At 54.3% G+C, this 57,671-nt stretch carries 53 protein-coding genes, 1 pseudogene and 1 other annotated feature (2 of these 55 cut by a window edge); of the genes and pseudogenes, 28 read left to right on the top strand and 26 right to left on the bottom strand.

The genetic code is table 11. From position 1 onward, the window contains the following. The 5 genes from I6L58_RS00605 to pdeR form a co-directional block, all read left to right on the top strand. Positions 1–1,005, top strand: partial view of a multidrug efflux RND transporter permease subunit gene (locus I6L58_RS00605; protein WP_088208373.1) — the 3' portion only. Its footprint begins 2,091 nt before the window's first position; the window shows 1,005 of its 3,096 coding nt (coding positions 2,092–3,096); its start codon lies beyond the left edge, outside the window; the stop codon is at positions 1,003–1,005. Between the two features lie 259 nt (positions 1,006–1,264). Further along, complete coding sequence (gene fabI, locus I6L58_RS00600; RefSeq protein ID WP_042319917.1) at positions 1,265–2,053, top strand: enoyl-ACP reductase FabI; 789 nt, start codon at positions 1,265–1,267, stop codon at positions 2,051–2,053. Between the two features lie 153 nt (positions 2,054–2,206). Beyond that, the gene (locus I6L58_RS00595) at positions 2,207–3,193 is read left to right on the top strand and encodes a hypothetical protein (protein WP_006175650.1); all 987 of its coding nucleotides are present in this window, start codon (positions 2,207–2,209) and stop codon (positions 3,191–3,193) included. Between the two features lie 88 nt (positions 3,194–3,281). Then, positions 3,282–5,216, top strand: coding sequence for an exoribonuclease II (locus I6L58_RS00590; RefSeq protein WP_088208372.1), 1,935 nt, complete (start codon positions 3,282–3,284; stop codon positions 5,214–5,216). Between the two features lie 323 nt (positions 5,217–5,539). Then, entirely contained in the window at positions 5,540–7,531 is a 1,992-nt protein-coding gene (gene pdeR, locus I6L58_RS00585; RefSeq protein WP_088208371.1) for a cyclic di-GMP phosphodiesterase, read from the top strand. Here the strand turns inward: pdeR and I6L58_RS00580 are convergent. Then, entirely contained in the window at positions 7,528–8,397 is an 870-nt protein-coding gene (locus I6L58_RS00580) for a crotonase/enoyl-CoA hydratase family protein (protein ID WP_088208370.1), read from the bottom strand. The genes pdeR and I6L58_RS00580 overlap by 4 nt on opposite strands. Before the next feature lie 193 nt (positions 8,398–8,590). Between I6L58_RS00580 and I6L58_RS00575 the strand changes: the two genes are divergently transcribed. The 3 genes from I6L58_RS00575 (at position 8,591) to osmB (ending at position 10,049) form a co-directional block, all read left to right on the top strand. Next, positions 8,591–8,773: a YciZ family protein gene (locus tag I6L58_RS00575; protein WP_088208369.1), complete on the top strand. Its 183-nt coding sequence runs from the start codon at positions 8,591–8,593 to the stop codon at positions 8,771–8,773. 42 nt (positions 8,774–8,815) lie between these two features. Beyond that, positions 8,816–9,568, top strand: a complete 753-nt coding sequence (yciT, locus tag I6L58_RS00570) for a DNA-binding transcriptional regulator YciT (RefSeq protein ID WP_006175658.1) — start codon at positions 8,816–8,818, stop codon at positions 9,566–9,568. Between the two features lie 262 nt (positions 9,569–9,830). Continuing rightward, complete coding sequence (gene osmB, locus I6L58_RS00565) at positions 9,831–10,049, top strand: osmotically-inducible lipoprotein OsmB (protein ID WP_006175660.1); 219 nt, start codon at positions 9,831–9,833, stop codon at positions 10,047–10,049. A 104-nt stretch (positions 10,050–10,153) separates the two neighbouring features. Here osmB and yciH read toward each other — a convergent pair whose 3' ends face one another. The 5 genes from yciH to pgpB all read right to left on the bottom strand — a co-directional run bounded on the left by yciH (position 10,154) and on the right by pgpB (position 13,802). Continuing rightward, positions 10,154–10,480: a stress response translation initiation inhibitor YciH gene (gene yciH, locus I6L58_RS00560; RefSeq protein WP_088208368.1), complete on the bottom strand. Its 327-nt coding sequence runs from the start codon at positions 10,478–10,480 to the stop codon at positions 10,154–10,156. Next, positions 10,480–11,217: an orotidine-5'-phosphate decarboxylase gene (gene pyrF / locus I6L58_RS00555; protein WP_088208367.1), complete on the bottom strand. Its 738-nt coding sequence runs from the start codon at positions 11,215–11,217 to the stop codon at positions 10,480–10,482. The genes yciH and pyrF overlap by 1 nt, the downstream gene beginning before the upstream one ends. Positions 11,218–11,401: 184 nt before the next feature. Next, positions 11,402–12,571, bottom strand: coding sequence for a lipopolysaccharide assembly protein LapB (gene lapB / locus I6L58_RS00550; protein WP_058608673.1), 1,170 nt, complete (start codon positions 12,569–12,571; stop codon positions 11,402–11,404). A gap of 6 nt (positions 12,572–12,577) precedes the next feature. Then, the gene (locus tag I6L58_RS00545) at positions 12,578–12,886 is read right to left on the bottom strand and encodes a LapA family protein (RefSeq protein ID WP_006175670.1); all 309 of its coding nucleotides are present in this window, start codon (positions 12,884–12,886) and stop codon (positions 12,578–12,580) included. A 148-nt stretch (positions 12,887–13,034) separates the two neighbouring features. Further along, a complete protein-coding gene (pgpB, locus tag I6L58_RS00540) occupies positions 13,035–13,802 on the bottom strand; it encodes a phosphatidylglycerophosphatase B (RefSeq protein ID WP_058608672.1) in 768 nt (255 codons plus the stop codon). A gap of 198 nt (positions 13,803–14,000) precedes the next feature. On the opposite strand from pgpB, the gene ribA reads away from it, so the two are divergent. Then, positions 14,001–14,591, top strand: a complete 591-nt coding sequence (gene ribA / locus I6L58_RS00535; protein WP_003856813.1) for a GTP cyclohydrolase II — start codon at positions 14,001–14,003, stop codon at positions 14,589–14,591. A 36-nt stretch (positions 14,592–14,627) separates the two neighbouring features. On the opposite strand, the gene acnA is transcribed toward ribA, so the two are convergent. From acnA to topA, 5 genes are all read right to left on the bottom strand, one after another. Next, positions 14,628–17,303 (bottom strand): aconitate hydratase AcnA, encoded by a 2,676-nt coding sequence (gene acnA, locus I6L58_RS00530; RefSeq protein ID WP_006175676.1) that lies wholly within the window; start codon positions 17,301–17,303, stop codon positions 14,628–14,630. Positions 17,304–17,465: 162 nt separating this feature from the next. Further along, positions 17,466–17,564, bottom strand: coding sequence for a small membrane protein YmiC (gene ymiC / locus I6L58_RS22835; protein WP_042320567.1), 99 nt, complete (start codon positions 17,562–17,564; stop codon positions 17,466–17,468). A gap of 309 nt (positions 17,565–17,873) precedes the next feature. After that, positions 17,874–18,014, bottom strand: coding sequence for a YmiA family putative membrane protein (locus tag I6L58_RS00525; RefSeq protein ID WP_216647795.1), 141 nt, complete (start codon positions 18,012–18,014; stop codon positions 17,874–17,876). 338 nt (positions 18,015–18,352) lie between these two features. Then, positions 18,353–19,327, bottom strand: a complete 975-nt coding sequence (cysB, locus tag I6L58_RS00520; protein WP_006175683.1) for an HTH-type transcriptional regulator CysB — start codon at positions 19,325–19,327, stop codon at positions 18,353–18,355. Positions 19,328–19,512: 185 nt separating this feature from the next. Beyond that, positions 19,513–22,110 carry a type I DNA topoisomerase gene (gene topA / locus I6L58_RS00515; protein WP_088208366.1) on the bottom strand — a complete coding sequence of 866 codons (2,598 nt, stop codon included), beginning with the start codon at positions 22,108–22,110 and terminating at the stop codon, positions 19,513–19,515. A 400-nt stretch (positions 22,111–22,510) separates the two neighbouring features. Between topA and I6L58_RS00510 the strand changes: the two genes are divergently transcribed. After that, positions 22,511–22,762: a YciN family protein gene (locus I6L58_RS00510; RefSeq protein ID WP_006175686.1), complete on the top strand. Its 252-nt coding sequence runs from the start codon at positions 22,511–22,513 to the stop codon at positions 22,760–22,762. A 34-nt stretch (positions 22,763–22,796) separates the two neighbouring features. Here I6L58_RS00510 and sohB read toward each other — a convergent pair whose 3' ends face one another. Continuing rightward, entirely contained in the window at positions 22,797–23,843 is a 1,047-nt protein-coding gene (gene sohB / locus I6L58_RS00505; RefSeq protein ID WP_088208365.1) for a protease SohB, read from the bottom strand. A gap of 253 nt (positions 23,844–24,096) precedes the next feature. On the opposite strand from sohB, the gene I6L58_RS00500 reads away from it, so the two are divergent. Together I6L58_RS00500 and cobO are read left to right on the top strand one after the other, a co-directional pair. Then, on the top strand, positions 24,097–24,858 hold the full coding sequence (locus tag I6L58_RS00500; RefSeq protein ID WP_058608667.1) for a YciK family oxidoreductase: 762 nt from the start codon (positions 24,097–24,099) through the stop codon (positions 24,856–24,858). Further along, positions 24,855–25,445, top strand: coding sequence for a cob(I)yrinic acid a,c-diamide adenosyltransferase (cobO, locus tag I6L58_RS00495; protein ID WP_058608666.1), 591 nt, complete (start codon positions 24,855–24,857; stop codon positions 25,443–25,445). The genes I6L58_RS00500 and cobO overlap by 4 nt, the downstream gene beginning before the upstream one ends. Before the next feature lie 36 nt (positions 25,446–25,481). Here the strand turns inward: cobO and rluB are convergent, their stop codons facing one another. The 3 genes from rluB to rnm all read right to left on the bottom strand — a co-directional run bounded on the left by rluB (position 25,482) and on the right by rnm (position 27,952). Beyond that, the gene (rluB, locus tag I6L58_RS00490; protein WP_006175690.1) at positions 25,482–26,357 is read right to left on the bottom strand and encodes a 23S rRNA pseudouridine(2605) synthase RluB; all 876 of its coding nucleotides are present in this window, start codon (positions 26,355–26,357) and stop codon (positions 25,482–25,484) included. Between the two features lie 96 nt (positions 26,358–26,453). Further along, the gene (locus tag I6L58_RS00485) at positions 26,454–27,074 is read right to left on the bottom strand and encodes an L-threonylcarbamoyladenylate synthase (RefSeq protein WP_006175691.1); all 621 of its coding nucleotides are present in this window, start codon (positions 27,072–27,074) and stop codon (positions 26,454–26,456) included. Further along, positions 27,071–27,952, bottom strand: coding sequence for an RNase RNM (gene rnm, locus I6L58_RS00480; RefSeq protein WP_006175692.1), 882 nt, complete (start codon positions 27,950–27,952; stop codon positions 27,071–27,073). The genes I6L58_RS00485 and rnm overlap by 4 nt, the downstream gene beginning before the upstream one ends. A 139-nt stretch (positions 27,953–28,091) precedes the next feature. Here rnm and trpL point away from each other — a divergent pair, with 139 nt between their 5' ends. The 6 genes from trpL (at position 28,092) to trpA (ending at position 34,766) form a co-directional block, all read left to right on the top strand. Next, positions 28,092–28,136, top strand: a complete 45-nt coding sequence (gene trpL, locus I6L58_RS23025; protein ID WP_127463542.1) for a trp operon leader peptide — start codon at positions 28,092–28,094, stop codon at positions 28,134–28,136. Continuing rightward, positions 28,113–28,207, top strand: a sequence feature (Trp leader region). Its footprint overlaps the gene before it by 24 nt. A 26-nt stretch (positions 28,208–28,233) precedes the next feature. Next, on the top strand, positions 28,234–29,796 hold the full coding sequence (locus tag I6L58_RS00470; protein ID WP_088208364.1) for an anthranilate synthase component 1: 1,563 nt from the start codon (positions 28,234–28,236) through the stop codon (positions 29,794–29,796). Next, entirely contained in the window at positions 29,796–31,391 is a 1,596-nt protein-coding gene (trpD, locus tag I6L58_RS00465) for a bifunctional anthranilate synthase glutamate amidotransferase component TrpG/anthranilate phosphoribosyltransferase TrpD (RefSeq protein ID WP_006175694.1), read from the top strand. Before I6L58_RS00470 ends, trpD begins: the two co-directional genes overlap by 1 nt. 3 nt (positions 31,392–31,394) lie before the next feature. Beyond that, positions 31,395–32,753 (top strand): bifunctional indole-3-glycerol-phosphate synthase TrpC/phosphoribosylanthranilate isomerase TrpF, encoded by a 1,359-nt coding sequence (gene trpCF, locus I6L58_RS00460; protein ID WP_088208363.1) that lies wholly within the window; start codon positions 31,395–31,397, stop codon positions 32,751–32,753. A 10-nt stretch (positions 32,754–32,763) separates the two neighbouring features. Next, complete coding sequence (gene trpB, locus I6L58_RS00455; RefSeq protein WP_006175698.1) at positions 32,764–33,957, top strand: tryptophan synthase subunit beta; 1,194 nt, start codon at positions 32,764–32,766, stop codon at positions 33,955–33,957. Continuing rightward, complete coding sequence (gene trpA, locus I6L58_RS00450; protein ID WP_088208362.1) at positions 33,957–34,766, top strand: tryptophan synthase subunit alpha; 810 nt, start codon at positions 33,957–33,959, stop codon at positions 34,764–34,766. Before trpB ends, trpA begins: the two co-directional genes overlap by 1 nt. 74 nt (positions 34,767–34,840) lie before the next feature. Here trpA and I6L58_RS00445 read toward each other — a convergent pair whose 3' ends face one another. Next, positions 34,841–35,443, bottom strand: coding sequence for a TetR/AcrR family transcriptional regulator (locus tag I6L58_RS00445; RefSeq protein WP_058608660.1), 603 nt, complete (start codon positions 35,441–35,443; stop codon positions 34,841–34,843). 140 nt (positions 35,444–35,583) lie between these two features. Between I6L58_RS00445 and I6L58_RS00440 the strand changes: the two genes are divergently transcribed. Together I6L58_RS00440 and I6L58_RS00435 are read left to right on the top strand one after the other, a co-directional pair. Next, positions 35,584–35,985, top strand: a complete 402-nt coding sequence (locus tag I6L58_RS00440; protein ID WP_088208361.1) for a RidA family protein — start codon at positions 35,584–35,586, stop codon at positions 35,983–35,985. A 370-nt stretch (positions 35,986–36,355) separates the two neighbouring features. Then, positions 36,356–39,664, top strand: coding sequence for an autotransporter outer membrane beta-barrel domain-containing protein (locus I6L58_RS00435; RefSeq protein ID WP_254082142.1), 3,309 nt, complete (start codon positions 36,356–36,358; stop codon positions 39,662–39,664). Positions 39,665–39,767: 103 nt separating this feature from the next. Here I6L58_RS00435 and I6L58_RS00430 read toward each other — a convergent pair whose 3' ends face one another. Further along, the gene (locus I6L58_RS00430; protein ID WP_088208359.1) at positions 39,768–40,529 is read right to left on the bottom strand and encodes an OBAP family protein; all 762 of its coding nucleotides are present in this window, start codon (positions 40,527–40,529) and stop codon (positions 39,768–39,770) included. 926 nt (positions 40,530–41,455) lie between these two features. On the opposite strand from I6L58_RS00430, the gene ecpR reads away from it, so the two are divergent. From ecpR to I6L58_RS00395, 7 genes are all read left to right on the top strand, one after another. Then, the gene (ecpR, locus tag I6L58_RS00425) at positions 41,456–41,995 is read left to right on the top strand and encodes an ECP biosynthesis operon DNA-binding transcriptional regulator EcpR (RefSeq protein ID WP_006175711.1); all 540 of its coding nucleotides are present in this window, start codon (positions 41,456–41,458) and stop codon (positions 41,993–41,995) included. A 73-nt stretch (positions 41,996–42,068) separates the two neighbouring features. Beyond that, positions 42,069–42,656 carry a common pilus major fimbrillin subunit EcpA gene (gene ecpA, locus I6L58_RS00420; RefSeq protein ID WP_006175714.1) on the top strand — a complete coding sequence of 196 codons (588 nt, stop codon included), beginning with the start codon at positions 42,069–42,071 and terminating at the stop codon, positions 42,654–42,656. Positions 42,657–42,713: 57 nt separating this feature from the next. Next, positions 42,714–43,382 carry an EcpB family pilus assembly chaperone gene (locus tag I6L58_RS00415; protein WP_088208358.1) on the top strand — a complete coding sequence of 223 codons (669 nt, stop codon included), beginning with the start codon at positions 42,714–42,716 and terminating at the stop codon, positions 43,380–43,382. Positions 43,383–43,407: 25 nt separating this feature from the next. Then, the gene (locus tag I6L58_RS00410) at positions 43,408–45,933 is read left to right on the top strand and encodes a fimbrial biogenesis outer membrane usher protein (protein WP_088208357.1); all 2,526 of its coding nucleotides are present in this window, start codon (positions 43,408–43,410) and stop codon (positions 45,931–45,933) included. After that, positions 45,923–47,566 carry a fimbrial adhesin EcpD gene (gene ecpD / locus I6L58_RS00405; RefSeq protein ID WP_088208356.1) on the top strand — a complete coding sequence of 548 codons (1,644 nt, stop codon included), beginning with the start codon at positions 45,923–45,925 and terminating at the stop codon, positions 47,564–47,566. The genes I6L58_RS00410 and ecpD overlap by 11 nt, the downstream gene beginning before the upstream one ends. Next, positions 47,535–48,245, top strand: a complete 711-nt coding sequence (locus I6L58_RS00400; RefSeq protein WP_088208355.1) for a fimbrial biogenesis chaperone — start codon at positions 47,535–47,537, stop codon at positions 48,243–48,245. Before ecpD ends, I6L58_RS00400 begins: the two co-directional genes overlap by 32 nt. A gap of 328 nt (positions 48,246–48,573) precedes the next feature. Next, positions 48,574–49,044, top strand: coding sequence for an NUDIX hydrolase (locus tag I6L58_RS00395; protein ID WP_088208354.1), 471 nt, complete (start codon positions 48,574–48,576; stop codon positions 49,042–49,044). A 115-nt stretch (positions 49,045–49,159) separates the two neighbouring features. Here the strand turns inward: I6L58_RS00395 and I6L58_RS00390 are convergent, their stop codons facing one another. The 4 genes from I6L58_RS00390 to I6L58_RS00375 all read right to left on the bottom strand — a co-directional run bounded on the left by I6L58_RS00390 (position 49,160) and on the right by I6L58_RS00375 (position 52,381). After that, positions 49,160–49,939: a pyrroline-5-carboxylate reductase family protein gene (locus I6L58_RS00390; protein ID WP_088208353.1), complete on the bottom strand. Its 780-nt coding sequence runs from the start codon at positions 49,937–49,939 to the stop codon at positions 49,160–49,162. A 78-nt stretch (positions 49,940–50,017) separates the two neighbouring features. Beyond that, positions 50,018–50,326, bottom strand: coding sequence for a hypothetical protein (locus tag I6L58_RS00385; RefSeq protein WP_254082141.1), 309 nt, complete (start codon positions 50,324–50,326; stop codon positions 50,018–50,020). Next, complete coding sequence (gene brnQ, locus I6L58_RS00380) at positions 50,326–51,639, bottom strand: branched-chain amino acid transport system II carrier protein (RefSeq protein WP_088208352.1); 1,314 nt, start codon at positions 51,637–51,639, stop codon at positions 50,326–50,328. The genes I6L58_RS00385 and brnQ overlap by 1 nt, the downstream gene beginning before the upstream one ends. 115 nt (positions 51,640–51,754) lie before the next feature. Further along, positions 51,755–52,381 carry a LysE family translocator gene (locus tag I6L58_RS00375; RefSeq protein ID WP_088208351.1) on the bottom strand — a complete coding sequence of 209 codons (627 nt, stop codon included), beginning with the start codon at positions 52,379–52,381 and terminating at the stop codon, positions 51,755–51,757. 182 nt (positions 52,382–52,563) lie between these two features. On the opposite strand from I6L58_RS00375, the gene I6L58_RS00370 reads away from it, so the two are divergent. Continuing rightward, the gene (locus I6L58_RS00370; RefSeq protein WP_088208350.1) at positions 52,564–53,016 is read left to right on the top strand and encodes an Lrp/AsnC family transcriptional regulator; all 453 of its coding nucleotides are present in this window, start codon (positions 52,564–52,566) and stop codon (positions 53,014–53,016) included. Between the two features lie 101 nt (positions 53,017–53,117). Here I6L58_RS00370 and I6L58_RS00365 read toward each other — a convergent pair. The 5 genes and pseudogenes from I6L58_RS00365 to I6L58_RS00345 form a co-directional block, all read right to left on the bottom strand. After that, positions 53,118–53,720 (bottom strand): annotated as a pseudogene (locus I6L58_RS00365) (tyrosine-type recombinase/integrase). Between the two features lie 169 nt (positions 53,721–53,889). Then, positions 53,890–54,876, bottom strand: coding sequence for an aldo/keto reductase (locus tag I6L58_RS00360; protein WP_045325189.1), 987 nt, complete (start codon positions 54,874–54,876; stop codon positions 53,890–53,892). Between the two features lie 25 nt (positions 54,877–54,901). Continuing rightward, positions 54,902–55,930 (bottom strand): alpha/beta hydrolase, encoded by a 1,029-nt coding sequence (locus I6L58_RS00355; protein ID WP_088208349.1) that lies wholly within the window; start codon positions 55,928–55,930, stop codon positions 54,902–54,904. A 16-nt stretch (positions 55,931–55,946) separates the two neighbouring features. After that, entirely contained in the window at positions 55,947–56,993 is a 1,047-nt protein-coding gene (locus I6L58_RS00350; RefSeq protein ID WP_088208348.1) for an NAD(P)-dependent alcohol dehydrogenase, read from the bottom strand. A 16-nt stretch (positions 56,994–57,009) separates the two neighbouring features. Continuing rightward, positions 57,010–57,671 carry the 3' portion of an MFS transporter gene (locus I6L58_RS00345; RefSeq protein ID WP_088208347.1) on the bottom strand. Its footprint extends 556 nt past the window's final position, so only the last 662 of its 1,218 coding nucleotides appear in the window; its start codon lies beyond the right edge, outside the window; it ends in the stop codon at positions 57,010–57,012.

Raw genomic sequence — 57,671 nt, 5'->3', positions numbered from 1 at the left:
CTGAAAGCGAATCAGCGCCCTGAACTGAGTGACGTGTATATCGACGGCCTTCCGGAAGGAACTAACCTTGCGCTTAACATTGACCGGGAAAAAGCGGAAGCACTCGGCGTCTCATTTGATGAAATCAACCAGACGCTCTCCGTCACCATGGGTTCAAACTACGTTAATGACTATACGAACAACGGACGTGTTCAGCAGGTGATTATTCAGGCCGATGCGCCTTATCGAATGCAACCTGAGCAGATCCTGACATTATCGGTTAAAAACCGCCAGGGTCAGATGGTGCCAGTGTCAACATTTGCGACGATTTCCTGGAACGTCGCACCACAGCAATTAACGCGTTATCAAGGATATTCTGCTATCCGCATTACCGGCAGTGCAGCTACAGGTGAATCCAGCGGTACCGCAATGAAAGTCATGGAGAACTTGTCCCGGGATTTACCTCAGGGCATGGCTGGAGAATGGGCCGGGAGTTCATTGCAGGAGATAAAATCTCAGTCGCAGCTCCCGGGTCTGATCGTCCTGTCGATACTGGTCGTGTTTATGGTGCTCGCCGCCTTGTATGAGAGCTGGTCAATACCCTTCGCAGTCATGCTGGTGGTTCCATTGGGACTTATCGGAGCAGTCGTGGCTGTGTCCATTGCCGGCATGACAAATGATGTTTTCTTTAAAGTCGGTCTTATTACCCTGATAGGCCTGTCCGCCAAGAACGCCATATTGATTGTGGAGTTTGCACGGCAGTTGCACCGTCAAGGGCTCTCCCTCCTGGCGGCAACGATACAGGCCGCAAGCCAGCGCCTGCGCCCTATTCTGATGACATCGTTAGCCTTTACGTTGGGGGTGGTTCCCTTAATGCTGGCCAGTGGCGCAAGTAACAGCACACAACACGCCATCGGCACCGGCGTATTTGGCGGCATGATTAGCGGTACGCTTCTCGCGATCTTCTTCGTCCCGGTGTTCTTTATTGTCATCGCGCGTTTCATAGAAAGCGCGAGGAAAGGGTAACTATCGTGAGGGACCGCGCATCCGCGCTGGTTGGATGAGGTGAAGCTGCTGCCAGGTGATATACTGGACGAATGCTGAAATTTTGAACCCGCGCCTCACCTTCTGGGGCATTCGTCTTTGGAGATCGGCGAGAAATATCGTGACACATGGGGCTGTGAGTGGGCTATAATTTCGAGCTAATTTCGAATGATTTTGAAATACTGCCTGTAACGCTATGAATTACAAGGCAAAATAAGCAATGAATATAAGGATTAAAGCTATGGGTTTTCTTTCCGGTAAGCGCATTCTGGTTACTGGCGTAGCCAGCAAACTGTCCATCGCATACGGCATCGCACAGGCTATGCATCGCGAAGGCGCTGAGCTGGCGTTCACCTACCAGAACGACAAGCTGAAAGGCCGCGTTGAAGAGTTTGCCGCGCAGCTGGGTTCCAGCATTGTTCTGGAATGCGACGTTGCACAAGACGAAAGCATTGATGGCATGTTTGCTGAACTGGCAAAAACGTGGGAGAAGTTTGACGGTTTCGTTCACTCCATCGGCTTCGCGCCTGGCGATCAGCTGGACGGCGACTACGTTAACGCGGTAACCCGTGAAGGTTTCAAAATCGCGCACGACATCAGCTCCTACAGCTTCGTGGCGATGGCGAAAGCCTGTCGTACCATGCTGAACCCAGGCTCTGCCCTGCTGACTCTGTCCTACCTGGGCGCAGAGCGCGCTATCCCTAACTACAACGTGATGGGTCTGGCTAAAGCCTCTCTGGAAGCCAACGTGCGCTATATGGCGAACGCAATGGGTCCTGAAGGCGTGCGCGTCAACGGTATCTCCGCTGGCCCAATCCGCACCCTGGCCGCTTCCGGCATCAAAGATTTCCGTAAAATGCTGGCACATTGCGAAGCGGTTACGCCAATTCGTCGTACCGTTACCATTGAAGATGTGGGTAACTCTGCAGCATTCCTGTGCTCTGACCTCTCTGCGGGTATCTCCGGCGAAGTGGTTCACGTTGACGGCGGTTTCAACATCGCGGCAATGAACGAGCTGGAAATTAAATAAGCTGTCACTCTCTTCCCGTCAGGGAAGAGAGTTCTCCCTCCCGCCCTGCCCGTCGTTATTCCGTTCTGCTATTTGTTATCACCTAACAATATTTTTCCCCTCATCCACCTTACGCCAGGATATTGATCGCCCTTTTGAGATCAAGGAACGCCCATGGAACAGCGCCGTTTTTCCGGCAAAGGCCACTGGTATCACGAAACCCAGTCCAATCATTCGCAGTCGGATGTGCTGCCTCTGGTGCCCGAAGCCGCTAACGTCGACGACCGTTTTTTGCTTGATTTAGCGCTCCCTGACGCGATTGCGCTCGCCGCTCAGGGCTGGTTAGCCCCGGCCAGAGCCTTATGTCACCAGCTGTTCCCGCTGGATACGCCGGTCAACCGGTTGCGCACCCTTAGCGCCTATGACCGGTTGAGCACGGCGCTGACGGTCGCGCAAGCCTGTGGCGTGCAGCGCCTCTGTAACCACTACGCCGCCTTGCTCGCACCGCTTCCCGGCCCGGACTCTTCCCGCGAAAGTAACCGACGCCTCGCCCAAATCACCCAGTACGCCCGCCAGCTTGCCAGTTCTCCCGACGTTATCGACGATAAGGCCCTGCTGCAGCTCGATGAAGTGGGCCTGACAGTGCATGACATCGTGTTAATTAATCAGATAATCGGCTTTATCGGTTTTCAGGCGCGCACCGTGGCGGTGTTTCAGGCGGCGCTTGGCCATCCCGTGCGGTGGCTGCCCGGGCATCATATATCGCCCCATACGGTACCCGCGCGCATCCAGGTATGGGCCTCCCTGCTGCCCGCTGTCGAGTTGCGTTATGCCAGCCCCGAACAACGCCGCTCACTTGCGCGCTGGCAGGCGGAAACGGCACTTGGACCACTGGTTCCGGTGCTTTGCCACGAGCCTGCACTGCTCGACAGGTTGGGCGATATCCTGATCATGCTTCCTGACCAGGCCGAGCCGGATTTCCCGGCGCTCACCACGGCGGTGGCGCTGCTAAACAGCTCGCCGGATCGCTTTAGCGCCGCGCATTTAACCGCGCTGGGAGCGAGCGGGTTGCCTCATAGCGTAACGCTGAACCTGCTGATACGCAGCGCGTTTTATGGCTGGCTGGACCGCCTTCGCATCGCGCTCGGTCAGGAGGAATAACCTTACTCATTACCCAAAGACCGCTTGCTGTAGCAGTGAGATTCGCGTAAAACTGTCAGCCGCTCAATGGCTACGAAAATAGAACATTATGTTTCAGGACAACCCGCTGCTAGCGCAGCTTAAACAGCAACTGCATTCCCAGACGCCGCGTGCAGAAGGGGTCGTAAAAGCCACGGAAAAGGGCTTTGGCTTCCTTGAAGTTGACGGTCAGAAAAGCTACTTCATTCCGCCTCCGCAGATGAAGAAAGTGATGCATGGCGACCGCATTTCAGCCGTCATTCATACTGAAAAGGAACGGGAATCCGCCGAGCCGGAAGCACTCATCGAACCGTTCCTGACGCGTTTCGTTGGCAAGGTACACAAGAAAGACGATCGTCTTTCCATCGTGCCGGATCACCCTCTGCTCAAAGATGCCATCCCGTGCCGTGCCGAGCGTGGCGTTGAGCATGATTTTAAAGAAGGTGACTGGGCCGTGGCTGAAATGCGCCGTCATCCTCTGAAAGGCGATCGCGGTTTTTACGCGGAGCTGACCCAGTTCATCACCTACGGCGACGATCATTTCGTGCCGTGGTGGGTGACGCTGGCGCGCCATAATCTCGAAAAAGAAGCACCAGACGGCGTGGCGACAGACATGCAGGATGAAGGTCTGACGCGTCGCGATCTGACGGCCCTGGATTTTGTCACCATCGACAGCGCCAGCACCGAAGATATGGACGATGCCCTGTTTGCGGAAGAAGCGGCAGACGGCAAACTGCATCTGACCGTCGCCATTGCCGACCCGACCGCGTGGATTGTCGAAGGCAGCAAGCTGGACGAAATGGCGAAAGTGCGCTCATTCACCAACTACCTGCCGGGCTTTAATATCCCTATGCTGCCGCGCGAGCTCTCAGACGACCTCTGTTCGCTGCGTCCGCATGAAGTCCGCCCGGTGCTTGCCTGCCGCATGACGATTGCTGCGGACGGTACCATTGAAGACGATATTGAATTCTTCTCCGCGACCATCGAATCGAAAGCCAAACTCGCCTACGACAATGTCTCCGACTGGCTGGACAACACCGGCAGCTGGACACCAGACAGCGAAGCCATCGCCACGCAAATCCGCCTGCTGCACCGCGTCTGCCTGAACCGCAGCGAATGGCGTAAAACCCATGCGCTGGTGTTCAAAGACCGTCCGGATTATCGCTTTGTACTCGGTGAGAAAGGCGAAGTGCTGGATATCGTGGCAGAGCCGCGCCGCATTGCGAACCGCATCGTTGAAGAGGCGATGATTTCGGCCAACATCTGTGCCGCCCGCATCCTGCGCGATAAGTTAGGCTTTGGTATCTATAACGTGCATACCGGTTTTGATCCGGCGAATACCGACGCGCTGGCGGCGCTGCTGAAGACGCATGACGTGCATGTCGATCCTGAAGAAGTCCTGACCCTGCCGGGCTTCTGCAAACTGCGCCGCGAACTCGATGCCCAGCCGTCTGGCTTCCTTGACAGCCGCATTCGCCGCTTCCAGTCGTTTGCTGAAATCAGCACCGAACCGGGTCCGCACTTCGGGCTGGGCCTGGAAGCCTACGCGACCTGGACCTCCCCAATCCGTAAGTACGGCGATATGGTGAACCACCGTCTGCTGAAGGCCATCATCAAAGGGGAATCCATCGCGCGTCCTCAGGATGAAACCACGCTGCAGATGGCCGAGCGCCGCCGCCTGAACCGCATGGCAGAACGCGACGTTGGTGACTGGCTGTATGCCCGTTTCCTGAATGACAAGGCTGGCACCGATACCCGCTTCCCGGCGGAGATCATCGATATCAGCCGCGGCGGTATGCGCGTGCGTCTGGTGGATAACGGAGCCGTCGCCTTCATTCCTGCGCCGTTCCTGCATGCGGTGCGTGACGAACTGGTTTGCAGCCAGGAAAATGGCACCGTGCAGATCAAAGGGGAAACGGTTTACAAAGTCACGGATGTGATCGATGTAAACATCGCGGAAGTCCGTATGGAAACCCGCAGCGTCATCGCGCGCCCTGTCGCCTGATAAGCCGTTAAAATGTCGGCTGTTTCCTTTTCGGGAAGGCCGGCATTTTTTTCGCCCGTCGCACGTCGCAAAATCATCTTTATTTCTGACTATTTCCCTGCCCATCCGCCAAAAACCGCAAGAATTATCTACAGTAAAAGAGCACCGACATATTCGGTTACGTGAATGTTTATACGTTTTGCACTCTTTTTGCTCAAACCCGTTTTAATATCAGAAAAGTGGAAAAAACAACCACTTCACCTCGGTTGTAACGCTGTTCAACGACGGATTAGTCGACTGCATATGAATAGTTTTTGCGCTAACGTGCAGCTGCGGGAGAAAACATGATGGACGATCTGGAGCAAAACTTGCTGTTTCGTTACATGGGCACGCACAGCCCCTGGTGGAGACTGACGGCTGACAGCAATGCGCTGCATCTGGCGGCCAGCGAAAGCGCCGATATCACGCAGGTGGTTGCGCTCAGTGATGAGCAGGCGGAACGCATCCGCGAGCTGACCGTTATTACCTCCAGCATCTCAATGACGCTCTCGCTGTACGGCGTGGACGTTCCGGTTCACCTTGTGGGCCGTAAAATCAATAAACATGAGTGGGCCGGCACGGCGTCTGCCTGGAACGACACCCCTTCGGTCGCGCGCGATCTCGCGCAGGGTCTCTCTTTTGCTGAGCAGGTTGTCTCGGAGGCCAACTCCGTCATTGTTATTCTCGATCAGCACGGCAATATTCAGCGCTTCAACCGGTTGAGCGAAGAGTACACCGGCCTGAAAGAACAAGAAGTGATTGGCCAGAACGTCTTCAAGCTGTTTATGAGCCGTAGCGAAGCGGCGGCGTCAAAGCGCAATATTTCAGGGTTCTTTCGTAACGGCAGCTCCTATGAAGTGGAGCGCTGGATTAAAACCCGTAAGGGGCAACGGCTGTTTCTCTTCAGGAACAAATTCGTTCACAGCGGCAGCGGGAAAAATGAAATTTTCCTTATCTGTTCCGGCACGGATATTACCGAGGAGCGCCGCGCCCAGGAGCGTCTGCGCGTGCTGGCGAATACCGACACCATCACCGGTTTACCGAACCGCAATGCCATTCATGAACTCATCTCCGATGCCATCATCGCGCGTGGCGATACGCAGGTTGGCATCGTGTACCTCGATCTTGATAACTTCAAAAAGGTAAACGATGCCTATGGCCACATGTTTGGCGATCAGCTGTTACAGGCTGTCGCCCTGGCGATTTTAAGCTGTCTGGATGAAGGCCAAACCCTGGCCCGACTCGGCGGTGATGAATTTATCGTCATGGCCTCTGACACCTCGCAAAGTTCGCTGGAGGCGATGGCATCACGCATTTTAACGCGCTTACGCCAACCGTTCCGGATCGGCTTAATCGAAGTCTATACCGGCTGTTCTTTAGGGATCGCCCTCACCCCGCAGCACGGCACCGACCGGGAAAGCGTCATTCGCAACGCCGATACCGCAATGTACACCGCTAAAGAGAGCGGCCGCGGCAAGTTCTGCGTCTTCTCGCCGGAGATGAACCAACGCGTGTTTGAATATCTGTGGCTGGATACCAACCTGCGTAAAGCGCTTGATAATGACCAGTTGCTGATCCATTACCAGCCGAAAATGACCTGGCGCGGCGAAGTCAGAAGCCTGGAAGCGCTGGTACGCTGGCAGTCTCCCGAGCGCGGGCTGATCCCCCCGATGGAGTTTATCTCTTACGCCGAAGAGTCTGGTTTGATCGTGCCGCTTGGCCGCTGGGTGATGCTGGATGTTGTCCGTCAGGTCGCGAAATGGCGCGATAAAGGCATCAACCTGCGCGTGGCGGTCAACGTCTCTGCTCGCCAGCTGGCCGACCAGACGATCTTTAGCGATTTAAAGCAGGCGCTGAGCGATCTTAATTTTGAATACTGTCCCATCGACGTTGAGTTGACCGAAAGCTGTTTGATTGAAAATGAAGAGCTGGCGCTCTCCGTCATTCAGCAGTTTAGTCAGCTCGGCGCACAGATCCATCTGGATGATTTTGGCACCGGGTACTCCTCCCTCTCGCAGCTGGCGCGCTTCCCAATCGATGCCATCAAGCTGGACCAGTCTTTTGTGCGGGATATTCATAAGCAGTCGATCTCCCAGTCGCTGGTCAGAGCGATTGTAGCCGTCGCGCAGGCGTTAAATTTGCAAGTCATCGCGGAAGGGGTGGAAAGTGCGAAAGAAGACGCCTTTCTCACGAAGAATGGCGTCAACGAGCGGCAGGGTTTTCTCTTTGCGAAGCCTATGCCCGCAGCCGCATTCGAGCGATGGCTAAAACGTTATCAGGCGCGACACATGCGTTAGCTGGCTTTACGCAGCCCTGCCGCCTGGTGGCGGTTTTGCAGCATCACCAGACGCTCCATGTAGGCGATATCTTTCGGCTCAAGGCAAAATGCCGCGTCGACCCAGTCCTCGGTGATATCCATCAGCTCGCTTCGTGGAAGCTGTAAAACGCGGGTGCGGGCACGAAGCATAGCCCGTACGCCGTTCAGCTTCGGCTGGAGCGTGTCGATGAAGGTGCGAACGGAGACGTAGCTCTGGCCAGGTTCGAAGAGCAGATCGACTAACCCCTGCTGCTCATACCATTCCGCCGTGTGAGACTCGCCCTTATAAATCAGCTCCTCCGCCAGCTTCATGCCTGCGCGACGCGCCACGAGGGAGTACCCCCCCATGCCCGGGAACAGGTTGAACGCAATCTCGGGGAAGCCTAAGCGCGCATCGCGTTGGGCCAGGACGAAATGGTGCGCGAGCGCGGCTTCAAATCCACCGCCCAGGGCGCTCCCTTCTACCATCGCCAGCGATATTGCGCCCGTATCAAACCCCCGTGAGGCGGCGTGAACGCAATCCACGCAGGCGCGGGCGTAGGCACGCAACGCTTCCCGACGCCCGTTCTGCAGGCATTCCACGAAGAACTGCAGATCGCCCCCTGCGTTGTACATATCAGGCACAAGGGAACCGGTCACCCAAAAGTCGACCACAAACCCCGACTGGCGAACCAGCCAGGAGAGATTCATGATCTCTTCAATCAGTGCATGGTTAAAACAGGGGCGTGGCTGCGCCCGCAACATCATCCATACCGTGCGACGCTCCTCCTCATAATAGCCTGCCAGTTGCGTGAAACGTTCAGTATCGGTAAACAGTGTACAGGTAGCCTGGTTGATAACTGTCATAGTCTGAATCCTCATAGAATAAAGCGCCTTGCGCGCAGTTTTAGACTAATCCACGCATTCAACCCCCTGTATGTGGGCACAGAAATTTATCACTTTCATTTATGTAATTTGGTTAGTGCATTTTTTCCCTTCTCTTTTGAGCCTATTTTCTGCATCATTGAAAATATTAACTTTTCGCTTCCGGGGTGGGATTATGGCTAACATTGATGTGCTGACCGTGGCACAACGTATTGATACTGTGCTGGATATTCTGGTTGCTGGCGATTATCACTCCGCGATCCGTAATCTTGAGATCTTAAAAGCGGAGTTATTAGCACAGAAAGGCACGGAGACCGCATTACAAAACCCTCAACCTAAAGCCCCGTGGGAAGTGTAGCCACGGTGTTTCTGATCCCGTTTCATTTTTGTATTGGATGCTATGAATTCTCGACAACAAATCATTTTGCAGATGGTCATCGATCAGGGACGCGTGAGCGTGGTCGATCTCGCGAAAACCACCGGTGTTTCCGAAGTCACAATCCGTCAGGATCTTAACCTTCTCGAAAAGCAGAGCTACCTGCGTCGTGCCCACGGCTATGCTGTCCCGCTGGACAGTGAGGACGTCGAAACCCGCATGATGAACAATTATGCCCTTAAGCGCGAGCTGGCGGAGTTTGCGGCATCCCTGGTGAACAACGGCGAAACGGTGTTCATTGAAAACGGCAGCAGTAATGCCCTGCTGGCGCGCACGCTCGCTGAGCAGAAAGACGTAACGATTATTACCGTCAGCAGCTACATCGCGCATCTGCTGAAAGAAACGCGCTGTGAAGTAATTCTGTTAGGCGGTATCTACCAGAAAAAAAGCGAGAGTATGGTAGGCCCATTGACCCGCCAGTACGTTCAGCAGGTGCATTTCACCAAGGCCTTTATTGGTATCGATGGCTGGCAGCCTGAAACAGGCTTCACCGGCAGAGACATGATGCGTTCTGACGTGGTGAACGCGGTGCTGGAAAAAGAGTGCGAAGCCATCGTGTTGTCTGACAGCTCTAAATTTGGCGCTGTCCATCCTTACACCATGGGCCCGCTGTCGCGCTTTAGCCGGGTGATCACCGACAAACGTCTTAGCGATGAACATCGCCTTCAGCTGGAACACGCTGGCTTAACGGTCGATATCGTCGACAACGCGCTATAACGCCCCCCTTGCGTCCGGTTTCCGGGCGCACGCCTTCGCCTCTGAGATTAATCCTAGTATTTCTTTAAGAGTTTTTACCTGTATAAGCTAAAATAAAGACGTAAAATTAATGTTAGCGATATAACAGGAAGTGACTATCACCTGCGTGATCATGTTAACCCCTGCGCGACCAGCTTTTACGGAAAATGGAATTTAAGTATTCAAATTGACTATACTTAAAAAGCACTTCTTTCCGTGAATCGATAATTCAGGAGAAAGTATTATGACCTTAACCAGCAAGAAATTAGCTGCCGCTGTTCTGGCAATCACTGTAGCAATGTCCCTGAGCGCATGCTCTAACTGGTCTAAACGTGACCGTAACACCGCCATTGGCGCCGGTGCTGGTGCTCTGGGTGGTGCGGTATTAACGGATGGTAGCACGCTGGGTACTTTAGGTGGCGCTGCTGTCGGCGGTGTCATTGGTCACCAGGTAGGCAAATAATCACCATAACGGCTTCTACCCGTATAATTATATATTCTGTACATTTCAGGTCTGACTTACGCACCTAAAAAAAGAGCCACGGTTTTCGCCGTGGCTCAATTATTTTAGCCCCCCGCCAGTTTGATTTTCATGCCTTTGGCTTCGAGCAATGATTTAATTAAATCGCGTTTATCGCCCTGGATTTCGATAACCCCGTCTTTCACCGCGCCACCACAACCGCATTTCTTTTTTAATTCTGCAGCGAGTTTTGCCAGTTCGGCATCGTCGAGATCAATACCTGTCACCAGACATACGCCCTTTCCCTTGCGTCCGCTGGTCTGGCGCTGGATACGCACAATGCCATCCCCCTTCGGGCGCTCGGCTTTCTCGCGTGGCTCATCAATGCGACCCGTGTCAGTGGAATAGACCAGGCGGCTGTTGGAATCGCTCATTACGCCCCCTTTTTTAACGATGCGTTGATGGCTTTCAGCGTCTGCGCCGGATCCGCTGATTGCGTAACCGGGCGACCAATAACCATATAGTCTACGCCTGCGGCCTGCGCCTGTTCAGGCGTCATGATGCGGCGCTGATCCCCTGCCTCACTTCCCGCAGGACGGATACCCGGTGTAACCAGCTTAAATTCACGTCCCAGCTCGGATTTAAAGCGCACGGCTTCCTGCGCCGAGCACACGACGCCATCAAGCCCACAGCGTTGCGTCAGGCGCGCAAGGCGTTCCGCGTGCTCAGCAGGTGACAACGTCACACCCAGGTCGCGCAGGTCTGATGCGTCCATACTGGTTAGTACGGTTACGGCAATCAGCAGCGGCGCGTCTTTGCCAAACGGGAGCAGCGCTTCGCGTGCAGCCGTCATCATCCGCGCCCCGCCTGATGCATGGACATTCACCATCCATACGCCCAGTTCAGCGGCAGCGGCTACGGCGTGGGCAGTTGTGTTCGGGATATCGTGGAATTTCAGGTCGAGGAAGATATCGAAGCCGCGCTGTTGCAGGTCTCGCACAATTTGCGGGCCAAACAGCGTAAACATTTCTTTGCCGACTTTAAGGCGACAGTCGCGGGGATCGATACCGTCGACAAAGGCCAGCGCGGCATCACGGTTGTTGTAATCCAGGGCAACTACAACAGGAGAATCAGTAACTACGCGGGAAGTAGAGGAACTAACAGACGTCATGACCAGCCCTTTTCGTCTATGGGCGCCCAGCGGCGCGGGACAGATAAACGGCGAGCATTCTACCTGCCAGCGGCCAAAAATGACAGGAGCGATTTTTACCTTGCCCGAACACAGACCGCACTGCTGCCTGTATGGGTGTAAAAGTCATTAGTATGTTGTAACTAAAATACAGGCTTTTTAAAAATTACTGCCCGTCAAGACCGCGAATCGGTTTAATGGTTGACCAGGCCCGGCAGGAAGGACAATGCCAGTAGAGCGTGTAGGCGGTAAACCCGCATTTTTGACAGCGATAGCGCGGTTTACTGCGCACCTGCTCGCCGACCATGTCACGCAGCACCATCAGGCTCTCTTTCGCGCGCCCTTCTTCTGCGTCATTGAGGTGGTAGTCCATCAGCTTGTGGAAGACGCGCATGGTTGGATGGCGCTGTAACTGACGCGTGATGTACACCTGCGCGGTATCGCTGCCCTCATGCTGCTCGACGATGTCGGAAAGCATCAGCTCCGCCGTCGCCCCGGTATTTTCCTCCACGCAGCGACGCAGGAAGGTCACCCATTCATCCTGCTTGCCCAACTGCTGGTAGCATGTCTGGAGCATTTCAAGCGTTTCGCTGACGAGTTCTTTATCCTGATCGATCACCCGCAGCAGGCTCTCCACGGCTTTGGCGTAATCGCCGCTCGCCATAAACACACGGCCCATCATGATGGAGATACGCGCGCTGTTGCGATCCGCTGCCGCACCTTTCTTCAGCAACGCCATGGCTTTATCCATGTCGTCGTTACCCATCTGCTGGAGCGCAAGCTCGCAATAGAAATGGGCGATTTCCACGCGCTGCTTGTCTTTACCCAGCTTAACCAGACGCTCGGCGGTGTCGATGGCTTTTTGCCAGTCGCTGGTGGCCTGATAAATCTGCAGCAGCTGTTGAAGCGCGCTGATGCGAAAATCGGTTTCGTCCACCAGCTGCATAAACATGTCTTCGGCACGATCGTACAACCCTGCCGCCATGTAGTCCCGGCCTAACTGCTGAACCGCCAGCAAACGCTGGTCATAGGTCAGCGAGGCGCTTTCCATTAAGGTCTGGTGAATACGAATAGCACGGTCTACTTCCCCGCGAGAGCGGAAAAGGTTACCCAGGGTGAGATGCGCTTCTACGGTGCCGGTATCCTCTTTGAGCATGTCGAGGAACAGATCTACCGCTTTGTCCTGTTGATTGCTCAGCAGGAAGTTCACCCCCGCAACGTAGTCGCGGGAGAGTCGGTTTGCTTCATCCTGTTTTGTTTGTTGCGCACTTCTGCGGCCCATATACCAGCCATAGGCTGCGGCTACAGGCAAAAGCAGAAACAACAACTCCAGCATATTCGATTATTCCTTGACGACCGGCACACCCGCGCTTTCCGGAATGTCGGTCATGGGCGCGATTTGATGTTCAAGTCGTTTAATTTTACGTTCAGCGCGCGCCAGAGAAACACGAACTTTGAGCCAGAACAGGCCACACACCAGCCAGCCGATGAAGAAACCTGCGGCGAATAACACGGCCAGCAGGCTTGATACGCGGTACTCGCCCTGCGCCAGCAGATAGTTGAAGGTAACCTGCTGATCGTTTTGTGCACCCAATGTGACTGAAATGACAAAAATCGCCAACACCAGTAAGAAAATGAGTAAATATTTCACATGACTTCCCGTTATGTGGTTCAAGCGAATAAAGTATGTTCAACTCACCGCAATCAGCCTTATAAACTACCATTTTAGTGACGGGCGCGAAACGGAAAAAGTGACGCGCCCTTCATGGATTTATGGGCAAAAGGGGTAATATCAAGCTTCAGACCCCGCTTTGCTCCCTTTCGGCGATTTCTTGCTTCTCTTGCGGCGGTGGCGTAAGCGGCCCACAGAAGCGTTGGGCAAGCCAGGTGGCCAACGTCACCAGCAACCACGAGATAAGCGTCGCCACCACCAGATCCCGCGGCCAGTGCATGCCAAGCAGTAATCGACTGCCCATCACACCGGTGGCCCAGACCAGTAAAATCGCAATGGTTACCGTCCGCCGGCGCGGCCACAGCAGCCCAACGCCAAGCAGTGCCCAACTGGCGGCAAACATGGTATGCCCGGAAGGAAACGCAAATCCCGTCTCTTTCTGCCAGTGCTTACGCAAAAATGCGGGGATATCCTGTTGTTCCACCAGCTGCTCTTTCACCAGCGCGGCGCGATCTTTACGCTTTAAAGTGTAGAACTCATCCACCGGAACATGGTGCGTTTTTTCCAGCCACACCACGAAAGGCCGCGGCTCCTGCACACGATCTTTTACCCAGGACTTTACACCCTGCCCAACCAGAATGGCCGCGCCAAGGATCGCAAACAGCATGATTGCCGGACGCAAACGAAAGCGCAGGCACCAGAGAAACCAGCCAAAAATCAGGATGTGGGTGATGATCCCCCACGGCTGCGTAACCGTCTCCGTGACCCAGTACAGGCTTTTCAGCCAGGCGGTATTATGTCCTGGCTCCCACATCCAGCCGGAGATCCACACGGCCACGGGCATGATCAACAGAATGGCCGCACCTGCTGCCGTACGTCTGGCGATTGAAAGCATTTCGTCTCCTTTTTTCGCTAAGCGTCACAATCATAACTGAATTCCATCCGAAAGGTGGATATGTCGGATCGTGCGTTTAACGTTCGTATAGCATGGCGGCCATTAGGCGAACGCGCTGAGCTTGTGGCAAAATAACCTCATACAGAAAGCCAAACAGGCGTAAGGCACGAAACGTGTCAGCCTACTCTGGAGAATCACATGCAGCTTAAACGTGTGGCAGAAGCCAAACTGCCAACCCCATGGGGCGATTTCCTGATGGTGGGATTTGAAGAACTGGCAACCGGACAGGATCACGTCGCCCTGGTGTTTGGAGACATTTCAGGACAGACACCGGTGCTCTCTCGCGTGCATTCCGAGTGTCTGACCGGCGATGCCCTTTTTAGCCTGCGCTGCGACTGCGGCTTCCAGCTGGAAGCGGCCCTGAGCCACATTGCCGAAGAAGGCCGCGGCGTGCTGCTTTATCACCGTCAGGAGGGTCGTAACATCGGCCTGCTGAATAAAATCCGCGCCTACGCGCTGCAGGATCAGGGGTACGATACCGTTGAGGCCAACCATCAGCTCGGCTTTGCCGCTGACGAGCGCGACTTCACCCTCTGCGCGGATATGTTCAAGCTGCTGGGCGTGGACGAAGTGCGTCTGCTGACCAACAACCCGAAAAAAGTCGAAATTCTGACCGAAGCCGGGATCAATATCGTCGAGCGCGTGCCGCTGATCGTCGGCCGCAACCCGAAAAATGCGCACTACCTCGATACCAAAGCGGCCAAAATGGGCCATCTGCTGAGCGAGTAATCCGCGTATGCCCGGCATTTAGCCGGGCATAACCCGTCAGTTCAACATCTTGCGGATCACATAGTGCAGGATGCCGTCGTTCTGGTAATAGGTCAGCTCCGTGGCGGTATCAATGCGACACCGGCAGTCAAGGATTTCCGTTTTACCGTCGCTGCGCGTTAATTTTACCGGCACGGTTTTCCCGGGCTCCAGGTTTTGCAGGCCGCTGATGTCGATTTTCTCTTCTCCGGTCAGGCCCAGCGTTTTGCGGGTCACCCCCTGCGGGAACTCAAGCGGCAGGATCCCCATCCCGATCAGATTCGAACGGTGAATACGTTCAAAGGATTCGGCAATCACCACGCGAACGCCCAGCAGTCGCGGTCCCTTCGCAGCCCAGTCACGACTTGAGCCAGAACCGTATTCTTTCCCGGCAATGACCGCCAGCGGCGTACCTTCCTGCTGATATTTAACGGCAGCATCGTAAATCGACACCACTTCGGTACCCGGCAGATGGCGCGTCATGCCCCCTTCCACGCCGGGCACCATTTCGTTACGAATGCGGATGTTGGCAAATGTACCGCGCATCATCACTTCATGGTTACCACGGCGTGAACCGTAGGAGTTAAAGTCGCGACGCTCGACGCCACGCCCCTGCAGATAACGTCCGGCCGGGCTGTCGGCCTTAATGCTGCCCGCCGGGGAGATATGGTCCGTGGTGACCGAATCGCCCAGCATCGCCAGAATGCGGGCGCCGTGGATGTCCTTAAGCGGATCGGGCTGAGCCTGCATCTCGTCAAAGAACGGTGAAAGACGAATATAGGTAGAGTCATTCTGCCACGCGTAGGTATCCGAGCCGACGACGTTGATCTCCTTCCATTCCGGCGTCCCTTCGAAGACCTCGGCGTACTCTTTCCGGAACATCTCGGTGGAGACCTTTTCCACCGCCCGGGCGATTTCACGCGACGATGGCCAGATGTCTTTGAGATAAACAGGTTCATTCTTGCGATCGTGACCAATCGGGTCGGTCACGAGGTTGATATTCATGTTTCCGGCCAGCGCATAGGCCACGACCAGCGGCGGTGACGCCAGCCAGTTCGTTTTCACCAGCGGATGAATACGCCCCTCAAAGTTTCGGTTACCGGAAAGCACGGCACCAACGGTCAGATCGCCCTGCTTAATCGCCACTTCAATAGGCTCAGGAAGCGGACCGGAGTTGCCGATACAGGTCGTACAACCGTAGCCGACCAGGTTAAATCCAAGCTCATCGAGGTACGGCGTCAGCCTTGCCTGAGCGAGATAATCGGAGACCACCTTCGAGCCGGGCGCCAGAGAGGCTTTTACCCACGGCTGAGGCTTGAGGCCCAGCTCCACCGCTTTTTTCGCCAACAGGCCGGCTGCCATCAGAACGCTGGGGTTTGAGGTATTGGTACAGGAGGTGATCGCGGCGATGACCACGGCACCGTCCGGCAGCGAGTACGGGTGGCCATTCATGACGTAATCCACCGCGTGACGATCTTTTTGCGAAGCATTAACTTCCAGCTCGTTGCTGGCGGCAAAGGCTTTTGGCACGTTGTTCAGCGCGACGCGATCCTGAGGACGTTTTGGTCCGGCGAGGCTGGCCTCAACGGTGCCCATATCCAGCTCTAGCGTACTGGTAAACACGGGTTCATCACCGGGATTGCGCCACATACCCTGCGCTTTGGTGTAGGCCTCTACCAGCGCGACCTGCTCTTCGCTGCGTCCGCTGAGACGCATATACTCCAGCGTCACGCCATCAATTGGGAAAAAGCCGCAGGTTGCGCCATATTCGGGTGCCATATTGGCAATGGTTGCACGATCAGCCAGCGGCAATGAATCCAGCCCGTCACCGTAGAACTCGACGAATTTACCCACCACGCCATGCTTACGCAGCATTTGGGTCACGGTCAGCACCAGGTCAGTAGCCGTAATGCCTTCAGAGAGTTTTCCGGTAAGCTTAAAGCCGACAACATCAGGGATCAGCATAGAGACCGGCTGGCCGAGCATTGCGGCTTCTGCTTCTATGCCGCCCACGCCCCAGCCCAGCACGCCCAGACCGTTAATCATGGTGGTATGGGAATCGGTTCCCACCAGCGTATCCGGGTAGGCCAGCCACTCTTTATCCTGAAGCTCACTCCAGACGGCTTTACCGAGATATTCCAGGTTTACCTGGTGGCAAATACCGGTGCCTGGCGGCACAACGCTAAACCGGCTGAACGCCTGCTGGCCCCATTTCAGGAACACGTAGCGTTCGTGGTTGCGCTCCATCTCAAGACGCACGTTTTCGCCGAAGGCATCATCATCACCGAAGTGGTCAACGGTCACGGAGTGGTCAATAACAAGGTCTACAGGTGACAGCGGGTTAACTTTTGCCGTATCGCCGCCGAGCCGCTTGACGGCTTCGCGCATGGCGGCCAGATCGACCACGGCAGGCACGCCGGTGAAATCCTGCATCAGCACCCTCGCCGGGCGGTAGGCGATTTCTCTGTCAGCATGAGCATGCTTAAGCCACCCCGCCAGCGCCTGTATATCCTCCTCGGTAACAGAATCACCATCCTGCCAGCGTAAGAGGTTTTCCATCAACACTTTCAACGACTTGGGTAACCGCGAAATGTCCCCAAGGGTCCTGGCTGCCAGCGGTAAGCTATAGTAATTCCAGGTTTTATTTTCTGCCTGTAACGTATCCTTACTGGCTTCGCGTAGGGTTAACGACATAAGCTCCTCCTTAATTCCAGAGATGTCCTGACAATCATCAGGGCTGTAATTAAAGATAACACAAAGATGTCGTAACGTTTTGATAACAACCCAAATTGATAAATTTAGGAATGGTCCATCAGGTGCGGAAAATGAAAAACCCCGCCGAAGCGAGGTTTTGGATCAGTTGACGGCCAGCCAGAGGAGCTGGCACCAGAACAGAATCGACACGGAGAAAACGCCGATCCATGACCAGTATTTGAGCGTTGTCATGTTATTCATCATAGGGACACCAGGCTTTATTAATTAAGGTTCCGAGGTTTGCCCTCAGTTCTATATTGCCGATGTGTATTTATTAAAGAGTACAAAAGCGCAGAGACTTTATTCAGTCTATTTGCATTGCTACGCAAAAAGTAAATTATTGTTTTCTGGGTTCGTCTTCTGCGAACACATCAATAAAAGCCTGCTGCTGCGGCGTCAGCCGCCAGGATGCTGGCACACTGGTAGCCGGCGCTTTGCGGCCCTTGTGGCTACTGTCACGATGTTGACACATCTGTTTAACCGTTTCTGTACGTACCGTCACTGCCATATTCAACCCCAATATTTCCAGGCAAGGAGAGCAACGACCAGCCAGAACAGGGCTGAGACCAGAAAGACCGCCAGCCAGGCTTTACGCTTAAGCGCGGGATCCCTTTGCGGTTCTTCACTTCCTGCAGGCATTGCTAACCTCATACAATCGATATCGCTTATCATTTTGAGACCAAACAATTGGTACAATTAATCATCGGTTGAGATAAATCCTAAAGAAACTTTAGCTGAAAAGCCAGTGAATTTACGTATCCAGGCATGGGAAATATTCATTCTTTTGACCAGAAATAAATATTTGAAAGGAATTATTTGCGTAGCGGTAAATTACTTTCTACTTTTGTCGCAATTTCGCGACAGTAAAACCCCACAAGTAAAATGGATTAGGGCTTTATATGGTCGCTAAGTGCAGATGATGATAATTCTGATTTAGTTTTAAGAAGATTAATCGGTATCTTTCCGCCGGGGAAAGATACCGGAAGTGATTATTTGGCAGGGAGCTTAATGTCTTTAAACATCTCTTCAATATCTTCATTGGAGCGTAAGGCTACGGCGGTATCTACCACGTCACGCGTGAGATGCGGGGCAAAGCGCTGAATGAAATCATACATATAGCTGCGCAGGAAGGTGCTACGACGGAAGCCAATTTTAGTCGTGCTGTGGCTGAAGATGTCATGGGCATCAAGACGAACCAGATCCGGGTCAGAAACCGGGTCAACCGCCATGCTGGCAATCACCCCAACGCCCAGCCCTAAACGCACGTAGGTCTTAATGACGTCCGCATCCGTTGCGGTGAAGACAATGCGAGGTGTAAGTCCCGCACGGTTAAACGCCGTATCCAGCTCTGAACGGCCCGTAAAGCCGAAGGTATAGGTCACAAGGGGATACTGGGCCAATTCTTCTATAGTCACCGAGCCTTTCCCCGCAAGCGGGTGATCTGGCGTAACGACAATTGAGCGGTTCCAGTGGTAGCAAGGCAGCATCACCAGATCGTCATACAGGTGAAGCGCTTCTGTCGCAATGGCAAAGTCCGCGTTGCCCTTGGAAACGGCTTCAGCAATCTGCGTCGGGGAACCCTGGTGCATATGCAGGGAAACGCGCGGATAACGCTCGATAAACCCTTTAATGACGCCTGGCAGGGCGTAACGCGCCTGGGTGTGCGTCGTGGCTATATAGAGCGAGCCTTTATCCGGCCAGGTATGTTCTCCGGCGACCGATTTAATGGCGTCGACTTTCGAAAGCACTTCCCGGGCAATGCGAATGATCTCCTGCCCCGCAGGCGTGACCTGCGTCAGGTGTTTACCGCTGCGGGCAAAAATCTGAATACCCAATTCGTCCTCCAGCATACGGACCTGCTTACTGATGCCGGGTTGCGAAGTGTAGAGTCCTTCTGCGGTCGAGGAGACGTTGAGGTTATGATTGACGACCTCAACAATATAGCGAAGCTGCTGTAATTTCATGCCAGACCATCCGATTTAGCGCACGGGTCAATCGCTTAAGACGATTTAATAATAAGAAACGGGTTAACTATAACCACTATATCATTTATAGCCTGACTGTATAGTACGGAACAAAAAATAATAACGAGGTAATAAAAAGGGCCGGAGAACCGGCCCTTAAACAGGAAAGCTACGCGTTACGAAGGTTATTTCTTGCCTTCAACCCATTTTCCGTCAACAAAGAAGGCGGACCAGCCGGTCGCTTTGCCCTCTTTCTCCGCAGCAACGTACTGCTGCTTCGTTTTACGACTGAAACGCACAACGGTTTTGTTGCCTTCGGGATCCTGCTGAGGCGCATCGGCCAGATAACGCAGTTTCTCGGGGAGGCGATCGCGGAAGCGATACAGCTCTTCCACCAGCGGCGCGCGGGTTTCGCGAGATTTCGGGAAGGTGTTGGCCGCGAGGAACACGCCAGCTGCACCATCACGCAGCACGAAGTAAGCATCAGACTTCTCACACGGCAGTTCTGGCAGCGGGACCGGATCTTCCTTCGGCGGCGCCACTTCGCCATTGCGCAGAATTTTACGCGTGTTCTTACACTCGTCGTTGGTGCAGGCCATGTACTTGCCGAAGCGCCCCATCTTCAGGTGCATTTCAGAACCACATTTCTCGCATTCAACGATCGGGCCGTCATAGCCTTTAATACGGAACTCACCCTCTTCGATCTCGTAGCCATCGCAGGTCGGGTTATTACCACAGACGTGCAGCTTACGTTTCGGATCGATCAGGTAGCTGTCCATCGCCGTGCCGCATTTCTGGCAGCGGCGTTTCGCACGCAGGGCGTTGGTCTCTGCATCATCACCTTCCAGCACATTGAGAACTTCGTTCTCCGGTACCAGGTTGATGGTGGTTTTGCAGCGCTCTTTTGGCGACAGCGCATAGCCGGAACAGCCGAGGAAGACGCCCGTTGTGGCGGTACGGATCCCCATTTTGCGCCCACAGGTTGGGCAGTCGATGCTGGTCAACACCATCTGGTTTGGCAGCATGCCGCCCTCTTCAGGATCTTTCTCCGCTTTTTCAAGCTGGTTGGTAAAGTCACTGAAGAAGCTATCAAGCACTTTTTTCCATTCTGCCTGATGGCTGGCAACCTGATCGAGGCTGTCTTCCATCTGCGCGGTGAAATCGTAGTTCATCAACTCGCGGAAGTTAGCTTCCAGACGGTCGGTAACAATTTCACCCATTTTCTCGGCATAGAAACGACGGTTTTCAGCACGAACGTAACCACGATCCTGAATTGTCGAGATGATCGACGCATAGGTCGACGGGCGACCGATACCGCGTTTTTCAAGCTCTTTCACCAGCGAGGCTTCGCTGAAACGTGCCGGTGGCTTGGTGAAGTGCTGAGCCGGAACCAGATCCACCAGCGACAGCTCATCACCCTTATTCACCGCAGGCAGCGTTTTGTCTTCGTCGCCTTTACGCAACGCAGGCATCACCTTAGTCCAGCCGTCGAAGCGCAGAATACGCCCACGTGCTTTGAGACGGAAATCACCTGCGCCGACCGTCAGGGTTGTGGAATCATACTTCGCAGGCTTCATCTGGCAGGCCACAAACTGGCGCCAGATCAGCTGATACAGTTTTTGTGCATCCGCTTCCATGTCTTTCAGCGACTCGGCTAATACAGAGACATCGGAAGGACGAATCGCTTCGTGCGCTTCCTGCGAGTTCTCTTTGCTGGTGTACTGATTGGCATTTTCCGGCAGATATTTCTTGCCGAAATTGTCGCTGATATAACCGCGAACCATGTTTACCGCGTCCTGGCTCAGGTTGGTTGAGTCAGTACGCATATAAGTGATATAGCCCGCTTCATACAAGCGCTGCGCCATCATCATGGTTTTTTTCACGCCGTAACCCAGACGCGTGCTTGCCGCCTGTTGCAGCGTGGAGGTAATAAACGGTGCGCCAGGCTTGCTGCTGGTCGGTTTGTCTTCGCGATCCAGTACCTGATAACGCGCCTTCTCCAGCAGCGCCACCGCCGCCATGGTCTGGTCACGGTTAACGGGACGGAACGGCTTGTCGTTCTGGTGGCTCACCTGCAATGGCAGCGCATCGCCGCCTGGCGTGGTGACATTGGCATCGACTTCCCAGAACTCTTCCGGTACGAACGCTTTGATTTCACGCTCACGCTCAACCACGAGACGGACCGCAACCGACTGCACTCGACCGGCAGACAGGCCGCGGGCAATTTTTTTCCACAGCAGTGGCGAGACCATATAGCCCACTACGCGGTCCATAAAGCGGCGCGCCTGCTGAGCGTTTACACGGTCGATATTCAGTTCACCCGGTTTTTCAAATGCCTGGCGAATCGCATTCTTGGTAATTTCGTTAAACACTACACGGCTGTAGCGTTTGTCGTCCCCCCCGATCACTTCCCGCAGGTGCCATGCAATGGCCTCCCCTTCGCGGTCAAGGTCGGTTGCGAGATAGATGTGGTCTGCTTTTTCAGCAAGCTGCTTCAGCTCGTTAACGACTTTTTCTTTGCCGGGCAGCACTTCATATTGTGCATCCCAGTTATGCCACGGGTTAACACCCATGCGGTTGACAAGCGCGCTACGTTCATCCTTTTTAGGCTTTTTAGCCCCTTTGGTGGAGGTAGAGTCTGCGCTCTTTTTGCTGGCTGAGCCACTGGTCGGCAAATCGCGGATATGACCAACGCTGGACTTAACCACGTAGTCGTTACCCAGATACTTATTGATCGTTTTGGCTTTTGCCGGGGACTCAACGATGACGAGAGCTTTACCCATATTCACCTTTACCTAATTTAATTCTTCCAGGAATACGCCGCACGTTGATATCCCTTCCGCTGACGACGAGCCAATGATATTGCGACTGCGCCAGGGGATATCAACCCCTTAGTCTTACCGAACGTCAGAAAGGCGACATCCAGGCCATTGAGTTTTCGGGTATTTTTCTCACATCAAGGACAATTCGTGACGAATTCCCGGTTGAATGTCAAGCAATTCTGTTGCCAGAATGACGAAAGCGCACACTGTACCTGATAAAATTCGTTACGCAACTTTATTAGCATGCAATAACAGATTGCGCCAGCCGGGGCCGGTGTGCTTACCCCCTCAGATAACAGGGAAAATTTGCCCCTGACGCCCCCTCGGCGTAAACTACTGCCACTGTTTTAAGGAGTAGAATATGCAGAATACGACCCAACCTATCGACCGAGCCTCTCTGCTTATCGAAGCAAACCGGCTTATTCGCGAACATGAAGATACTCTGGCGGGCATTGAAGCGACGGGCGTGGAGCAACGGAACGGCGTGTTAGTCTTTAGCGGCGAATACTTCCTTGATGAACAGGGGTTACCTACGCCGAAGAGCACAGCGGTATTTAACATGTTTAAATACCTGGCGCACACGCTCTCAGAGCGCTATCACCTGGTCGACTAAAGTAAAACGCGAGGCAAAGGCCTCGCGTTTTTGTTTACAGCAGCGGTTTCTGTCCGCGCTGCAGCCAGCGTAACAGCAGGCGATCGGCGCTTTCCGCTGCGCTGTTGGTGAAGCGGTCAAGCAGACGCTTACGCTGGGTAAAGCGCACGCCCACCAGCTCGTGCTCCTCCATCAGGTTCAGCAGCAGGTCGTCGCTGGTCCCCACGTCATCCACCAGCCCCTTCTCCTGTGCCTGAATGCCGTACCAGTGCTCGCCCGTCGCGACGCTATCAATATCAAGCGTTGGACGCATGCGGTGCACAAAGTCTTTAAACAGGTGGTGCGTTTCGTTGAGATCTTCGCGGAATTTCTGACGCCCTTCTTCCGTGTTTTCACCCAACAGCGTCAGGGTACGCTTGTACTGGCCTGCGGTATGCAACTCAATGTCGATCTCTTTGTTTTTCAGGAAGCGGTTAAAGTTAGGAATTTGCGCCACGACGCCGATGGACCCAATGATGGAGAACGGCGCAGCAACAATTTTATCCGCCACGCAGGCCATCATATAGCCCCCGCTCGCCGCAACCTTGTCGACGGCCACAGTCAGCGGGATCTGTTTTTCGCGCAGACGCTGTAGCTGGGAGGCCGCCAGACCATAGCCATGAACCACACCACCAGGGCTCTCCAGACGAACGACTACCTGATCCTGCGGTTTCGCGACGGCCAGAACGGCTGTTACCTCTTCGCGCAGGGAAGAGACTTCATGGGCATCCATACTGCCTTTAAAATCCAGCACGTAAACCCGCGGTTTGCCTGCATCCTGAGGGAGATTCGATTTTGCTTTGGCTTTTGCCGCTTTTGCCTCCTGCTTGTGCTTTTTCTTCTGCGCCTTGTGCCACAACTTCTGTTGATGGCTATCGAGCAGGGACAGCGACATGTCTTCCTGCATCTCTTTATATTGCTCACTCAGGCGGGTAATGCGTAACTCACCACGCTGACGCTTGCGCTGCGTCAGGTTGACAATCAAAACGGCTATCACCGCAATAGCAATCACCACCGTTGCGATTTTTGCCAAAAACAGCCCATATTGAGAAAGTAATTCCACGCGTTCCACCTTGATTTGACCACGATTCTTCCACGCCAGTGTACATCAGCGCGGCGCGGGCGTCTCGCCTGTGACAAGACCTCTGCGAGTCGCCTTCAGGAATTCCCGCGTTTCTCTTTAAATAGTTGCAAATTGTTAATTTCTCAGCATTCTGTCCTGTAGACTGATTGAATTCTCATGCTATTTCGGGCATAAAGCCGAAAAGTCATATAAAGAAGGCGCGTTTAACGCTCTGTGCGCCCGAGGAGTCACCGTGCACTATCAACCGCAAAAAAATCTGCTGCAGAACCGAATTATTCTTGTCACCGGTGCCAGCGACGGGATCGGCCGCGAGGCTGCACTCACCTATTCAGAATACGGCGCAAGCGTCATCCTCGTGGGCCGTAACGAGGAGAAACTCAAAGCCGTGGCGCAGGAAATTGAACGTGCTGGCGGCACGTCCACGCCCTGGTATACCCTCGATCTGCTGACCTGTACGCCGGCAACGTGTAAGGAACTTGCCCAGCGTATTTCCGCCCATTACCCGCGCCTGGACGGCGTATTGCACAACGCGGGGCTGCTGGGTGAAGTCCGTCCGATGGACGAGCAGGACCCCGACATCTGGCAGCAGGTGATGCAGGTCAACGTCAACGGCACCTTCTTCCTGACTCAGGCACTGCTTCCTTTATTACTGAATTCGGATTCTGGCTCGCTGGTCTTTACCTCCTCCAGTGTGGGCCGTGAAGGGCGGGCAAACTGGGGTGCCTATGCGGCGTCGAAATTCGCGACCGAAGGTATGATGCAGGTGCTGGCTGAGGAGTATCAAAACCGCCATCTGCGCGTAAACTGTATTAACCCTGGCGGTACGCGTACCAAAATGCGCGCCAGCGCCTTCCCGACGGAAGATCCGCACAAGCTCAAAACCCCGGCGGATATCATGCCGCTGTACCTTTGGCTGATGGGCGACGACAGCCGTCGTAAAACGGGCATGACCTTTGATGCCCAGCCGGGCCGTAAACCGGGAATTTCACAATGAGTGACGAACGTCATCAGCAGCGCCAGCAGCGTCTTAAAGACCAGGTCGACGCCCGGGTGGCAGCGGCCCAGGAAGAGCGCGGTATCATTATTGTGTTTACCGGCAACGGCAAAGGTAAAACCACCGCCGCCTTTGGCACCGTCACCCGTGCCGTCGGGCACGGGCATAAAGTGGGTGTCATTCAGTTTATTAAAGGCGAATGGCCCAATGGCGAGCGTAATTTACTGGAGCCTCACGGCGTGGAGTTTCAGGTTATGGCAACCGGCTTCACCTGGGATACCCAAAACCGGGAAACGGACACCGCTGCCTGCCTCGCCGTCTGGGAGCATGCAAAAAGGATGCTGGCTGACCCGACACTGAACATGGTGGTACTGGATGAGATAACCTATATGGTGGCTTATGACTATCTTTCGCTGGAAAGCGTACTGGACGCATTAAAGAATCGTCCTGCGCACCAGACGGTGATCGTCACGGGGCGTGGCTGTCATCGGGATATTCTGGACCTGGCGGATACGGTCAGCGAGTTGCGGCCGGTTAAACATGCCTTTGATGCCGGTATCAAAGCGCAAATTGGCATTGATTACTAAGAAATAAGCCCGGTTGCGTTAACCGGGCTTTTCGTTTTAACCGTTGTTGTTACGGCTGCCAGAGCGGCGATTGCTGCTCACCTGGCTGTGACGCTTCACCGCACGACGGATCTGGTTCGCCTTCATGCGACGGCGATCTTTCTCCACGGCCACTTTAGAGGAGGTTTCCGGGGTGAGTTCAACCAGTTCACGCAGGTAGTTGGTTTGCGCCAGGTCCAGCTCGGTATACCCGCCGCGCGGCAGGCCTTTCGGCAGCAGGATATCGCCGTAGCGTACGCGGATCAGACGGCTAACCTGCACGCCCACCGCTTCCCACAAACGACGAACCTCGCGGTTACGGCCTTCGGTCAGGGTAACGTTATACCACTGGTTGATCCCTTCGCCACCGGTAAACTTGATGGTTTTGAACGCCGCAGGACCGTCTTCGAGCTGTACGCCACGCGACAGATCGCGCAGTTTGTTCTCATCTACCTGGCCGAAAACGCGCACGGCGTATTCACGTTCCACTTCACGACTTGGGTGCATCAGACGGTTTGCCAGCTCACCATCGGTGGTGAACAGCAGCAGACCGCAGGTGTTCACGTCCAGACGCCCTACGGCAATCCAGCGAGCGCCACGCAGTTTAGGCAAACGGTCGAAGACCGTTGGTCGCCCTTCCGGGTCATTACGAGTACACAGCTCGCCCTCTGGCTTGTAGTAAGCCAGCACGCGACAAATTTGTTCAGCGGACTCTTTAACCGAGATAAGATGACCGTCAATACGGATCTTTAACCCCGGCACGATTTCAACGCGGTCACCCAGCGTGGCGATTTTACCGTCCACACTCACGCGGCCCGCTTCAATAATGGCTTCAATTTCACGGCGTGAGCCGTGGCCGGCGCGCGCCAGCACTTTCTGTAACTTCTCGCTCATTGAGCTTCCTCAGGTGTCGCCTTCACAGGCGTCGAATCAGGTCAAAACGGAGCTGCGCCCAATTTTGATGGCCGCGTAGTATAGCTGCTTACACCTTCACAAGAAAGGTTTAACGTCACCCACGCCCTCACGAATCACTTCCGGCGCATCTTCGGTAAGATCTATCACCGTTGTCGGCTGCTGGCCGAGGTAGCCGCCATGAATGATCAGCTCCACCACCTTCTCCAGGCGATCTTTGATCTCTTCCGGATCGGACTCGGTAAATTCGCTGCCGGGCAGCATCAGCGACGTTGAGAGCATTGGCTCGCCCAGGGTTTCCAGCAGCGCCTGCGCAATCGGGTTAGAGGGTACGCGCATCCCGATGGTTTTGCGTTTTTCCTGCAACAGACGGCGCGGCACCTCTTTTGTCCCTTTCAGGATGAAAGTGTAATTGCCGGGCGTGTTGTTCTTGATTAGGCGAAACGCCACGTTGTCGACGTAGGCATAGGTCGACAGTTCAGACAGATCCCGACACATCAGGGTAAAGTTATGCCCGTCCGGGAGCTGGCGAATGCGGCAGATGCGTTCCATTGCGCCTTTGTCTTCAATTTTGCAGCCCAGCGCGTAGCCCGAATCGGTCGGGTAGACGATCACGCCGCCCTTACGAACAATCTCCACGGCCTGATTAATCAGACGCGCCTGCGGGTTATCCGGATGAATATAGAAAAACTGACTCATACTTCCCTCTCTTCAATATGCTGTGGCTGTTCCCAGAGCGTCCAGACAGGCTCCACGCCTGCAGGAAGCCAGAGCTTACGCCCCAGTTCAATCCACGCGCAGGGTTGATGAAAATCAGAGCCCTGTGAGCCAAGAAGGCCAAACTGTTGTGCATAGGTCGCGAGCTGGGATCGCTCATTGGGCGCCTGCTGGCACTGGGCAACTTCCATCGCCTCACCGCCGCTTTCGGCAAAGTGTGCCAGCAGTCTTTTCAGCCATTTAGCAGAAAGATTATACCGCCCGGGATGGGCCAGCACCGCCTTACCGCCAGAATGATGAATGACATCAATAGCTTGTTTTATTGTACACCACTGTGGCGGAACGTATCCTGTTTTCCCACGCGCCAGATATTTTTTAAAGACGTCGGCCATCGTCGTGGCCTTGCCCGCCTCAACCAGAAAACGGGCAAAATGACCTCGCGTCACCGCCCCGCCCTTCGCCAGTTTTTGCGCGCCTTCCAGCGCCCCGGGAATATGTGCCTTTTCCAGCCGCTCGCCAATCATCTCGGCACGCTGGTTGCGGCGGACTTTTTGTTCTTGCAAAAACGCGCGCATTGCCGGATGGTCTATATCAATGTTCAGGCCAACGATATGAATTTCATGGTTTTCCCAGAGGGTCGAAATTTCGACGCCGGCAATCAGGTTGAGCGCTAATCCGCTGCGGGCAATTTCGGCGCGCGCCGCCGGGATCGCATCGGTGGTATCGTGATCGGTTATCGCCAGGGTGCCGACCCGCATTTCTGCGGCGCGATGGACCAACGCCTCGGGCGTCAGCAGGCCATCAGAGGCCTGAGTATGACTGTGTAAATCGTAAATTATGGCGTATGTGGTATCGCTCAAAGCACTTCCCGTTACAGGTTGGAAACCTTCTAAAACCCTATGATAACGGCCTTGCGTGAAATTATGAAATCAAGGGTTGACAATACGCCATCGAACTAGTTAACTAGTACGCAAGTTCACACGAGAAAGGTATCTGAAAATGACAGCACATTTCGCTTTGCACGGTTGGTGGCGCGCTTCCTGATTATCGGGCGGTGTCACGCGTCTGCGACAAGCAAACAGATACCCGGCCCGCTCCCAAGCGGGCTTTTTTTTGAACAAAATATGATGAGAACACAACCATGCAAACAGCCAAACCCAACCTCGAACTGCTGACCTGCGAGGCGGCCTATCGCCATAATCCGACCGCGCTGTTTCACCAGGTGTGCGGCGCGCGCCCGGCCACCCTGCTGCTGGAATCGGCGGATATCGACAGCAAAGACGATCTGAAAAGCCTGCTGCTGGTCGACAGCGCGCTGCGCATTACTGCATTAGGTGACGTCGTCACTATTAAGGCCTTATCAGAAAATGGCGCGTCTCTGCTGCCCCTGCTGGACGCGGCTCTGCCGTCAGGCATCGACAACGAACGCCATCCGGATATGCGCATTCTGCGCTTCCCGCCGGTCAGCCAGCTGCTGGACGAAGATGCTCGCCTTTGCTCCCTGTCCGTATTTGATGCTTTCCGCCTGCTGCAGAATCTGGTTTCGGTGCCGGAAGACGAGCGTGAAGCCATGTTCTTCGGCGGACTGTTTGCCTACGATCTGGTCGCCGGTTTCGAAACGCTGCCGGAAACCGAGCAAGGCAACCGTTGCCCGGACTACTGCTTCTATCTGGCCGAAACCTTGCTGGTGATCGACCATCAGAAAAAATACACCCGTATACAGGCCAGCCTGTTTACGCCTTCTGCCGCGGAGAAAAACCGCCTTGAGCACCGCATCGCTCAGTTGCAACAGCAGATGACACAAGAGCCACCTGCACTGCCGGTGCAGCGCGTGGAAAAAATGGCCTGTGACGTAAACCAGACCGACGATCAATACGGTGCGGTGGTTCGTCAGATGCAGAAAGCGATCCGCGCCGGGGAAATTTTCCAGGTGGTGCCGTCTCGCCGTTTCTCACTGCCCTGCCCGTCGCCGCTGGCGGCCTATGACGTGCTGAAAAAAAGCAACCCAAGTCCGTACATGTTCTTTATGCAGGACAACGATTTCACGCTGTTCGGCGCGTCGCCGGAAAGCTCCCTGAAGTACGATGCCACCAGCCGCCAGATTGAGATCTACCCGATTGCCGGCACGCGCCCGCGTGGACGCCGTGCTGATGGCACGCTCGATCGCGATCTCGACAGCCGTATCGAGCTGGAGATGCGCACCGATCACAAAGAGCTGTCCGAGCACCTGATGCTCGTAGACCTGGCGCGCAACGATCTGGCACGTATCTGCACCCCCGGCAGCCGCTACGTGGCAGACCTGACCAAAGTTGACCGCTACTCGTTTGTGATGCACCTCGTCTCCCGCGTGGTTGGCGAACTGCGTAGCGACCTCGACGTGCTGCACGCCTATCGCGCCTGCATGAACATGGGCACCCTGAGCGGCGCGCCGAAAGTCCGTGCGATGCAGTTGATCGCCGAAGCCGAAGGCCGTCGACGCGGCAGCTACGGCGGCGCGGTGGGGTATTTCACCGCGCACGGTGACCTGGACACCTGCATCGTGATCCGCTCCGCGTATGTCGAGGACGGGATCGCCACCGTTCAGGCGGGCGCAGGGATTGTTCTTGATTCTGTTCCGCAGTCTGAGGCTGACGAAACGCGCAGTAAGGCCCGCGCGGTACTGCGCGCCATTGCGACCGCCCATCATGCACAGGAGATTTTCTGATGGCTGACATTCTGCTGCTCGATAATATCGACTCCTTTACCTACAACCTGGCAGATCAGCTGCGTGCAAACGGTCATAACGTCGTTATCTACCGTAACCATGTTCCGGCGCAAACGCTGATTGACCGTCTGGGTACCATGCAAAACCCGGTGCTGATGCTCTCTCCGGGGCCCGGCGCACCGAGCGAAGCGGGCTGCATGCCTGAACTGCTGACCCGGATGCGCGGCAAGCTGCCGATCGTCGGCATCTGCCTGGGTCATCAGGCGATTGTGGAAGCGTACGGCGGTTACGTCGGCCAGGCGGGTGAAATTCTGCACGGTAAAGCATCCAGCATTGAACACGACGGCCAGGCCATGTTTGCCGGTCTGCCAAATCCGCTGCCGGTGGCGCGCTATCACTCGCTGGTCGGCAGCAATATCCCGGCCGGTTTGACCATCAACGCCTCGTTTGAAGGTATGGTGATGGCCGTGCGTCACGATGCGGACCGCGTATGCGGACTGCAGTTCCACCCGGAATCGATTTTGACCTCTAACGGCGCGCGCCTGCTTGAGCAAACGCTGAACTGGGCGCTGCAGAAGCTGGAGCAGACCAACACGCTGCAGCCGATCCTTGAGAAACTGTACCAGGCGCAAACCCTGAGCCAGCAGGAGAGCCACCAGCTCTTCTCCGCGGTGGTGCGTGGCGAGCTGAAACCTGAGCAACTGGCGGCCGCGCTGGTCAGCATGAAGGTGCGCGGCGAAAGCCCGCAGGAGATTGCCGGTGCGGCAACGGCCCTGCTGGAAAACGCCGCCCCGTTCCCGCGGCCCGACTATCAGTTTGCCGATATCGTCGGTACCGGCGGTGACGGCAGCAACAGCATTAATATATCCACCGCCAGCGCCTTCGTGGCGGCTGCCTGTGGTTTGAAAGTGGCAAAACATGGCAACCGCAGCGTGTCCAGCCGATCCGGTTCATCCGACCTGCTGGCGGCATTTGGGATTAACCTCGACATGCAGGCCGAACGCTCGCGAGAAGCGCTGGACGATCTCGGCGTTTGCTTCCTGTTCGCGCCGAAATATCACACCGGTTTCCGCCACGCGATGCCGGTTCGTCAGCAGCTCAAAACGCGCACGCTGTTTAACGTTTTAGGCCCGTTGATCAACCCGGCCCATCCACCGCTGGCGCTGATTGGCGTCTACAGCCCTGAGCTGGTATTGCCGATTGCCGAGACGCTGCGCGTGCTGGGTTATCAGCGTGCCGCTGTCGTTCATAGCGGTGGTATGGATGAGGTTTCGTTACACGCCCCTACGCTGGTCGCTGAACTGCGCAACGGTGAAATTCTGAGCTATCAGCTCGACGCGGCTGACTTCGGTTTAACGCCGTACCATCAGGAGGCGCTTGCAGGCGGCACGCCGGAAGAAAACCGTGACATTCTCACGCGCTTATTACAAGGTAAAGGTGAAGTCGCTCATGAGGCCGCCGTTGCTGCCAACGTCGCCATGCTGATGCGTTTGCACGGTGAGGAAGATCTGAAGGCCAACGCGCAAAAAGTTCTGGACGTACTGCGCTCCGGTGCAGCTTACGATCGCGTTACCGCACTTGCGGCAAGAGGGTAAAGAATGCAGACCGTTTTAGCGAAAATCGTCGCCGATAAGGCCATCTGGGTTGAAGCACGCAAGGCGCAGCAGCCGCTTGCCAGCTTTCAGAATGACGTCGTGCCCAGCACGCGCCGCTTTTATGATGCCCTGCAGGGCGCGCGCACCGCGTTTATTCTGGAGTGCAAAAAGGCGTCTCCGTCCAAAGGCGTGATCCGTGACGATTTCGACCCGGCGCGCATTGCCGGAATTTACAAACACCATGCGTCCGCCATCTCGGTGCTGACGGATGAGAAATATTTTCAGGGCAGCTTTGATTTCCTGCCCATCGTCAGCGGCATTGCGCCGCAGCCGATCCTCTGCAAAGACTTTATTATCGACCCGTATCAGATCTGGCTCGCGCGTTTCTACCAGGCCGACGCCTGCCTGCTGATGCTCTCGGTGCTCGATGACGAGCAGTACCGCCAGCTCTCTGCGGTGGCCCACAGCCTGAACATGGGTGTGCTGACCGAAGTGAGCAACGAAGAGGAGCTGGAGCGCGCCATCGCCCTTGAGGCAAAAGTGGTTGGCATTAACAACCGCGACCTGCGCGACCTGTCAATCGACCTTAACCGTACGCGCCAGCTTGCACCACGCCTGGGGGCGGGCGTGACGGTCATCAGCGAATCCGGCATCAACAGCTACGCCCAGGTGCGTGAACTGAGCCACTTTGCCAACGGTTTCCTGATCGGCTCCGCGATGATGGAACATGACGATCTCAACGCGGCGGTCCGCCGCGTGTTGCTGGGTGAAAACAAAGTGTGTGGATTAACGCGCGAGCAGGATGCCAAGGCCGCGTATGAAGCGGGCGCTATTTATGGCGGGCTGATTTTCGTGGACTCATCGCCCCGGGCGGTGAGTGAAGACCAGGCCCGTAACGTTATTGCGGCGGCCCCACTCAGCTATGTGGGCGTGTTCCGCAATGCCGATATTGCCGACGTAGCAGCAAAAGCCGAGGCGTTATCCCTGCGTGCGGTACAGCTGCACGGCAACGAAGATCAGGCGTATATCGATGCGCTGCGCGCCGCGCTGGCGCCTCGGGTGCAAATCTGGAAAGCGCAAAGCGTGGGCGACACGTTACCGCCGCGTAATCTGAATCATGTTGATAAATACGTGCTCGACAACGGCCAGGGCGGCTCGGGCCAGCGCTTTGACTGGTCCTTGCTGAAAGACGAAGCGCTGGACAATGTCCTGCTCGCAGGCGGTCTCAGCCCGGATAACTGTGTAGAAGCGGCCAAAGCCGGCTGCGCCGGTCTCGATTTCAATTCAGGCGTAGAGTCCCAGCCGGGCATAAAAGATGCCAGCAAGCTGGCCTCGGTATTTAAAACTCTGCGTGCATATTAAGGAATAAATAATGACGACATTACTAAACCCGTATTTTGGTGAGTTCGGTGGTATGTACGTGCCACAGATCCTGATGCCCGCTCTGCGCCAGCTGGAAGAAGCCTTTGTCAGCGCGCAAAAAGACCCGGCGTTCCAGGCCGAGTTTACCGATCTGCTGAAAAACTACGCGGGGCGTCCTACGGCCCTGACAAAATGCCGCAACCTGACCGAAGGCAGCAAAACCACGCTGTACCTCAAGCGTGAAGATTTGCTCCACGGCGGTGCGCATAAAACCAACCAGGTCCTTGGTCAGGCGCTGCTCGCAAAACGCATGGGCAAAACCGAAATCATCGCCGAGACCGGCGCAGGCCAGCACGGTGTGGCATCCGCCCTCGCCAGCGCCCTGCTCGGCCTGAAATGCCGTATTTACATGGGCGCAAAAGATGTCGAGCGTCAGTCGCCAAACGTCTTCCGTATGCGCCTGATGGGGGCTGAAGTGATCCCGGTTCACAGCGGATCCGCCACGCTGAAAGATGCCTGTAACGAAGCGCTGCGCGACTGGTCTGGCAGCTACGACACCGCGCACTATATGCTTGGCACCGCCGCAGGTCCGCATCCGTTCCCGACCATCGTGCGCGAATTCCAGCGCATGATCGGGGAAGAAACGAAAGCGCAGATCCTCGAAAAAGAGGGACGTCTGCCGGATGCGGTTATCGCCTGCGTGGGCGGCGGCTCAAACGCCATCGGGATGTTCGCTGATTTCATCGATGAACCTCGCGTTGGTCTGATTGGTGTAGAGCCTGCCGGTCACGGAATCGAATCGGGTGAACACGGCGCGCCGCTGAAGCATGGTCGGGTTGGGATCTACTTCGGTATGAAGTCTCCTATGATGCAGACCGATGAAGGCCAGATTGAAGAGTCTTACTCCATCTCCGCCGGACTGGACTTCCCGTCTGTGGGGCCTCAGCACGCTCACCTGAACAGCATCGGGCGCGCTGAGTACGTCTCGATTACCGATGACGAAGCACTGGAGGCGTTCAAGACCCTGTGTCGTAACGAAGGGATCATCCCGGCGCTGGAATCTTCCCACGCCCTGGCGCACGCCCTGAAAATGATCAAAGAGAACCCGGAGAAAGAGCAGCTGCTGGTGGTCAACCTTTCCGGTCGCGGTGACAAAGATATCTTCACCGTTCACGATATTCTGAAAGCACGAGGGGAAATCTGATGGAACGCTATGATAACGTATTTGCACAGCTGAAGGCCCGCCAGGAAGGCGCGTTCGTCCCCTTCGTCACTCTGGGCGACCCGGGTCCTGAGCAGTCGCTTAAAATTATCGATGCCCTGATTGAAGGCGGTGCGGATGCGCTGGAGTTGGGCATCCCTTTCTCTGACCCACTGGCGGATGGCCCAACCATTCAGGACGCCACCCTGCGCGCTTTTGCCTCCGGCGTCACCCCAACTCAATGTTTCGAGATGCTGGCGGCAATCCGTCAGAAACACCCGACCATCCCGATTGGCCTGCTGATGTACGCCAACCTGGTCTTTAACCGCGGCATTGATGAGTTTTATGCCGAGTGCGCCCGCGTCGGCGTTGACTCTGTGCTGGTGGCCGATGTGCCGGTTGAAGAGTCTGCACCGTTCCGCCAGGCGGCGATGCGCCACAACGTTGCACCGATTTTCATCTGTCCGCCAAACGCAGATGACGAACTGCTGCGTCAGATTGCTTCTTACGGACGGGGGTATACCTACCTGCTCTCCCGTGCGGGTGTGACCGGCGCTGAAAACAAAGCGGCGCTGCCTCTGCATCATCTGGTGGAGAAACTGGCCGAGTATCACGCGGCTCCGCCGCTGCAGGGCTTTGGTATCTCTTCACCGGATCAGGTTGCAGCGGCAATAGATGCAAAAGCTGCGGGCGCGATTTCCGGCTCTGCGATTGTTAAAATCATCGAGAAAAATCTTGATAAGCCCGACCAGATGCTGGCTGAGCTGAAAACATTTGTTAGCGAAATGAAAGCGGCAACCCGCAAAGCCTGATCCTGCCACCGTCTGGTCACTGGACCAGACGGTTCCTCTTATTCCCTGTGAAACAGGCAATGATATTTTCGGCGTTATGAAAGCGTGGCACCTTCCAGTAGGCCATTTACCAACAGGGTAAAAACCTGAATCGCTTTTGGTAATGCATCCTGCGGATTTTCGCTTGCAGCCACCCACTGCGCGGCATTCAGTGCGGCCCCGTTTAGCAGCCAGGCAGTGGCATCGACATCTACCGGCTTGATTAAGCCGCGTTCAATCAGATCTGAAATGCGCTCCCGCGTGGCATCAAGGCAGTTATTCTGACTCGGCCATTTTGTAGGGTCCCCGAGAAAAGCCGGGCCATCAAGCAGAACAATGCGCCGGACCTCTTCATCAAGCGCCATCCTGATATAGGCGATCCCTTCAGCCAGAAGCTTTTGCTGGTCATCACCGTAATGTGCCGCGGCATCTTTGGCACTTTGCGCCATTTCAGAATCCACCTGGGTAACCACAGCGGCAAGTAACCCCTTTTTGTCCCCAAAATGGTGGTACAGGGCCCCACGCGTCAGGCCGACGCTGGCGGTCAAATCATCCATTGATGCTGCGGCAAACCCTTTTTCGGCGAAGGCTTTTCGTGCAGCAGCAATCAACTTTATGCGGGTTTCTTCCATCGTTTCGGCGCGGCGTTTGGCAGCCATATGGACTCCTTGCAATAAACGCCGCGCAGGAAGTTTGACATACGCGGCGTATGTGTGATTAAGTTTACATACGCCGCGTATATTAATTCATTTATCTATGCCGCGCATCCGCTGCCGCCCATCCAAATAAAGGATACGTTATGAACCAACCGAAACCCGTTTTCCCTGCAAATCGCCACGCGCTCTATGAAAAGCATGGTTATTCCGCAGCGATCCGCTCTGGTGATTTATTGTTTGTGTCCGGGCAGGTGGGGAGCCGGGAAGATGGTACACCCGAGCCCGACTTTGCCGCGCAGGTAGAACGTGCCTTCGATAATCTCAAGGCCACGCTTAATGCTGCAGGCTGTACGTTCGACGATCTTATCGATGTGACAACCTTTCATACCGATCCAGAGAATCAGTTTCCAACCATTATGCAGGTGAAACAAACCCTTTTCCCGAAGCCCCCCTATCCGAACTGGACAGCGGTGGGCGTGAACTGGCTGGCAGGCTTTGATTTTGAGATAAAGGTTATTGCACGAATCCCTGAACATCAGAAATAAAGAGGTCGCACACAGATATCAGGGAGCGATATCTGTGTGAAATCGCACGGCTATGTTTGATTTGGCGTGAAACGATAGATGGCTATGAAGGGATTAAATAGCAAAGAAGAATGTACGTAATACCGCACTGATAAGCTAAAACCACTGGTCCCTTTTTCAGGGTTTCCACAATAAACGGCGACCATCATCAGTCGCTCCATCCTTTATAAAATTCTGAAAGATGAGGCTATCACAGGGCAAGTTTGACCTTTATTATAAATTAACAAATCATATCGATAATTATTATATTTGTTGATGATTTATTGAGCTCAGGTGTGAACTTATAGTCACGGACGTAGACAATAACTTTTTTTACACAAGGATGGTTTATATGAAAAGGTTTTTTATGACGGCTGCACTAACGGGTTTATTTGTCAGTAATAATTCGTATGCAGGAGAAAGCTATCTGGTCTATAACCCACAAAATATTGCGGTATTTGAAGTGCGTTTCTTTAATGTTGGCGACGGTCCCTTTATGCCGGGCTGGCCGAGCGCGGCTGAATCAACGTGGGATCTTGGTCAGCAACAAAAAGAAAAAATACTTGATGCCATGCGTTACTGGGCTGAAGTCATTACCCCCAGACCAGGGCAACTGCCCGCCATTATCAATGTGGGGACGTTTAATGACGAGAATGCCGCTGGTTCCAGCGATTCAGTTACCGATGGCATTATCAGTCTGACGCAGTTGCAGGGAGCGTTGAATGGCATTGATACCGGAGATCTGACCTTCGGCTCTCATGCCCAGTTCATCATGGGCAAACTGGATTTTGACAACGTTCCCTATGTGCCTGCGCAATTGCCGCGCACTGGAAAGGTTGATCTGGTCAGCGTCGCTGTTCATGAGTTGGCCCATGGCCTGGGAATATCTAATATGGTTACCGACCTGCACGGAAGTGGCACATTCACGCCCGCTTTCGATAACGGGCCTTTCGGATCCTGGACCAGCCATCTGCGCGATGACCGTGGCAATCCTGCCCGGCCAGGGCAAGTCATATTGTGTAATGGATGCAATAACAGATGGGATTCGCAAGGCTTTGATGTCCGGCTCGATAAAGGCTATTTCACCGGCGAGCACGTAAATGAAGTGCTTGCAGGCGCCATGCCTGGCGTGCCGGTGAAAATGTTAGCAGACGACGGTTCGGTCGATGATAACTACATGAGCCATATCGAGCTGAAGAACAGCATGATGAGCCATCAGAACTACCGTAATTACACAACCTTTATGGAAGCGGAACTGGCGTTGTTGCAGGACATGGGATATCAGATTGACCGACGTAACTTTTTCGGTTTTTCGCTGTATGGCAACGGGCAAACTCTTGTTAACCGCAATGGATATTTTCAGCGTAATCAGCAGGCGGATGGCTATCTGGCCGGGCAATATAATACCGCTAATCTGGGGGTTGGCCTGCATGTATATGGCAGTAATAACCATATCTTTCAACAAGCGGACCTGTTGACATCAGGGGCTGGCGGCGCGGGTATCCGTATAGATGGGCAAAATAACACCCTGAGCATCGAACCCGGAATACGGGTATACGCCGATGGCGTAAATGGCCGTGGGGTGATGTTTGCCTACGGTAAAGAGCACAACCTTATTCAACGCGGCGATGTTCAGGCACTGGGCACCAGTGGCGTCGCTATTAGTTTTGATTTTGGCAATAACCTGCTGGGTAACGAAGTTGACTATCGTGGTTCCTGGCTACATATCGTGGACGGATATTACGATGCATTATTACCCGAACTGCAGGGAGCCTTAGTGGATAATGCCGACATCAGCGGGCGGGTTGCCGGTAAAGGCGCGGCAATTTATATTTCACCAAATGCGCTGGTCGGTAATATAAATATATTATCGGGTGCCCGGCTGGAAGGCGATATTTATTCGGACTACGCCGAGCAGGACGCCTATGGCCAACAGCGGTTAACACAGCTTACCTTCGGTCGGAAGGCCAATGCGTATGGGCAGGCGACGGAAGCTGCTGATTCTGCTTTCCGCTTTACTTATCGCGGAAACATTGAAGGTATTAATAATCTGGCACTGGACGCGCGCGGAGGGAAAACCTCGCTAAATGGCGATTTTCAGATTTACAGCATGATTATCGCGCCAGGTGCCACCCTATCCGGCAACGGCAGCTACACCCTTAATGAGGAAGGCCGCTTTGTAAATAACGGGATCCTTGCGCCGGGTAATTCACTTGGGCAAATCACTATCTCAGGTGCTTATCAACAGGGGGATACCGGGCAGCTGGTGTTGGAAGTCGACGGGCGCGGCAGGCATGATACTTTGCGAGTGGACGGCCACGCACAATTTGACGGTCAACTGACGTTTGCGCCGCAACCGGACTGGTACGCGACAAACTGGACTCTGAATTCGCAAGATTTGCTAAAAACAGACTCTTACAGCGGCAAGTTCAGTGCGGTGAACAGCGTGCTCCGCTCCCCCACGCTAACGCTGCAGACAACGCCTCAGGGAAAGAATAGCTGGCAACTCTCCATGCTGCGCGCTTCAAACGCGTACAGCCAGTATGCGCAAGACGCCAATGCGCGGCAGGTAGGGCAAGCGCTGGATAAAATTGTGGCAGATGCTAAGTCGGATATACAGCCGCTGTACCGTACTCTGGATTTCTCAGCCGCTGATGGCGGAAGTATCAGCCATGCCCTGCCGCAGCTTTCTGCGGGCGCCTACAGCGCCATGTTCGCAAGTTCCCTTCAACGTGAACAACAGATAGCGCGGATCATTGGCGGGCCTCATCCTGCTGTAATGTCGAAACAACTGGCGGAAGGCGAATGGCGCAGCTTTGCCATCCCCTTTGGCGGCGGCTTCTGGCAACAGCGCCAGGGGGACAGTGTAGGGTACGACGCTAGCAGTTATGGCATGGTGTTCGGTGCTGAAAAACAAAACGATCGGAATCACAACTGGATTTATGGCTTTCATGGTGCGGTCAGCGGCCAGTCGGTGACGGTCAAATCACCAGAAACCGCGACCGGGAAAACCACTGCTTTCGATCTGGGTATTCATGCCCGTTACGGCGCTGAAAGGTCCGAAGGGATGTATTTATTCGGCACAGGCCGATTGGGTATTGAAGACAGCTGGATGGATAGAAACATTCATGTAGAAACTTACGGAGCAAACCACCATGCCACCTGGACCGGACTGACAGGCTCTGTTACGGCCGGCGGGGGCTATCGATGGGCGCTGAATGATAATGTGAGCGCCGGACCGGTAACGTCATTAAATTACACCACATTACATCGACCTGGCGTGAAGGAAAGCGGCAATGACGGCAGCCGGCTGATGCTGGATTCGGAGACCTTCGATTCTCTGAGATCAAGTATCGGGGTGAATGGTAACTGGAATGTACCGCTCGCTTCAGGGGCGTCTATCGCAGCTGATTTGCAGCTTACCTGGGATCATGAACTTCTGGATGGCAATGTAGAGCAACAAGCCTCTTTCGCCAACTATCGCAGCACATCGTTTAGTTCCAGGAATCAGGTGGCTGGCCGTGACACTCTGGGTGTTAAGGCGGGAATGCGCTATAAAATCAACACTGATGTCGAATTGGGCATCGGGGTTGAAAGCGAAATGTTTCGTTCTGGCTATAACGCGATCGCAGGTAATCTTTCAGCTACCTGGCGTTTCTGATGTCTGAGAATGAGAAAATAATACGGCTGATCGTAAATTAATTCACCGTTCCCCCCGGCGTTGCCGGGGGATTCCGACAGGTTACATTCACTTTTTTATGGTATCAGAAATGGCTTGTGTCTCCGTGAACATGCTCACCTGAACCTTCAACCCGCTTAAGCTGGATCACCTCACCACGCTGCCAGGCATCAGCGCCTTTAGCAACCGGGTGCGCCACAATATCCTTACGTTCTTGTTTGATAGCCTGCGTGCTGACGTTAAAGCGCCGATCTCTGTCCGCCAGCAGTTTGGGGTCTAACTGCCCTTCCCCGGTAAAGCCCATCATCAGTGTCGGAATGCCGAGCGGCAGCGTTTTATCGCGGTCGGTGTGCCAGGTATGCCAAGTCTTCCCGTAGGTATTCACAATTTTGCTCATCAACGCTTTGTCTGCCACTGCAGGTAAACCCGGGGCAATCAGACTGCCGGATTTCACTTCATATTGATGGCTATGCCACAATTTTTTTTCTTCCGGCGGCAGCGTGTTAAACAAACGCTCACTAATGATGTACTCAACGCCCATTAAACGGGCATCTTTGGTGTTACCGTCGTAGATCACCGCTTGCATCACCTCATCATTCAACACTGTTACATAATGATGGGCTTCCATCTGGCCATTTTTATCACCGCTATAAAAATGGAAACCGTCAAGATAGGCACTCATTGCATCAACGGGCGGACGGGACTGGATAAGCTGAGCACCGGCTTCCAGCGTGCTCATGCCGGCGGAGGTTTTTACACCCGGAACAGGAGTATTTGAAGGGGTATTGTTCGCGCCGCACCCCACTAAAGTCAGGCTCGACAATAATAAAAGCGATAGTGGTTTCATTGGCCCTCCCTGTAATCGTCACTTTACTGAAAGTAGTACATTCGCGCAGACCCGCCAGGAGAATTTTTACTAAACCATCGGGCAAAGTGGCATAGCTTCCGTTTACACACCACGTCCATGCCCCTCTCTCTCCACTTCAGGAACGGCAGCGTCAGGCTTGTTATCGTACTCCATACAAAAAGTGTTCTTAAGAAAGTACTTAAAGAGACGAAGGCAATACCTGGCTGGCCGCTGGTCAAGTGCAAAAAAACAGCTAAGCTTCCCGGTAAGAAATAGAAATGGGTGCCTGTAAATGCAGGCAAAATTCGGCACTAGCCGGTAAATCTTACAATTGGATCCTCTATTCCCGAGTGGATGGTTATAAACCTTTGCTCTGTTTCAATTACCCAGCATTATTAACATATATATAACTATTTTGTGCGGCATATAAAACCGCAAATTTACCTTATGGACAAGCGAATCACCCTAATTTTCTTTATTATATGGTTTAATTATCTATTTTTATTATTATTTTCAGGTTATTTCACAAACTTCCCACACCTGTCACTGAGACTATTCCTAACACAGTTAGGTGAAGATCCTGGTTAATATAAAGCACTGTTAAGAATTTAATGCCTTATTATAAATAACCCTATGAAAATAAATGCCTTTTTCCTCACCTCAAAAAATCAATATTTTAATTTTGTGTAAATATTGCCCCAGACACAGAATCTCATTTCTTCGCCCGCGTTGACACTCATTAGGAAAAAACTTAAATTCACTTCCAAGCAAAATAGTTATCAAAAATTAAATTTGCCCATCCAATTCTGGTGGGCAAAAAAGAACCTCATTTGATGGAGAATAATTCAAGCAACCCAATACCCCTGTAGTTTTACAGCCCTGACAAACAAAATGATAACTTCAAGGACTATGAGGTGCGAAACCATATGGAATATAAATACTGCTCCGATAAATACATTTGGTCTGCCCATGACTCCTTCTTCTGTAAAGGACTATACGAACTGATTGCGGATATCGATGAATTAATCTACCTGTCACTGGAGAAAATAAAAAGAGATTTTGTATTCATCAATCTTAATACGGCTTCTTTAACCGAGTTTATCACGCGCGATAGCGAATGGCTGGCTGCGGTAAAGGGGAAGCAGGTCATACTGATTGCGGCCAGAAAGTCAGAAGCTCTGGCGAATTACTGGTATTACAATAGCAATATCAGAGGCATTGTATACGTGGCTTTGTGTCGTGACATTCGTAAAGAGTTGGCCTATGCAATCAATGGTAGGTTTCTTCGCAAAGATATTAAAAAAGATAAAATCACTGACCGGGAAATGAAAATAATTCGTTTAACAGCCCAGGGCATGCAACCCAAATCGATCGCAAGAATAGAAAATTGTAGCGTAAAGACAGTATATACCCATCGGCGTAACGCTGAGGCAAAACTGTATTCCAAAATATATAAGCTGGTTTAATAACCGTCGAATAACGTTTTTAAGATGATTCACCGGGACATCATGTCCTTAATTTAACTCAGGATGAAAAGCGATGAAAAAAAAGGTCTTGGCAATAGCTCTGGTAACGGCGTTTACCGGTATGGGTGTGGCTCAGGCTGCTGACGTAACAGCTCAGGCTGTAGCGACCTGGTCTGCGACTGCCAAAAAGGACACGACCAGCAAGCTTGTGGTGACCCCCCTCGGCAGCCTGGCGTTTCAGTATGCCGAAGGCGTCAAAGGTTTTAACTCACAAAAAGGGCTGTTTGACGTGGCGATTGAGGGTGACTCAACGGCTACCGCCTTTAAGCTGACCTCGCGTCTTATCACCAATACCTTAACGCAGTTGGATACCTCCGGCTCCACACTGAGCGTGGGCGTGGATTACAACGGTGCGGCAGTCGAAAAAGCTGCCGATACCGTAATGATCGATACCGCAAACGGTGTACTGGGCGGCAACCTCAGTGCGCTCGCTAACGGCTACAACGCCAGCGGCCGTACCACCGCGCAGGATGGGTTCACCTTCTCCATCATCAGTGGCACCACCAACGGTACTACCGCAGTGACCGATTTCAGCACCCTGCCGGAAGGGGTCTGGAGCGGCGACGTCAGCGTACAGTTTGATGCCACCTGGACCAGCTAAACCACTTGATGCACAAGCAGGGGCCCTCCCCTGCTTTTATTCACGGACGGAATTGTTATGAAAAAACGCCTTCTGGCACTCGGGCTGCTGCTCATCGGGGGGGCGCCGGCGCAGGCGCTGGATGTCGGCGATATTTCCTCATTTATGAACAGCGGCAGCAGCACGCTGAGCAAGACGATCAAAAATAGCACCGACAGCGGCCGCCTGATCAATATTCATCTCGAACGACTCTCCTCACCGCTGGATGACGGGAAGGTTATCCCAATGGACAAACCCGATGAGGTGCTGCTCACCCCTGCCAGCCTGCTGCTGCCCGCCCAGGCCAGCGATGTAATTCGTTTCTTCTACAAAGGGCCATCAGATGACAAAGAGCGCTATTACCGCATTGTCTGGTTCGATCAGGCTCTCAGTGACCTCCAGCGGGATAAAGCCAACCGCAGCGCGGTGGCTACCGCCTCTGCACGCATCGGCACCATCCTGGTAGTAGCACCCCGTCATGTGAACTACCGCTTTCAGTACGCCAACGGCGAGCTTACTAATTCCGGGAATGCAACGCTGCGGATCCTTGCCTATGGCCCCTGCATTAAGGCTGCCAACGGTAAGGAGTGTAAGGAGAATTACTACCTGATGCCGGGTAAATCACGTCGTTTTACGCGTGTGGATACGGCGGATAAAAAAGGACGTGTTGCGCTTTGGCAGGGTGAGCAGTTTGTTCCTGTGAAATAGACAGCTGTGCAGATGGATAACGACGATGCCTCTACGACGGATTTCCCAAGAACTGAAGACGCGGTTTGCCTTCAGCATACTATTTTTGTTCGTTCAGCCTGATGCAAGCGCTGCTGGCATCGGTGCGCAGCAGATTGGCGGCGTGATGATTCCGCAGGCCTTCAGTCAGGCGTTGCAGGACGGCATGAGCGTCCCGCTCTATATTCATCTCGCCGGCAGCCAGGATACGCGGGACGACCAGCGGATCGGCAGTGCCTTTATCTGGCTGGATGGTAACCAACTGCGTATAAGGCAGATCCAGCTGGAAGAGAGAGAGGATAACGCCAGCGTGAGCGAGAAGACCCGGCAGCAGCTGAACAGCCTCGCCGACGTCCCGTTCAGCGAGGCGCTCACCATTACCCTGACAGACAATGCACAACTGGATCTTAGCCTGCGCCAGTTGCTGCTGCAGCTGGTGGTCAAACGCGAGGCGCTGGGTACTGTGCTGCGCGCGCGCAGCGATGATATTGGCCAGTCCAGCGTCAACGCCGTTAGCAGCAACCTGACCTATAACCTCGGCGTCTATAACAACCAGATGCGTGATGGAGGAAGCAATACCTCCAGTTACCTGTCGCTGAACAACGTCACCGCCCTTCGGGAGCACCATGTGGCGCTGGATGGCTCGCTGTACGGTATCGGCAGCGGTCAACAAGACAGCGAATTATATAAGGCAATGTATGAACGCGATTTCGCCGGCCACCGTTTTGCGGGCGGGATGCTTGATACCTGGAACCTGCAGTCGCTGGGACCAATGACCGCCATTTCGGCCGGGAAGATTTACGGTCTTTCCTGGGGAAATCAGGCCAGCTCCACCATTTTCGACAGCAGCCAGTCGACCACGCCAGTGATCGCTTTTTTACCCGCAGCGGGAGAAGTGCATCTTATCCGTGACGGGCGACTGCTGAGCGTTCAGAACTTCGCTATGGGTAGCTATGAAGTGGATACCCGCGGACTACCGTACGGTATTTATGATGTGGAAGTGGAAGTGATCGTCAACGGTCGCGTGGTCAGTAAACGCACTCAGCGAGTCAATAAACTGTTCAGCCGGGGACGCGGCGTGGGTGCGCCACTGGCGTGGCAGGTATGGGGCGGCAGCTTTCATATGGATCGCTGGTCAGAGAGCGGGAAAAAGACGCGGCCGGCAAAAGAGAGCTGGCTGGCCGGCCTCTCGGCGTCCGGCTCGCTCGACACGTTGAGTTGGGCTGCAACCGGATACGGCTATGACAATCAGGCGGTGGGCGAAACCCGTCTGACACTGCCACTGGGTGAGTCGGTCAACGTTAATCTGCAAAGTATGCTGGCCAGCGATAGCTCATGGAGTGGCGTCGGTAGTATCAGCGCCACGTTGCCAGGGGGCTTCAGTTCGCTTTGGGTCAACCAGGAGAAAACACGCATTGGCGATCAATTACGGCGCAGCGATGCTGACAACCGGGCCATCGGCGGTACCTTAAACCTCAACGCATTATGGTCGAAGCTGGGCACATTTAGCATCAGCTACAACGATGACCGGCGCAACAACAGCCATTACTACACGGCGGATTATTATCAGACGGTCTACAGTGGCACCTTTGGCTCTCTTGGCCTGCGGGCGGGGATCCAGCGCTTTAACAATGGCAACAGCAGTGCCAATACAGGGAAATATATTGCCCTCGACCTGTCGCTGCCTTTAGGGAACTGGTTCAGTGCCGGGATGACCCATCAGAACGGCTACACCATGGCTAACCTGTCGGCGCGTAAACAGTTTGATGAAGGAACAATTCGCACCATCGGCACCAATCTGTCGCGGGCCATCTCCGGGGATACCGGGGATGACAAGACACTCAGCGGCGGAGCCTATGCCCAGTTTGATGCCCGCTACGCCAGTGGAACCCTTAACGTCAACAGCGCAGCGGACGGCTACGTTAATACCAACCTGACTGCCAGCGGCAGTGTCGGCTGGCAGGGCAAAAACCTCGCCGCCAGCGGACGCACCGACGGCAACGCCGGTGTGATATTCAACACCGGACTGGATGATGACGGGCAGATAAGCGCCAAAGTAAACGGGCGAATTTTTCCACTCAGCGGCAAGCGTAACTATCTGCCCCTCTCTCCCTATGGCAGGTATGAGGTGGAACTGCAGAACAGTAAAAATTCGCTCGACAGCTACGACATCGTCAGCGGACGCAAGAGTCATCTGACGCTCTATCCCGGCAACGTCGCAGTGATTGAGCCAGAGGTGAAACAAATGGTCACCGTCTCAGGTCGTATCCGCGCGGAAGACGGCACGGTGATGGCTAATGCGTTAATTAACAACCATATCGGCCGGACCCGAACCGATGAAAGCGGCGAATTTGTCATGGACGTGGACAAGAGTTATCCCACTATCGATTTTAGCTATGGCGGCAATAAGACCTGCGAAGTAGCGCTGGATCTCAGCAACGCGCGTGGTGCCGTCTGGGTTGGGGATGTGGTCTGTAGCGGCCTCTCATCATGGGCGGCAGTACAACAGACAGGAGATAAGAATGAAAGTTAACCCACTGATAGCGCTGGCGATCCTCGCGCTACTCTGGCCAGTGACTGTGCTCAGGGCCGCCGTGACCAAAACCACGTGGCCGGATGCACCGACGCGTGAGTTTGTGTTCGTTGAAAACAACTCCGACGATAACTTTTTCGTCACACCGGGCGGGGTACTGGACCCACGCCTGACCGGTGCCAACCGCTGGACCGGTTTGAAATACACAGGCTCAGGCACCATTTATCAGCAGAGCCTCGGCTATATCGATAACGGCTACAACACCCTGCTCAATGCCAACTGGAAGTTTGATATGTGGCTTGAAAATTCGCCGGTGTCGCACCCCTTGACCGGCCTTCGCTGCATCAACTGGTACGCCGGTTGCGATATGGCTACCAGCCTAATCCTGCCGCAAACCACCGATGCCAGCGGATTTTATGGCGCAACTGTGACCAGCGGGGGCGCAAAGTGGATGCATGGCATGATGTCCGACGCGTTCTATCAGTATCTGCAGCAGATGCCCGTCGGCGGCAGCTTTACGATGACCATCAATGCCTGCCAGACCTCTGCGACCTATGACGCCAGCAGCGGTGCCCGCTGTAAGGATCAGTCCTCCGGCAACTGGTATGTCCGCAACGTCACCCATACCAAAGCCGCAAATCTGCGGTTGATCAATACCAATTCCCTGGCGGAGGTATTTATCAACAGTGACGGTGTACCGACTCTGGGTGAGGGAAATGCCGACTGCCGGACGCAAACCATCGGCAGCTTATCCGGACTAAGCTGCAAAATGGTCAGCTATACCTTGCAGACAAACGGGTTAAGTAACACCTCGATCCGTATTTTCCCGGCAATTGCCAACTCGTCGCTTGCCTCTGCCGTCGGTATATACGATATGCAATTCAGCCTGAATGGCAATTCGTGGAAGCCAGTAAGCAATACTGCCTATTTCTATAACTTCAACGAGATGAAGAGCGCAGATTCGATCTATGTTTTCTTTTCAAGCAACTTTTTTAAGCAGATGGTTAATCTCGGGATCAGCGATATTAACACCAAGGATCTGTTTAACTTTCGCTTCCAGAACATCACCTCGCCGGAGTCGGGATGGTACGAGTTTTCCACCTCCAATACGCTGATTATCAAGCCCCGTGATTTTAGCATCAGCATTATCTCCGACGAATATACGTCGTCGCCATCACGGGAGGGATTTGTTGGCAGCGACGAACCGTCACTTGATTTCGGCTACATTGTCACCACCAGCGGTAAAACGGCCGCCGACGAAGTACTCATCAAGGTGACCGGACCGTCACAGGTGATTGGCGGGCGTTCCTACTGTCTCTTCAGCTCCGATGACGGTACCGCAAAAGTGCCGTTTCCGGCCACGCTCTCATTTATTACCCGCAACGGGACAGAGCAGTCCTACGATGCCGGGTGTGATGACAACTGGCGGGATATGTCCGAGGCGCTTTGGTTGACTACGCCCTGGACCGATATCTCCGGCGAAGTCGGGCAGTTGGATAAAACGACGGTGAAATTTTCGATTCCGATGGATAACACCATTTCACTACGTACGGTAGACGATAATGGCTGGTTTGGCGAAGTCAGCGCTTCAGGAGAAATTCATGTTCAGGCGACGTGGCGTAACATTAATTAAAGCCCTGCTGGCCCTGGGCTTGTTTCTCGCAGCTTCTCAGACACAGGCTATCTCGGTCGGTAACCTCACCTTCTCCCTGCCGGCTGAGATGGATTTCGCCAGCAAACGGGTAGTGAACAACAACAAAAGCGCGCGGCTGTACCGCATTGCTGTTAGCGCCATCGATCGCCCTGGCGGCGGTGAAGTGCGCTCCCGACCGGTGGATGGCGAACTGTTGTTCGCCCCCCGACAGCTCACGTTACAGGCCGGAGAAAGCGAGTATTTCAAATTTTATTATCATGGCCCCCGAGATAACCGTGAACGCTACTACCGGGTTTCATTTCGTGAGATCCCCACCCGCAACCTGACGAGGCAGAGCCCGACAGGCGGTGAGGTCAGCATGGAGCCGGTGGTGGTGATGGATACCATTCTGGTCGTTCGCCCGCGTAAGGTTCAGTTTCAGTGGGCGTTCGACAAGGTGGCCGGGACGGTGAGCAATACCGGTAACACCTGGTTTAAATTGCTGATCAAACCGGGATGTAATTCGACCGAAGATGAGGGCGACGCGTGGTATCTGCGTCCCGGTGATGTGGTTCGTCAGCCGGCGCTGCGTCTGTCGGGTCATCATTATCTGATCTATAACGACAAATTTATAAAGATCAGCGATACCTGCCCGGCGGAGCCCCGACCAGCGGACTGACCCTTATATCAATTAATAATCAGAATGACACTGGCGTGCTGATTAATGAGCATACACAGGCCGAGTATGGAAAGAGATGACATAAATATAGAATTGGCATCAAGCTATGAGTGTAATGGTGACTATTTCTATGCTTGCAGACTCTGGTTAAGAGCCGCACGCTATACGCAGAATATTGAGAAATTTATCTGGATTCGTAAACGACTGAGACGATGCAAGGCGTTGATGTGCATCTCTGGGCTAATCAGGACACACAGATGTGAGTAATGTCTCCAGGCTTATATGAAAATCCGAAATGTGGGTGTGAATTTTATTGAAGAGGGAATATATGCGTACTCGTCCAGCCTCCCGATTGTTAGTCCTTTCACCTGAACATCATGTACTGCTCTTTAGATTCTGCCATAAAGATGATGCTCTAAAGGGAAAAACATACTGGGCTACGCCAGGCGGAGGACTTGAGCACAATGAGTCTTTTGAGCAGGCAGCGCTACGTGAATTATTTGAAGAAACAGGCCTGGCAAGAAGCACTGCGGGGCCACAAATAGCCTCCAGGACCTTCCCGATGATGCTGCCCAATGGTGAGACCGTTCTTGCTGAAGAACGTTTCTTTATTATAAATGCAGATAAATCAGATATTGACCGTTCAGGTTGGAGTAACAATGAAAGAGAAGTTATGCGCGATCATTACTGGTGGAGCTTGGAAGAGCTCAGACAAACCAATGAAATCATCTTCCCACTCGATTTGATAATCAACCTACTTGACGGCTTCCTCAGCACCTCATTCACCGAGCAGGCTTAGAAGTCCGCTCCTGGTACGCAGCGGACAAGCTAACTGGGCTAAACGTCTGCTAAGAGCGGACATTGTGAATTCTGAGCAGGCAGACTCCACTTGCTTTGCCACAAACATGGTGAGGTTAGTTTTCGGAATCCTTATTGTCGGTAACTAAAGAGTGAAGTACCTCATCGGCCGCCTTTACCCAGGGCTGCATGATCTGCTGCTCACGCAAAATATTAAGGCCCTGCGCCGTAAAAGTTCCTTCTGTCGCGACTGCCTGCAGCAGGTTATCAAGAGGCACCCCGTCGTTATGACCAGCATAAGCGGCACAGTCGTGCATCGCGCCAAGCACAAGACTGCGGGCATGATGCTGCGGCATGCCTTTTTTCGCTAACCAGCTCTGTAGGCCGTCAGCGAGGTGATAAAACCAGCCGTTCATGCACATGCTGACCGTCGCCAGTTCGAACAACTCTTCATTTTCCAGAACAATCACTTCACCGAGTGCGGAAAAGAATGTCCGGGTTTTCTCATCGCAGGCCGTCAGCACAACCGTCGTCTGGTTTATCCCGGCGGCATAGGTAAGCATCATTCTCACCACACGTTTGTGACTGAACAGCGTCTGCAACTGGTCCATACTGACGCCTGCAGCCAGCGAAACCAGCAGCTGATGGGGTTTAAGCGATACCTCTGACGCCAGTCCTGCAAGCGAATCAGGCCGGACGCCTGCAATCACTATATCGGCATCTTCAGCGGCTGCCTGGCTGCTGCCGGTTACCTGGCTGCCGCAGGTCTCACGAAGCCTGTCTGCACGCGCGGCGTTTCTGGGGGAAAGCACGATTTCAGCAGCAGTTTCGGCGGCGGCCAGGCCGGCCACGATTTTTTCCGTGAGTTCCCCCACGCCTAAAATACCTATTTTCATTTGCCGTTCCTTTTATTTTCAGCTGGCACCACTGCGTGCTGCCGGGCCGCTTATCCGTCCGCCGCTCACGACGGTATATCACCGGGCTATGCGGTAAATGCCCTCAAGCAGCGGCGTGCCGCACCGCAAATATAGCCCATTGCTCTTTTTAACCAATTCAGGCTGAGCCAGCGGCATACTACAGATGTCGCGCACCGCCTGCGGCGTCAGCAGATGAATATCATCAACGTATCTCGTCTGTGCCAGCGCGGCCGGATAGCTTTTCCCCAGACGCCAGAGGGCGTTCTCCAGTCCGGTAAACCCTGCCAGTAATGCTGCAATCAGGCAGGGTAGAAGAACGGCATAAGGCACCTTCTGCCGCGCAACCTTAATGCCCTTCATCGTCATTATCCCTCTTCCGTCAGGGAGGGTGGAGAACGCCAGCGGTCGGCGACGGCGGCGGCGAGCATGACCGCGAGCGAAGGCAGTAGCCAGGCGAGACCCTGATTGTGAAGTGGGAGATACTGCACCAGCCTAAAGGGCCACACACTGATGCCGGCCGAAGAAAGCGCGTCAGCAATGCCGAACAGAAACGATATCAGTGCGGCGGGCGCGATGACACGGGCGGGAGAGTAAAAACGTGTCCGGATGAAGTAAGTCAGGACGAGTACGATAAAGACCGGATACACGGCCGTCAGCGCCGGCACCGAGAAGGCGATAAGCTGCGTCAGGCCCATATTGGAAACCAGCATGGAGAAGGCCGCGAAGAACCAGGCATAAGCGCGATAGCTGATGCGGGTAACGGAGCTGAACCAGGCGGCGCAGGCGCAGGTCAGGCCAATGGCGGTGACCAGGCAGGCCAGTGTAATGAGCGCGCCCAGGAACACGTCTCCGCCTGCGCCAAAGACATGGTGTACGTAGGCGCTGAGCACCTGCGCCCCGTTTGTGGCGCTTACTGTCAGCCCCATACTGCCGGTGCCGAGCCGGAAGAGGCTCAGATAAACCAGCGCCAGACCGGCGCCCGCAATCAGGCCGGAGCATACGGCATAACGCGTGATGAGCCGCCCGGAGGTCACGCCCCGTGAGCGGATAGCGTTAACGATAACGAGGCCAAAAGCCAGAGAGGCCATCGTATCCATAGTCAGGTAACCGCTGGTCAGGCCCTGTGAAAAGGCGGCCGTTGCGTATACCCCTTCCGGAGCACGGGGCTGGCCTGCAGGATAAGCCAGCGCCGCTACGGCAAGGACAATCAGAGCCAGAATCTTGACCGGGGACAGGAATCTGCCCACCGTATCCAGCAGCCTACCGGGATAGAGCGAAACCAGAATAACAATGCCAAAATAAACTGCGCTCCAGACCGGCAGCCAGCGTTCGCTGCCCGTAAACGGCTGAACGGCGAGCTCATAGGAAACCGTCGCAGTACGCGGCGTGGCAAAGAACGGTCCGATGCAAAGGTAACAGATAACGGCCAGCAGTAAGCCGCACACCCTGCCAACCGGGCGGGTGACGGCGGATAATGCCCCGCCAGCCTTTGCCATCACAATGGCGGTAATAACGGGAAGCCCGACGCCCGTCAGCAGAAATCCCGCCGCTGCCGTCCAGACAGATGTACCGGCCTGCAGGCCGATGAACGGTGGAAAGATGATATTACCGGCGCCGACGAACAGGGCAAAGTTCATGAAGCCAAGGATAATGATGTCTCTGATGCGAAATGTGTTCATTGATGTGCCATAGATGTGTTTGCAGGGGCTGTCACGCAGCGCGGTCAGCCTGATTATTCATTTCACAGAAGCCAGGGGCACCCGAGATGATGCCCCCGGGCGTGGCGTGAGCCCGTTATTTCAGGGCGGTATAGATCTGCTCACCGATGAGCAGGAAAGCGATGAAAATCATGGCAATGCCAGAGAACTGGCTGACCCGCCGCGCCGCCTCCGGACGCGTGCGCAGGATCGCTTTCGAACCCAGCCCGACGACGCTATACACCACCGCGCAGTTAATAATCTGAATCAGTCCCATAAAGAAAATCTGCACGCCAACTGACCAGCCGGCGTCACGACTGGTGAACTGCGGCAGAAGCGCCAGAAAAAGCAGCAGCGCTTTCGGGTTGATCCCGCTGATGCCAAACCCCTTCATCAGCGTCCGGAACCTGTTTACCTCCCCGCCAAAGTTACCTGCAGACGGAACCGGGGGATTGCGCAGGACGCCGGCCCCGAGCCACAGCAGATAGGCCGCTCCGGCATAGGTAAGCACCGTCAGAATGACCGGCATGCTGGCGACCAGTGCTCCAACGCCGGCCGCGACGACAACCGTTATGACAACATACCCCAGCAGCATGCCGGACACAGCCGGAAGCAGCATTCTGTTGCGCATGCCGGAAGAAATGGCATAGGCCCAGTCCGCTCCGGGCGTCATAACAAGAGAAAACGATACAATCCAGAACGCTGCTAGCAAACTGAAATCCACTTCATCACCTTTCTGTTCAGTTAAAAACTAAAAACGATCTTATCAACTGATGTGCGGGATAACTTTCCTGATTAGCCTTTGATGGCGGTTTTTTTAGAAGATGTTTGCTTTAAATCGGGTATAATGAGAAATATATTCCAGATCTGAATCGTGTGGATTTGACTACCTGATAAGGCGGGAACGTGGACAGAACCGATAAAAAGATCATTGCTGAACTCCAGGCTGACGGACGCCTGTCCCTGACAGAGCTGGCGGACAAGGTCGGGCTGAGCCTTTCCCCCTGCCACCGTCGCGTTAAAAGCCTTGAAGAGACGGGCATCATCAGTGGATATCGTGCTCAGGTCGATACCGCCAAGCTCGGACTGAGCTTTTCAGTGATCGTTTTTGTATCACTTGAAAAGGCCGATCGTCAGGCGGTAAGCAGCTTTGAGGAGGCGGTGGTTGACGTCCCAGAGGTGATAAACGCGCAGCGCCTGTTTGGTAACCCGGATTATATGCTGCACGTCCTGACACGGGACATGGAGAGCTTTCAGCGGCTCTATGATCTTGACCTTTCAGCGCTGCCAGGCGTTCAGCGCCTGACCTCAACACTGATCATGAAAACGGTAGTTAATAACAGACCGGTAGTTCCCTGATTCAGGAAGATAAAGTCACCGATAATTATGACGGTCACGCAGAGCCGCCCAGCAAACAACGTCCGCTTTTGACACAGGGCTGCTTTTGCAGCCCTCATAAATTAAACTTCAATAGACTCAGATATCTCTAGGGCATCATCCACTTCAATACCGAGATAACGGACGGTACTTTCGAGTTTCTTGTAACCTAAAAGTAGCTGGATCACTCGAAGATTCTTCGTTTTTTTATAGATCAGATATGGCTTGGTTCTTCGCATAGAATGCGTGCTGTACAGAGCCTCGTCGAGACCCAGCTTATCAATTCATCCATGAAAAATACGGTTATATTGCCTTGTTGAGATATGTTGTGAAGAACCGACGCGGGACTGGAACAGATAGTCGCTACTACGTAGATGAGCCATTTTGATCCACGCTGCTACAGACTCTCTTGTTCCTTTAGTCAGTTCAAACTGAACGGGGCTTCCCGTTTTTTGCTGCAGCACTGTCGCTCTGCCCGAAACAGAGTGCCCATAGGCCACATCAGAAACTTTTAGCTTAACCAGATCACAGCCCCGAAGTTTACTGTCCAGAGCCATGTTAAATAGAGCTAAATCGCGTACTTTTCCTTCCAGCTCAAGTCTGATATGGATTCCCCAGATATGAGAGATCTGAAGAGGCCGTTTCTGGCCAATAATACGGCCCTTGTTCCAGGGGTATGTTGTCATGCTCAATCTCCTTTGGGTTAGGAGATGTGATTATGGTTGTCCCATATGAGCGAACAGCGGACATCTAAGAATTGATGAAAAGTACAACATCTTCAGGTAATAAATAAATTTCGCCGAAATAATGTAATTACCGACCCGAAGGCCGGTAATTGTTAACACTGATAACCTTTTACCACGCGTAAGCTTCAGGTGCCTCTCCGCCTGGCCCCGGCCAGATGGTATCCAGCCTTTTGAGCGTATCGTCTGAAAGAGACAGCGTCAGGGCATTGAGATTCTGACGGAGCTGTTCAACTGTACGCGGACCACTGAGCACGGCGCTAACCACCGAGTTCTGCAGTAGCCAAGCCAGCGCGACGTCTGATGGTGTTTCCCCCAGCTCATCACACAGTGTTTCCCAGGCCTCCAGTTGTGGCCGCAGGCGGTTGATTTGTGCCTGCAACTGCGGTGATGCCCGGCGGCCACCGGCAATTTTCTTCAGAACACCGCCCAGCATCCCCATCCCGACCGGGCTCCAGGGGATCAGGCCAATGCCGTAATGACGCAGCGCCGGAATGATTTCTAGCTCAATCGTGCGCTGAGTCAGATTGTACAGGCTCTGTTCCGATGCCAGCCCCAGCAGGTTGCGCGCGTCGGCCTTGCACTGTGCAGTGGCAATATCCCAGCCAGCAAAGTTACTGCTGCCAACGTAGCTGATTTTACCCTCACGGATCAGCTGTTCCATGGCCTGCCAGATCTCCTCCCAGGGCGTGTTCCGGTCGATATGGTGCATCTGATAGAGATCGATATGGTCCGTTTTCAGCCTTTTCAGGCTGGCCTCACAGGCCCGGCGGATATGGTAGGCAGACAGGTATTTGTCGTTCGGCCCCGTGTCCATCGGCTGGTAAACTTTCGTGGCCAGCACTATCCGGTCACGCTGACCACTACGCGCCAGCCAGTTACCGATGATTTCTTCGGATGTTCCGTAACCCTTTGCCATATCCGGCGACTGCGGCCCGCCATAGACGTCAGCGGTATCGAAAAAGTTGATACCTGCATCCACGGCTTCATCCATGATCCTGAAGCTGGCCGACTCATCCGTCAGCTCACCGAAATTCATGGTACCGAGACCGATGCGGCTCACCCGCAGACCGGTACGCCCCAGATGTTTGTAGTTCATGTCAAATGCTCCTTAACTGAACGTGTTATTGCAGATTCTTACGGAAAAAGTCTGTCAGCTTGCCAAAAGGGATTACGTCGGTACGGTCATACAGATCGACATGCCCTGCGCCCGGTACGATGTACAGTTCTTTAGGCTGACCGGCGCGTTTGAAAGCGTCCTCGCTGAACTCTTTTGAGTGTGCCTGATCGCCGGTAATAAACAGCATCGGGCGCGGAGAGATGGTTTCAATATCGTTGAACGGATAGAAGTTCATAAACTTGCCAATACTGCTCAGCATCGGTTTCGTCGTCAGTTCTTCTTTCTGACCCTGTGGGGTGTAGCCGCCGCGTTCGGTGCGGTAGAAATCAAAGAACTCACGCTGAATATCCGGTGTGGAGTCATCCAGTTTGTTCACGGTGCCAGGGATATAAGCCGTCTCGCCGCCCTTAAACTCGGCTAACCGTTGCTCAGTGGCTGACTGGATAAAGGCCTTACGTTGTTCTCCCGTCTGGGAATGATTAAGGCCATTACGGAACGCGCTCCCCATGTCATACATGCTGACCGTGGCAATGGCTTTCATACGCGAGTCAATCTTGGCAGCACTGATAACAAAACTTCCGCTGCCGCAGATACCTAATACACCGATGCTATCCGGATCGACAAACGGCTGTGTGCTTAGATAATCAACCGCCGCGCTGAAATCATCTGTGTAGATTTCCGGTGAAATCAGGTGCCCCGGTTTGCCCTCGCTTTCTCCCCAGAAAGAGAGATCGATAGCCAGCGTGACAAACCCCTGCTCCGCCAGCTTCTGCGCATAGAGATTCGAACTCTGTTCCTTAACGGCTCCCATCGGGTGACCAACGACGATCGCCGGGTGTCGGGTATTCTGGTTCATCTTTTTCGGGATAAACAGGTTGCCGACCACGGCCATCTGATACTGGTTTTTAAAGGTGACTTTTTGCTGCGTCACCTTATCGCTTTTATAAAAATTATCGGCCCCACGGGACATATCCGCCGCAGAGGAAGCAAATGCACTGATCAACAGCCCCAGCGCTAACGTAAATTTTTTCATGATGGTCTCCTTATCATTAAGCCAGGGTGGCGTTATCAATGACAAACCGGTAATGCACATCGCCCCTGAGCATGCGCTCATAGGCGTCGTTAATCTGGTCGGCGCGGATAAGCTCAATGTCGGCGACAATGCCGTGTTGGGCGCAGAAATCGAGCATCTCCTGCGTTTCAGGAATGCCGCCAATCATCGACCCGGCAATCGACCTGCGCTTCATGATGAGGCTGAACACTTCTGGCGCATCATGCGGCGTGGCCGGCGCACCCACCAGGGTCATCGTGCCATCGCGTTTCAGCAGCGCAGTGAACACGTCGAGGTTATGCGGCGCAGCAACGGTGTTGAGGATAAAATCGAAGCTCTTTGCATGGGCTTCCATTTCGCTGGCATGACGGGAGACCACCACCTCATCTGCACCAAGCACTCTGGCGGCGTCACGTTTGGACTCAGACGTGGTAAAGGCCACAACATGCGCGCCCATGGCGTGCGCAAGCTTGATCCCCATATGCCCCAGTCCACCGATACCGACCACGCCGACCTTTTTGCCGGGGCCCGCCTGCCAGTGACGCAGCGGTGAGTACGTTGTGATCCCCGCGCACAGCAGCGGAGCCACGGCGGCCAGTTGCGCTTCTGGGTGAGTGACGCGCAGGACATAGCGCTCATGCACCACAATCTGCTGCGAATATCCGCCCAGCGTGTGGCCCGGCGCATCCGGCGTCGGGAAATTGTATGTCCCTGTCATATGGTCGCAGTAGTTCTCCAGTCCGTCGTCACAGTCACTGCAGTGCCGGCAGCTGTCGACAATGCAGCCGACCCCCACCAGGTCCCCTGCACAAAAACCGGAGACGTGATCGCCAACGGCCACTACACGACCGACAATTTCATGTCCCGGTACGCAGGGATAGAGCGTTCCAGCCCATTCAGCGCGTACCTGGTGGATATCCGAATGGCAGACTCCGCAGTACGCGATATTAATCTGCACATCATGGGCACCGGGGGCGCGACGGGTGATATCCATCGGCTCCAGCGGCAGTGTGCCCGCATGGGCACCGTAAGCTTTAACTGTCATGGCATTACTCCTGGGTTTATGAATGGTCTGCGGCAGAAGTGTCTGCCCGCGAGGTCAGGAAGATCAGTACGGTTGCGATAATCAGCATCGCGGCGCTGGCCAGGAAGGTGCTCTGGTAGCCGTGATGGTCGAAAAGCAGGCCGCCCACCGTCGAACCGAGAGCAATGGACAGCTGCACCATCGCCACCATCAGTCCGCCGCCCGCTTCGGCATTCTGAGGGAAGGTACGCGGAACCCATGCCCACCATCCCACCGGTGCGGCTGTGGAAATCAGCCCCCACAGCCCAAGCAACGCCGTCACGATGGCTACCTGACTGCCGAAGGCAATCAGTGCCAGCGCGGTGATGGCCATCAGTACCGGGATGGCCATCAGGGTCGGGTAGAACCCGCGTTTTAACACCCGGCCAATCAGCGTAGTGCCGATGAAACCCGCTACACCAATAACCAGCAGGACCAGGGTCACCGTTGCGTCATCCACCCGCGTCACCGTCTCAAGGAAAGGCCTGATGTAGGTAAAGAGCGTGAATTGCCCCATAAAGAAGATCCCCACACCCAGCATGCCCAGCGTGACCACCCGGCGACGAAACAGCATGAATACGTTGCGGGAAGCCGCGGCCTGACGGGTGACCGGCATGGAAGGCAGACTGAGTAATTGCCAGACAAACGCGATGATGGCGA

The sequence above is a fragment of the Enterobacter cancerogenus genome, from assembly GCF_019047785.1.
Taxonomy (GTDB): domain Bacteria; phylum Pseudomonadota; class Gammaproteobacteria; order Enterobacterales; family Enterobacteriaceae; genus Enterobacter; species Enterobacter cancerogenus.
The sequence above is the reverse complement of the archived record's forward strand: the minus strand, read 5'-3'. Positions and strand labels throughout refer to the sequence as shown.

Bases quoted from the DNA above. Each gene is read 5' to 3' on its own strand.
- fabI (WP_042319917.1), top strand. From the start codon at position 1,265: ATGGGTTTTCTTTCCGGTAAGCGCATTCTGGTTACTGGCGTAGCCAGC.
- I6L58_RS00595 (WP_006175650.1), top strand. From the start codon at position 2,207: ATGGAACAGCGCCGTTTTTCCGGCAAAGGCCACTGGTATCACGAAACC.
- I6L58_RS00590 (WP_088208372.1), top strand. From the start codon at position 3,282: ATGTTTCAGGACAACCCGCTGCTAGCGCAGCTTAAACAGCAACTGCAT.
- pdeR (WP_088208371.1), top strand. From the start codon at position 5,540: ATGATGGACGATCTGGAGCAAAACTTGCTGTTTCGTTACATGGGCACG.
- I6L58_RS00580 (WP_088208370.1), bottom strand. From the start codon at position 8,397: ATGACAGTTATCAACCAGGCTACCTGTACACTGTTTACCGATACTGAA.
- I6L58_RS00575 (WP_088208369.1), top strand. From the start codon at position 8,591: ATGGCTAACATTGATGTGCTGACCGTGGCACAACGTATTGATACTGTG.
- yciT (WP_006175658.1), top strand. From the start codon at position 8,816: ATGAATTCTCGACAACAAATCATTTTGCAGATGGTCATCGATCAGGGA.
- osmB (WP_006175660.1), top strand. From the start codon at position 9,831: ATGACCTTAACCAGCAAGAAATTAGCTGCCGCTGTTCTGGCAATCACT.
- yciH (WP_088208368.1), bottom strand. From the start codon at position 10,480: ATGAGCGATTCCAACAGCCGCCTGGTCTATTCCACTGACACGGGTCGC.
- pyrF (WP_088208367.1), bottom strand. From the start codon at position 11,217: ATGACGTCTGTTAGTTCCTCTACTTCCCGCGTAGTTACTGATTCTCCT.
- lapB (WP_058608673.1), bottom strand. From the start codon at position 12,571: ATGCTGGAGTTGTTGTTTCTGCTTTTGCCTGTAGCCGCAGCCTATGGC.
- pgpB (WP_058608672.1), bottom strand. From the start codon at position 13,802: ATGCTTTCAATCGCCAGACGTACGGCAGCAGGTGCGGCCATTCTGTTG.
- ribA (WP_003856813.1), top strand. From the start codon at position 14,001: ATGCAGCTTAAACGTGTGGCAGAAGCCAAACTGCCAACCCCATGGGGC.
- acnA (WP_006175676.1), bottom strand. From the start codon at position 17,303: ATGTCGTTAACCCTACGCGAAGCCAGTAAGGATACGTTACAGGCAGAA.
- ymiC (WP_042320567.1), bottom strand. From the start codon at position 17,564: ATGAATAACATGACAACGCTCAAATACTGGTCATGGATCGGCGTTTTC.
- I6L58_RS00525 (WP_216647795.1), bottom strand. From the start codon at position 18,014: ATGAGGTTAGCAATGCCTGCAGGAAGTGAAGAACCGCAAAGGGATCCC.
- cysB (WP_006175683.1), bottom strand. From the start codon at position 19,327: ATGAAATTACAGCAGCTTCGCTATATTGTTGAGGTCGTCAATCATAAC.
- topA (WP_088208366.1), bottom strand. From the start codon at position 22,110: ATGGGTAAAGCTCTCGTCATCGTTGAGTCCCCGGCAAAAGCCAAAACG.
- I6L58_RS00510 (WP_006175686.1), top strand. From the start codon at position 22,511: ATGCAGAATACGACCCAACCTATCGACCGAGCCTCTCTGCTTATCGAA.
- cobO (WP_058608666.1), top strand. From the start codon at position 24,855: ATGAGTGACGAACGTCATCAGCAGCGCCAGCAGCGTCTTAAAGACCAG.
- rluB (WP_006175690.1), bottom strand. From the start codon at position 26,357: ATGAGCGAGAAGTTACAGAAAGTGCTGGCGCGCGCCGGCCACGGCTCA.
- I6L58_RS00485 (WP_006175691.1), bottom strand. From the start codon at position 27,074: ATGAGTCAGTTTTTCTATATTCATCCGGATAACCCGCAGGCGCGTCTG.
- I6L58_RS00470 (WP_088208364.1), top strand. From the start codon at position 28,234: ATGCAAACAGCCAAACCCAACCTCGAACTGCTGACCTGCGAGGCGGCC.
- trpD (WP_006175694.1), top strand. From the start codon at position 29,796: ATGGCTGACATTCTGCTGCTCGATAATATCGACTCCTTTACCTACAAC.
- trpCF (WP_088208363.1), top strand. From the start codon at position 31,395: ATGCAGACCGTTTTAGCGAAAATCGTCGCCGATAAGGCCATCTGGGTT.
- trpB (WP_006175698.1), top strand. From the start codon at position 32,764: ATGACGACATTACTAAACCCGTATTTTGGTGAGTTCGGTGGTATGTAC.
- trpA (WP_088208362.1), top strand. From the start codon at position 33,957: ATGGAACGCTATGATAACGTATTTGCACAGCTGAAGGCCCGCCAGGAA.
- I6L58_RS00445 (WP_058608660.1), bottom strand. From the start codon at position 35,443: ATGGCTGCCAAACGCCGCGCCGAAACGATGGAAGAAACCCGCATAAAG.
- I6L58_RS00440 (WP_088208361.1), top strand. From the start codon at position 35,584: ATGAACCAACCGAAACCCGTTTTCCCTGCAAATCGCCACGCGCTCTAT.
- I6L58_RS00435 (WP_254082142.1), top strand. From the start codon at position 36,356: ATGAAAAGGTTTTTTATGACGGCTGCACTAACGGGTTTATTTGTCAGT.
- I6L58_RS00430 (WP_088208359.1), bottom strand. From the start codon at position 40,529: ATGAAACCACTATCGCTTTTATTATTGTCGAGCCTGACTTTAGTGGGG.
- ecpR (WP_006175711.1), top strand. From the start codon at position 41,456: ATGGAATATAAATACTGCTCCGATAAATACATTTGGTCTGCCCATGAC.
- ecpA (WP_006175714.1), top strand. From the start codon at position 42,069: ATGAAAAAAAAGGTCTTGGCAATAGCTCTGGTAACGGCGTTTACCGGT.
- I6L58_RS00415 (WP_088208358.1), top strand. From the start codon at position 42,714: ATGAAAAAACGCCTTCTGGCACTCGGGCTGCTGCTCATCGGGGGGGCG.
- I6L58_RS00410 (WP_088208357.1), top strand. From the start codon at position 43,408: ATGCCTCTACGACGGATTTCCCAAGAACTGAAGACGCGGTTTGCCTTC.
- ecpD (WP_088208356.1), top strand. From the start codon at position 45,923: ATGAAAGTTAACCCACTGATAGCGCTGGCGATCCTCGCGCTACTCTGG.
- I6L58_RS00400 (WP_088208355.1), top strand. From the start codon at position 47,535: ATGTTCAGGCGACGTGGCGTAACATTAATTAAAGCCCTGCTGGCCCTG.
- I6L58_RS00395 (WP_088208354.1), top strand. From the start codon at position 48,574: ATGCGTACTCGTCCAGCCTCCCGATTGTTAGTCCTTTCACCTGAACAT.
- I6L58_RS00390 (WP_088208353.1), bottom strand. From the start codon at position 49,939: ATGAAAATAGGTATTTTAGGCGTGGGGGAACTCACGGAAAAAATCGTG.
- I6L58_RS00385 (WP_254082141.1), bottom strand. From the start codon at position 50,326: ATGACGATGAAGGGCATTAAGGTTGCGCGGCAGAAGGTGCCTTATGCC.
- brnQ (WP_088208352.1), bottom strand. From the start codon at position 51,639: ATGAACACATTTCGCATCAGAGACATCATTATCCTTGGCTTCATGAAC.
- I6L58_RS00360 (WP_045325189.1), bottom strand. From the start codon at position 54,876: ATGAACTACAAACATCTGGGGCGTACCGGTCTGCGGGTGAGCCGCATC.
- I6L58_RS00355 (WP_088208349.1), bottom strand. From the start codon at position 55,930: ATGAAAAAATTTACGTTAGCGCTGGGGCTGTTGATCAGTGCATTTGCT.
- I6L58_RS00350 (WP_088208348.1), bottom strand. From the start codon at position 56,993: ATGACAGTTAAAGCTTACGGTGCCCATGCGGGCACACTGCCGCTGGAG.